At 71.1% G+C, this 57,166-nt stretch carries 56 protein-coding genes and 1 pseudogene (2 of these 57 only partly in view); 26 read left to right on the top strand and 31 right to left on the bottom strand.

Annotated features, from left to right (window positions below; genetic code table 11):
• On the bottom strand, positions 1-236 hold the start of the coding sequence (locus SOM35_RS06690; RefSeq protein ID WP_320514808.1) for an acyltransferase family protein. Its footprint begins 883 nt before the window's first position; the window shows 236 of its 1,119 coding nt (coding positions 1-236); its start codon is at positions 234-236; the stop codon falls past the left edge of the window.
• A gap of 156 nt (positions 237-392) precedes the next feature.
• Between SOM35_RS06690 and SOM35_RS06695 the strand changes: the two genes are divergently transcribed.
• Both SOM35_RS06695 and SOM35_RS06700 read left to right on the top strand, forming a co-directional pair.
• Positions 393-1,082, top strand: coding sequence for a response regulator transcription factor (locus SOM35_RS06695; RefSeq protein ID WP_320514809.1), 690 nt, complete (start codon positions 393-395; stop codon positions 1,080-1,082).
• On the top strand, positions 1,079-2,200 hold the full coding sequence (locus SOM35_RS06700) for a sensor histidine kinase (protein WP_320514810.1): 1,122 nt from the start codon (positions 1,079-1,081) through the stop codon (positions 2,198-2,200). Before SOM35_RS06695 ends, SOM35_RS06700 begins: the two co-directional genes overlap by 4 nt.
• On the opposite strand, the gene SOM35_RS06705 is transcribed toward SOM35_RS06700, so the two are convergent.
• The 18 genes from SOM35_RS06705 to SOM35_RS06790 form a co-directional block, all read right to left on the bottom strand.
• Positions 2,197-2,829: a hypothetical protein gene (locus SOM35_RS06705; RefSeq protein WP_320514811.1), complete on the bottom strand. Its 633-nt coding sequence runs from the start codon at positions 2,827-2,829 to the stop codon at positions 2,197-2,199. The two genes, SOM35_RS06700 and SOM35_RS06705, sit on opposite strands and share 4 nt — an antisense overlap.
• A gap of 235 nt (positions 2,830-3,064) precedes the next feature.
• Positions 3,065-4,240, bottom strand: a complete 1,176-nt coding sequence (locus SOM35_RS06710; protein WP_320514812.1) for a flagellar hook protein FlgE — start codon at positions 4,238-4,240, stop codon at positions 3,065-3,067.
• Between the two features lie 44 nt (positions 4,241-4,284).
• Positions 4,285-4,725 carry a flagellar hook assembly protein FlgD gene (locus SOM35_RS06715; protein WP_110902389.1) on the bottom strand — a complete coding sequence of 147 codons (441 nt, stop codon included), beginning with the start codon at positions 4,723-4,725 and terminating at the stop codon, positions 4,285-4,287.
• Positions 4,726-4,753: 28 nt separating this feature from the next.
• Positions 4,754-6,289, bottom strand: coding sequence for a flagellar hook-length control protein FliK (locus SOM35_RS06720; RefSeq protein ID WP_320514813.1), 1,536 nt, complete (start codon positions 6,287-6,289; stop codon positions 4,754-4,756).
• Positions 6,286-7,062 (bottom strand): C40 family peptidase, encoded by a 777-nt coding sequence (locus tag SOM35_RS06725; RefSeq protein WP_320514814.1) that lies wholly within the window; start codon positions 7,060-7,062, stop codon positions 6,286-6,288. The genes SOM35_RS06720 and SOM35_RS06725 overlap by 4 nt, the downstream gene beginning before the upstream one ends.
• Positions 7,059-7,484: a flagellar FliJ family protein gene (locus tag SOM35_RS06730; protein WP_320514815.1), complete on the bottom strand. Its 426-nt coding sequence runs from the start codon at positions 7,482-7,484 to the stop codon at positions 7,059-7,061. The genes SOM35_RS06725 and SOM35_RS06730 overlap by 4 nt, the downstream gene beginning before the upstream one ends.
• Positions 7,484-8,827 carry a FliI/YscN family ATPase gene (locus tag SOM35_RS06735; protein ID WP_320514816.1) on the bottom strand — a complete coding sequence of 448 codons (1,344 nt, stop codon included), beginning with the start codon at positions 8,825-8,827 and terminating at the stop codon, positions 7,484-7,486. The genes SOM35_RS06730 and SOM35_RS06735 overlap by 1 nt, the downstream gene beginning before the upstream one ends.
• Positions 8,824-9,444, bottom strand: coding sequence for a FliH/SctL family protein (locus SOM35_RS06740; protein WP_320514817.1), 621 nt, complete (start codon positions 9,442-9,444; stop codon positions 8,824-8,826). The genes SOM35_RS06735 and SOM35_RS06740 overlap by 4 nt, the downstream gene beginning before the upstream one ends.
• Complete coding sequence (fliG, locus tag SOM35_RS06745; RefSeq protein WP_111073325.1) at positions 9,437-10,474, bottom strand: flagellar motor switch protein FliG; 1,038 nt, start codon at positions 10,472-10,474, stop codon at positions 9,437-9,439. Before fliG ends, SOM35_RS06740 begins: the two co-directional genes overlap by 8 nt.
• Entirely contained in the window at positions 10,471-12,147 is a 1,677-nt protein-coding gene (gene fliF, locus SOM35_RS06750) for a flagellar basal-body MS-ring/collar protein FliF (protein WP_320514818.1), read from the bottom strand. Before fliF ends, fliG begins: the two co-directional genes overlap by 4 nt.
• Positions 12,147-12,488 carry a flagellar hook-basal body complex protein FliE gene (gene fliE, locus SOM35_RS06755; protein ID WP_320514819.1) on the bottom strand — a complete coding sequence of 114 codons (342 nt, stop codon included), beginning with the start codon at positions 12,486-12,488 and terminating at the stop codon, positions 12,147-12,149. The genes fliF and fliE overlap by 1 nt, the downstream gene beginning before the upstream one ends.
• Positions 12,488-12,883, bottom strand: coding sequence for a flagellar basal body rod protein FlgC (locus SOM35_RS06760; RefSeq protein ID WP_111044204.1), 396 nt, complete (start codon positions 12,881-12,883; stop codon positions 12,488-12,490). The genes fliE and SOM35_RS06760 overlap by 1 nt, the downstream gene beginning before the upstream one ends.
• Positions 12,880-13,224 carry a flagellar basal body protein gene (locus SOM35_RS06765; RefSeq protein WP_253462933.1) on the bottom strand — a complete coding sequence of 115 codons (345 nt, stop codon included), beginning with the start codon at positions 13,222-13,224 and terminating at the stop codon, positions 12,880-12,882. The genes SOM35_RS06760 and SOM35_RS06765 overlap by 4 nt, the downstream gene beginning before the upstream one ends.
• A 159-nt stretch (positions 13,225-13,383) precedes the next feature.
• The gene (locus SOM35_RS06770; RefSeq protein WP_320514820.1) at positions 13,384-13,749 is read right to left on the bottom strand and encodes a hypothetical protein; all 366 of its coding nucleotides are present in this window, start codon (positions 13,747-13,749) and stop codon (positions 13,384-13,386) included.
• Positions 13,739-14,221, bottom strand: coding sequence for a flagellar export chaperone FliS (locus tag SOM35_RS06775; protein WP_320514821.1), 483 nt, complete (start codon positions 14,219-14,221; stop codon positions 13,739-13,741). Before SOM35_RS06775 ends, SOM35_RS06770 begins: the two co-directional genes overlap by 11 nt.
• 17 nt (positions 14,222-14,238) lie before the next feature.
• Positions 14,239-15,639 (bottom strand): flagellar filament capping protein FliD, encoded by a 1,401-nt coding sequence (gene fliD / locus SOM35_RS06780; protein WP_320514822.1) that lies wholly within the window; start codon positions 15,637-15,639, stop codon positions 14,239-14,241.
• 122 nt (positions 15,640-15,761) lie between these two features.
• Entirely contained in the window at positions 15,762-16,925 is a 1,164-nt protein-coding gene (locus SOM35_RS06785; RefSeq protein ID WP_320514823.1) for a flagellin N-terminal helical domain-containing protein, read from the bottom strand.
• Between the two features lie 131 nt (positions 16,926-17,056).
• Complete coding sequence (locus tag SOM35_RS06790; protein WP_111073685.1) at positions 17,057-17,875, bottom strand: sigma-70 family RNA polymerase sigma factor; 819 nt, start codon at positions 17,873-17,875, stop codon at positions 17,057-17,059.
• Between the two features lie 378 nt (positions 17,876-18,253).
• On the opposite strand from SOM35_RS06790, the gene SOM35_RS06795 reads away from it, so the two are divergent.
• Genes SOM35_RS06795 through SOM35_RS06815 form a run of 5 tightly spaced genes read left to right on the top strand, consistent with a single transcriptional unit; the run spans position 18,254 to position 22,366 of the window.
• Positions 18,254-18,739, top strand: coding sequence for a flagellar protein FlgN (locus SOM35_RS06795; RefSeq protein WP_320514824.1), 486 nt, complete (start codon positions 18,254-18,256; stop codon positions 18,737-18,739).
• A gap of 2 nt (positions 18,740-18,741) precedes the next feature.
• The gene (gene flgK, locus SOM35_RS06800) at positions 18,742-20,190 is read left to right on the top strand and encodes a flagellar hook-associated protein FlgK (protein ID WP_320514825.1); all 1,449 of its coding nucleotides are present in this window, start codon (positions 18,742-18,744) and stop codon (positions 20,188-20,190) included.
• Positions 20,191-20,192: 2 nt separating this feature from the next.
• Entirely contained in the window at positions 20,193-21,077 is an 885-nt protein-coding gene (locus SOM35_RS06805; RefSeq protein ID WP_320514826.1) for a flagellin N-terminal helical domain-containing protein, read from the top strand.
• Positions 21,074-21,466 (top strand): flagellar assembly protein FliW, encoded by a 393-nt coding sequence (fliW, locus tag SOM35_RS06810; protein WP_320514827.1) that lies wholly within the window; start codon positions 21,074-21,076, stop codon positions 21,464-21,466. Before SOM35_RS06805 ends, fliW begins: the two co-directional genes overlap by 4 nt.
• A gap of 51 nt (positions 21,467-21,517) precedes the next feature.
• Entirely contained in the window at positions 21,518-22,366 is an 849-nt protein-coding gene (locus SOM35_RS06815; RefSeq protein WP_320514828.1) for a hypothetical protein, read from the top strand.
• Positions 22,367-22,466: 100 nt separating this feature from the next.
• On the opposite strand, the gene SOM35_RS06820 is transcribed toward SOM35_RS06815, so the two are convergent.
• Both SOM35_RS06820 and SOM35_RS06825 read right to left on the bottom strand, forming a co-directional pair.
• A complete protein-coding gene (locus SOM35_RS06820) occupies positions 22,467-23,435 on the bottom strand; it encodes a beta-ketoacyl-ACP synthase III (protein WP_320514829.1) in 969 nt (322 codons plus the stop codon).
• A 61-nt stretch (positions 23,436-23,496) separates the two neighbouring features.
• Positions 23,497-23,889, bottom strand: a complete 393-nt coding sequence (locus SOM35_RS06825) for a ChaB family protein (RefSeq protein ID WP_320514830.1) — start codon at positions 23,887-23,889, stop codon at positions 23,497-23,499.
• Between the two features lie 112 nt (positions 23,890-24,001).
• Here SOM35_RS06825 and SOM35_RS06830 point away from each other — a divergent pair, with 112 nt between their 5' ends.
• Positions 24,002-24,973, top strand: coding sequence for an aldo/keto reductase (locus tag SOM35_RS06830; protein WP_320514831.1), 972 nt, complete (start codon positions 24,002-24,004; stop codon positions 24,971-24,973).
• 72 nt (positions 24,974-25,045) lie between these two features.
• On the opposite strand, the gene SOM35_RS06835 is transcribed toward SOM35_RS06830, so the two are convergent.
• Positions 25,046-26,320, bottom strand: a complete 1,275-nt coding sequence (locus SOM35_RS06835; protein ID WP_253462914.1) for an ammonium transporter — start codon at positions 26,318-26,320, stop codon at positions 25,046-25,048.
• Positions 26,321-26,507: 187 nt separating this feature from the next.
• On the bottom strand, positions 26,508-27,578 hold the full coding sequence (gene zapE / locus SOM35_RS06840; protein ID WP_320514832.1) for a cell division protein ZapE: 1,071 nt from the start codon (positions 27,576-27,578) through the stop codon (positions 26,508-26,510).
• A gap of 148 nt (positions 27,579-27,726) precedes the next feature.
• Here zapE and SOM35_RS06845 point away from each other — a divergent pair, with 148 nt between their 5' ends.
• The 12 genes from SOM35_RS06845 (at position 27,727) to SOM35_RS06900 (ending at position 40,128) form a co-directional block, all read left to right on the top strand.
• On the top strand, positions 27,727-28,638 hold the full coding sequence (locus tag SOM35_RS06845) for a sulfurtransferase (protein WP_320514833.1): 912 nt from the start codon (positions 27,727-27,729) through the stop codon (positions 28,636-28,638).
• Positions 28,635-29,084: a SufE family protein gene (locus tag SOM35_RS06850; RefSeq protein ID WP_320514834.1), complete on the top strand. Its 450-nt coding sequence runs from the start codon at positions 28,635-28,637 to the stop codon at positions 29,082-29,084. The genes SOM35_RS06845 and SOM35_RS06850 overlap by 4 nt, the downstream gene beginning before the upstream one ends.
• A gap of 143 nt (positions 29,085-29,227) precedes the next feature.
• Positions 29,228-34,639 carry a DUF6531 domain-containing protein gene (locus tag SOM35_RS06855; RefSeq protein ID WP_320514835.1) on the top strand — a complete coding sequence of 1,804 codons (5,412 nt, stop codon included), beginning with the start codon at positions 29,228-29,230 and terminating at the stop codon, positions 34,637-34,639.
• Entirely contained in the window at positions 34,639-35,352 is a 714-nt protein-coding gene (locus tag SOM35_RS06860) for a hypothetical protein (RefSeq protein ID WP_320514836.1), read from the top strand. The genes SOM35_RS06855 and SOM35_RS06860 overlap by 1 nt, the downstream gene beginning before the upstream one ends.
• 32 nt (positions 35,353-35,384) lie before the next feature.
• Positions 35,385-35,906 (top strand): hypothetical protein, encoded by a 522-nt coding sequence (locus SOM35_RS06865; protein ID WP_320514837.1) that lies wholly within the window; start codon positions 35,385-35,387, stop codon positions 35,904-35,906.
• A gap of 204 nt (positions 35,907-36,110) precedes the next feature.
• Entirely contained in the window at positions 36,111-36,419 is a 309-nt protein-coding gene (locus SOM35_RS06870; protein WP_320514838.1) for a hypothetical protein, read from the top strand.
• A 13-nt stretch (positions 36,420-36,432) separates the two neighbouring features.
• Positions 36,433-36,879, top strand: a complete 447-nt coding sequence (locus SOM35_RS06875) for a hypothetical protein (protein WP_320514839.1) — start codon at positions 36,433-36,435, stop codon at positions 36,877-36,879.
• 180 nt (positions 36,880-37,059) lie between these two features.
• Positions 37,060-37,431, top strand: coding sequence for a hypothetical protein (locus SOM35_RS06880; RefSeq protein ID WP_320514840.1), 372 nt, complete (start codon positions 37,060-37,062; stop codon positions 37,429-37,431).
• A 213-nt stretch (positions 37,432-37,644) separates the two neighbouring features.
• On the top strand, positions 37,645-38,445 hold the full coding sequence (locus SOM35_RS06885) for a hypothetical protein (RefSeq protein WP_320514841.1): 801 nt from the start codon (positions 37,645-37,647) through the stop codon (positions 38,443-38,445).
• Positions 38,442-38,852, top strand: a complete 411-nt coding sequence (locus SOM35_RS06890; RefSeq protein WP_320514842.1) for a DUF6188 family protein — start codon at positions 38,442-38,444, stop codon at positions 38,850-38,852. Before SOM35_RS06885 ends, SOM35_RS06890 begins: the two co-directional genes overlap by 4 nt.
• 38 nt (positions 38,853-38,890) lie before the next feature.
• Positions 38,891-39,286: a DUF6188 family protein gene (locus SOM35_RS06895; RefSeq protein ID WP_320514843.1), complete on the top strand. Its 396-nt coding sequence runs from the start codon at positions 38,891-38,893 to the stop codon at positions 39,284-39,286.
• A 47-nt stretch (positions 39,287-39,333) separates the two neighbouring features.
• The gene (locus SOM35_RS06900; protein WP_320514844.1) at positions 39,334-40,128 is read left to right on the top strand and encodes a hypothetical protein; all 795 of its coding nucleotides are present in this window, start codon (positions 39,334-39,336) and stop codon (positions 40,126-40,128) included.
• 156 nt (positions 40,129-40,284) lie between these two features.
• Here SOM35_RS06900 and SOM35_RS06905 read toward each other — a convergent pair whose 3' ends face one another.
• Positions 40,285-41,484 (bottom strand): alpha/beta hydrolase family protein, encoded by a 1,200-nt coding sequence (locus tag SOM35_RS06905; RefSeq protein ID WP_320514845.1) that lies wholly within the window; start codon positions 41,482-41,484, stop codon positions 40,285-40,287.
• Positions 41,485-41,599: 115 nt separating this feature from the next.
• Between SOM35_RS06905 and SOM35_RS06910 the strand changes: the two genes are divergently transcribed.
• The 4 genes from SOM35_RS06910 to SOM35_RS06925 all read left to right on the top strand — a co-directional run bounded on the left by SOM35_RS06910 (position 41,600) and on the right by SOM35_RS06925 (position 47,050).
• On the top strand, positions 41,600-42,196 hold the full coding sequence (locus SOM35_RS06910; RefSeq protein ID WP_221851915.1) for a DUF3000 domain-containing protein: 597 nt from the start codon (positions 41,600-41,602) through the stop codon (positions 42,194-42,196).
• A complete protein-coding gene (locus SOM35_RS06915; RefSeq protein WP_111073294.1) occupies positions 42,189-43,571 on the top strand; it encodes an HRDC domain-containing protein in 1,383 nt (460 codons plus the stop codon). The genes SOM35_RS06910 and SOM35_RS06915 overlap by 8 nt, the downstream gene beginning before the upstream one ends.
• Before the next feature lie 126 nt (positions 43,572-43,697).
• Complete coding sequence (locus SOM35_RS06920) at positions 43,698-44,909, top strand: thiolase family protein (protein WP_320514846.1); 1,212 nt, start codon at positions 43,698-43,700, stop codon at positions 44,907-44,909.
• A gap of 2 nt (positions 44,910-44,911) precedes the next feature.
• On the top strand, positions 44,912-47,050 hold the full coding sequence (locus SOM35_RS06925) for a 3-hydroxyacyl-CoA dehydrogenase NAD-binding domain-containing protein (protein ID WP_320514847.1): 2,139 nt from the start codon (positions 44,912-44,914) through the stop codon (positions 47,048-47,050).
• Positions 47,051-47,153: 103 nt separating this feature from the next.
• On the opposite strand, the gene dxs is transcribed toward SOM35_RS06925, so the two are convergent.
• The 5 genes and pseudogenes from dxs to dut form a co-directional block, all read right to left on the bottom strand.
• On the bottom strand, positions 47,154-49,082 hold the full coding sequence (dxs, locus tag SOM35_RS06930; protein ID WP_320514848.1) for a 1-deoxy-D-xylulose-5-phosphate synthase: 1,929 nt from the start codon (positions 49,080-49,082) through the stop codon (positions 47,154-47,156).
• Between the two features lie 174 nt (positions 49,083-49,256).
• Positions 49,257-52,094, bottom strand: a complete 2,838-nt coding sequence (locus tag SOM35_RS06935; RefSeq protein WP_320514849.1) for an aconitate hydratase — start codon at positions 52,092-52,094, stop codon at positions 49,257-49,259.
• Positions 52,095-52,222: 128 nt separating this feature from the next.
• Positions 52,223-52,987 carry a DUF3159 domain-containing protein gene (locus SOM35_RS06940; RefSeq protein WP_111073289.1) on the bottom strand — a complete coding sequence of 255 codons (765 nt, stop codon included), beginning with the start codon at positions 52,985-52,987 and terminating at the stop codon, positions 52,223-52,225.
• A 40-nt stretch (positions 52,988-53,027) separates the two neighbouring features.
• Complete coding sequence (locus SOM35_RS06945) at positions 53,028-53,747, bottom strand: DUF3710 domain-containing protein (protein WP_221851903.1); 720 nt, start codon at positions 53,745-53,747, stop codon at positions 53,028-53,030.
• A 122-nt stretch (positions 53,748-53,869) separates the two neighbouring features.
• A pseudogene (gene dut / locus SOM35_RS06950) lies at positions 53,870-54,298 on the bottom strand (dUTP diphosphatase); the annotation flags it as partial.
• A gap of 76 nt (positions 54,299-54,374) precedes the next feature.
• Between dut and SOM35_RS06955 the strand changes: the two are divergent.
• Positions 54,375-54,839, top strand: a complete 465-nt coding sequence (locus SOM35_RS06955) for a DUF3093 domain-containing protein (RefSeq protein WP_320514850.1) — start codon at positions 54,375-54,377, stop codon at positions 54,837-54,839.
• Between the two features lie 88 nt (positions 54,840-54,927).
• On the opposite strand, the gene SOM35_RS06960 is transcribed toward SOM35_RS06955, so the two are convergent.
• A complete protein-coding gene (locus SOM35_RS06960; protein WP_110825450.1) occupies positions 54,928-55,227 on the bottom strand; it encodes a DUF4193 domain-containing protein in 300 nt (99 codons plus the stop codon).
• A gap of 254 nt (positions 55,228-55,481) precedes the next feature.
• Between SOM35_RS06960 and sepH the strand changes: the two genes are divergently transcribed.
• Positions 55,482-56,507: a septation protein SepH gene (sepH, locus tag SOM35_RS06965; protein ID WP_111073286.1), complete on the top strand. Its 1,026-nt coding sequence runs from the start codon at positions 55,482-55,484 to the stop codon at positions 56,505-56,507.
• Between the two features lie 96 nt (positions 56,508-56,603).
• Here sepH and SOM35_RS06970 read toward each other — a convergent pair whose 3' ends face one another.
• On the bottom strand, positions 56,604-57,166 hold the final stretch of the coding sequence (locus SOM35_RS06970) for an alkaline phosphatase family protein (protein ID WP_320514851.1). The gene runs 589 nt beyond the window's last position; 563 of the gene's 1,152 nt are visible here — the last part of the coding sequence; its start codon lies beyond the right edge, outside the window; it ends in the stop codon at positions 56,604-56,606.

Raw genomic sequence — 57,166 nt, forward strand, 5'->3', positions numbered from 1 at the left:
CGGTGCGCCCAGGCGAGGACGAACCCGGACAGGACGAAGAACAGGGACACGCCGGTGGCGCCGGCTCCCATCGTGTCGGCCAGGAGGCCCTGGGCACGTCCGGAGAAGTAGCCCAGGTTCCGCACGTGGTACGCGAAGACGACGAAGGCGGCCACCCATCGCAGGCCGGTGAGCGACGGCAGCAGCGGTGTCACCAGGGCCGGGTCGGCGGCGGTGGGACGGGCCGTGGCTGGCACGCCGGCGGTGGGTTCAGTTCGGGAGCGGTGCATGCGCCCAGCACACGAGATCGGCCGTTGCGGCAGCGTCGGCGTTCCTCCTTACGGCGTCCTTACACCGGGTGTGTTCTGATGACCCTGCCGTCGTGCTCCCTGCGCTGCGGGGTGAGGAGCAGCGTGCGGGTACTCGTGGTCGAGGACGAACCGTTCCTCGCGGACGCCATCCAGGCGGGCCTCCGACTCGAGGCGGTCTCCGCCGACGTCGTCGGGAACGGTCTCGACGCCCTGGAACGGCTGGCGGTCAACCGGTACGACGTCGTCGTCCTGGACCTGCCCGGCATGCACGGTGACGAGGTCTGCGCCCGGATCGTCGCGTCCGAGGACGGCCCGAACGTCCTCATGCTCACCGCGGCGACGACGTTGGGCGACCGGGTCGACGGCCTCCGGCTCGGTGCGGACGACTACCTCGGCAAACCGTTCGACCTCGAGGAACTCGTCGCGCGCCTCCGTGCCCTGAACCGACGCAGCCGCCGACGCCTGCCACCGGTCCTCGAACGCGCCGGGATCCGCCTGGACCCGTTCCGGCGCGAGGCGTACCGCGACGACCGGTACCTGCGCCTGTCGCGGAAGGAGTTCGCGGTGCTCGAGGTCCTGCTGCGCGCCGAGGGTGGGGTCGTCAGCGCCGAGGAACTGCTCGAGCAGGCGTGGGACGAGAACGCCAACCCGTTCACGAACGCCATCCGGGTCACCATCTCGGGCCTCCGGCGACGGCTCGGCGACCCGGACCCGATCCGCACCACGCCCGGGGTCGGCTACGCGATCGCACCCGACGCCCGAGCTCCGTCCGTGTCCGAGGAGCGACCGTGACCGAGCAGCCTCGACGGCTGACGATCCGGCTCCGTCTGACGCTCACCTACACGGCACTCATCCTGCTCACCGGCGGGGCGATGCTCGCCACGGTGTTCGCGGTGCTGGCGATCGTGCCCGGGTACGCGTTCACCGCCGGCCCGTTCCCCTACGGCACGACCCACGACCTCTACACGATCAACGGACGCGACGACGTGTTGCGGCTGTTCCTCATCGTGTCCCTGCCGGCGCTGCTCGTCATCGGCGGCATCGGGGGTGTCGTGAGCTGGTTCGTCGCCGGCCGACTGCTGCAGCCGCTCCGGCAGATCGCGGCCACCGCCGAACGACTCGACGACCGGAACCTCGACGCGCGCATCGCGGTCGACGGACCCCACGACGAGATCCGCGACGTGGCCGACACGGTGAACGCGATGCTCGACCGCCTGGAGGCGTCCTTCACCAGCCGGTCACGGTTCACCGCGAACGCGTCCCATGAACTCCGCACCCCGCTGGCGAGCATGAAGACGATGCTGCAGGTGGCACTCCGGTCGGACCACCCGCCCGAGACCGCCCGGACCCTCGATCGGCTACACACCACGGTCGACCAGATGACCTCGATCACCGCTGCGCTCCTCGAGCTCGCGCGCGGCGACTCCGACCTGACGGCGCGACCGATTGCACTGCGGAACGAGGTGGCGTCCGCCCTCCGTGCCGTGGAGGCCGAGCTCGTCGCCCGCCGTCTCCGTGTGTCGGTGCACCTCGACGACGCGGTCGTCCCCGGGGAACCGGTCCTCGTCCGGCAACTCGTCGTGAACCTGGTCCGGAACGCCGTCGTCCACAACGTCCCGGGCGGCACGATCGACATCACCGTCACCGCGCAGCCCGACGTGCGGTTGACCGTGGCGAACGACGGCCGACGGATCACCGCTGCCGAGGCGGCCACGCTGACCGAACCGTTCCGTCGACTCGACCGCACCCGCAGCGACGGCAGCGGCTTCGGACTCGGACTCGCGCTGGTCCAGAAGGTCGCGACCGCACACGGCGCGACCCTGGACCTCACGCCACGGAGCGACGGCGGACTGCTGGCCGTCGTGGCCTTCCCGGTCGTGGACGACGACCGGCAGCGCGACCGCGACTAGACGATGACGACCTGCGCGTGGACGAGGATGTCGTGCAGGTCCGGACGCAGCGACTCCTGCGACGACGTCTTGACCTTCACGATGAGCGCGGCACCGGGCTTCGCGAACGCCCGCGCGACGGTCGCCGACCACGAGCCGTCCGAGTTGTGGCCCGCGATCGACAGGAACTGTGCCGTGCCGTCGGTCATCGTCGGCAGGAGCTGCTCCTCGAGCTGCTCGGCGGGCAACCCGGCGGCCGTGAACAGCTGCTCGGTGGCCGCACGGTCACCGATCGACGGGTCGAGGTCGGTGATCCGCTGCTGCACGATCGTCGCGACGGAGCCGTCGGAGTTCGTGTACTCTCGCGTCCCTGTGGCGGGGTCCTCACCGGTCTGCTTCCAGTCAGCGAGGGCGGAGACCTCGAGGCTGAACGCCGGCAGCTTGGTCGTGGAGAGCTCGGCGCCGTCCTCGAAGGTCAGGTTCTCCGGCATCGCGGCGTCGGCCGTCGGCGTCGGCGTCGCTGACGATGCCTTCGACGTCGGGCGCTCACTCGCTGGCGCGGTGCTGCCGGGTCCGGCACAGCCGGTCATGGCGACGGCGGCGATGAGCGCGGTCGCGCCCGCGATGGTGATCCTGGACGTGATCGACATGTGTTCCCCCTGGTTCCGCCGTGCGCCCCGTGCACCGGCGAGTACCCGTCCGAGCCTAGAGGTCGAGAACGGTGACCGCGCGCCGGTCGTCTGACACGTGTGGGACGGTCACGGTCCCACCGGAGCCGACGGAACCGACAGCTGCCGACGGACCCACCCGGCAGCGTGCGACGGACGACGAGGACCCCCGCTCCCCTGCCGAACGGCAGTCGGGATCGGGGGTCCTCGTCGTTCATCAGCGCTTCAGGTTCGTCAGCTCCTGCAGCACCTCGTCCGAGGTGGTGATGATGCGGGCGTTCGCCTGGAAGCCGCGCTGCGCGACGATCAGGTTGGTGAACTCCTGCGACAGGTCGACGTTCGACATCTCGAGCGTGCCGGCGGCCAGCGAGCCGACGCCCGCGGATCCCGGGACGCCGACGGTGGCGGCACCGGAGTTCGCGGTCGCGCGGTAGCCCGACGCGCCGGTCTTCTCGAGGCCCGCCGGGTTGGCGAAGGTGGCGAGGGCGATCCGGCCGACGGCCAGCGAGGCGCCGTTAGAGAACGTGCCCATCACGGTGCCGTCCTTCGAGATCGAGTAGCTCTTCAGCGACCCGGCCTCGTGCCCGTTCTGGGACGAGATCGACGCGGTGTTCAGCGCGGCGAACCCGGTCAGCTGGGTCATGTCGACCGCGACGCCGCCGACCTGCAGGGTCGCACCGCGGGTGATCTTGCCGTCGGCGCCGAACGCGACGGTGCCGGTGGCCGAGGCGCCCTGCCCGTTCGAGGCGGCGACGGTCCACCCGGTGGCGGTCTTCGTGTAGGCGAGCGACAGGGTGTGCTTGGTGCCGTACTGGTCGTAGACGGTGGCGTCGCGGTTGAGCACCTCGCCGGTCTTCGTGTCGGAGGGCAGGTTGCCGGTGACGCCCGCGGTGCTGGTCGCGGTGGCGGGGGCGGCGGCCTGCAGCGGCAGGGTGATGTCGCTCATCTGGCCGCCGTCGTTGACGACGCCGTCCGTGGCCGAGTAGCCCTGGACGATCTTGCCGTCGGAGCTGACCAGGCGGCCGTCGGCGTCGAAGTCGAACGCACCGGCACGGCTGTAGACGGTGTCGTTGCCCAGGCGGGTGACGAAGAAGCCGTCGCCGGAGATCATCAGGTCGGTCGCCTTGCCGGTGGCCTGCGCGGAACCCTGGGCGAAGTTGGTCGAGACGCCGGCGACCTGCACGCCGAGGCCGATCTGCGCCGGGTTCGTGCCGCCGATGCCGGTCTGGGGACCACCGGCACCCTGGGTCATCTGCGACAGGGTGTCCTGGAAGACGGTGGTCGACGACTTGAAGCCGACGGTGTTGACGTTGGCGATGTTGTTGCCGGTGACGTCGAGCATCTCCTGGTGGGAGCGGAGGCCGGAGATGCCGGAGTAGAGCGAGCGGAGCATGGTGCGTCCCTTCGTGGACGAGCAGTGTGTGGGAAGAGGGTGGGTCAGGAACCGGAGGCGGTGGTGATACCGGAGATCACGTCGAGATCGACCTCCTTCCCGTTCACGGTCACGGTCGGCACGCTCTTGGCGTAGGACACCGCGGTGGCGGTCCCCGTCACGGCCGCGCCGGAGGCGGCGTCGGTGTAGCTGACCTGCTTCCCGACGAGGTTCGCGGCGGCCATCCGCATCTGCAGCGAGAAGTCCTCGTTGGCCGTCGTGGTCTGGTTGGTGACCTGTTCCATCATCGCGAGCTGCGTCTGCTGGCTGATCATCTGGTTCGTGTCCATCGGTGATGACGGGTCCTGGTTGCGGAGCTGCGTCACGAGGAGCTTCATGAAGACCTCGGAGTCCATCGTCTGCGACCGCGACGAGGTCGGGTTGGCGGCGACTGCGGCGGCGGCCGTGGCGGTGTCCACGGAGCCGGTGATCCCGTCGAGTGGCATGGTTCTCGTTCCTTGTCGTGGTGGCCGGTCAGGCGAGGACGTCGAGTCCCGCGGTGCGGACGGTGGTCGGGGCGGACGGGAGGGACGTGGCGGGGCCGGGACGGGCCTCCCGGCTGGCGGGGTGGTCGGTCTCCCGACCGGTCCCGTCGCGCCCGGCGGTGTCGGCTGCTGCCCGGTCCCGACCGTCGGCGCCGGCGTCGGCCGGGTGGTTCTGCGCCGACAGGTCGAGCGTGGTGCTGCCGCCGGAGTCGCGGCGGAGGTCGGGCAGGATCTGCCGCACCGCGTCGCGGCCGACGTCGGAGGCGGCGAACAGCTCGACGTGCATGCCGTGCCCGGTGACGTGGGCGCGGACGGTGACGGGGCCGAGGGCCTCCGGCGTCAGCTGCACGGTCAGGACGTGCTCGCCGGGGCCGGCGTGCGCGAGGGTGAACAGGGGGCGTGCGAGCTGCTGGGCGACCGGCTGCGGTGCGGTGGCGGGCATCGCGGGGGCCGACGGGGCTGCGGTGGGCGTGCTGCTGACGGTCGCCGTGGTCGCCGGGACGGGCAGGACGACGGGCGCGTCGACGGGCGCGTCGACGGTGCCGGGACCGGCCGGGAGGCTCGCCCCACCCTGGTCCGCGCCGGCTGCGGTCGCGACGTGGCCGGCCGGGGTGGCGGCCGTCCCGGCTGCGGCTGAGGCGGCCTGCGCGCCCGGGAGCGCGGCGGCTGTGTGCCGGACCGCGGGGTGCTGGCCGGCCGCGGCCGCGGTCACGGTCAGGGCCGCTGCTGCTGCGGCTGCGGCGGTCGGTTGTCCGGCGGGAGCGGTGGGCTGGGCTGCGGCGGTGGCAGCGGACGCGAGGGCAGCCCCGGTCGGTGCCGTGGCCGGAGTCCCGACGACGCCGGCCGCCGGAGCGGTGGACGAGGCGGCGGAAGCCGTCGCGGACGACGACGCGACCGGGGCCACCGGGGCCGTGCCCATCGCGGCGACGAGTGACTCCGGGTTGGACAGTGCCGCGTTCGACAGTGCCGCGTTCGACGTGCCGGTCGCTGCGTCAGCGGTGGGGTCCGGCGTCTCCGCGGGCGCATCGTCACCGGTCGTGGCGGTGGTCGTGGGCGCGGCGACCGTCCCCGCTGCCAGGTCCTGCCCGACGACGGGCTGCGCGGTGCCCGTACCCGTGCCGGCCAGTGCAGCGGGGACGCCCGGCATGAGCGCACTCGGGACGGAACGGGCGGCGACGGGCTCCGTCGTGACGACGACGTCGCTCGTCGCGGCGCCGTCGTCCGTGGCTGCACCGGTCGCGGCACCGCCCGGGTTCCCGGTCGTCGGCGTGACGAGTCCGGCCGCGCTGCCAGTCGGGCTCATGACCGTCGCAGATGGGGTGCTGTCGTCCCTGGTCGGCTCCGGTCGCCCCCGGTCGCGCTGGCCCGCGCCGGGGACCGCGGACGAAGCGGACACCGCGGACAGCGCGGCTCCGAACTCGGCGCCGGACCGGGCCTCGGCAGCGCCGGAGCGCTCCCCCGCCCCGCGCGGCCGCATCACGGCCGGCACCGGTGCCAGCGGCGCACCCGTCAGGAGCGCGTTCATGCGGCGCTCCCGGCGAACAGCGACTGCAGCGCGGCCATCTGCATGTCCGTGGTGTTCGTGGCGCTCGGCGCACCGACCGAGCGGGCGACCTGCGCGGCGGAGGTGGCCGCAGCCTCCTGGCCGGACGGCACGATGCGACGGATCGTGGCGATGTCGGAGTCCTTGTACCAGTTGTCGACGATCCGGACGTCCTTGCCGGGGTGCGGGGCGTGCAGGACCTTGCCGTCGCCGACGTAGATGACGATGTGCCCCTCGCCCTTGGGGATGATGAGGTCGCCGGGCTGCGCCTGTGCCAGGGACGGCACCGCGACGCCCATGTCGGCCTGGTCCGGCACGACCCGGGGCATCGTGACGCCCAGGTCCTTGAACACGGTCTGCACCAGGCCCGAGCAGTCCATGCCGGCGCGGGTCTCACCGCCGAACACGTACGGCACGCCCAGGTACTTCTTCGCCGCGGCGACGACGGCGTCCCCGGTGGCTCCGCTGCCGGTGGCGAGGGTGCCGCGGCCGGCGTCGACGGAGGTGGCGGGTGCGGCGGTGGACGCCGCTCCGGCTCCCGTGGTCCCAGCGGCCGTGGCGGCGGAACCGGCGGCCGTCCCGAGCCCGGAACCCGCTCCGGCTCCGCTCTGGGTCGCGAGGGCGTCCGCGAAGGTGGAGGCGGCCGCGGACGACGCGGCGGCAGACCCCGCGGCGGTCCCCGCGGTGCCGCTCTGCAGCGTCTCGATCTGGCTGCGGATCTCACTGATCCGCGACAGCACGGCGTCGATGCTCATCGGTGTCCCCCCTCGGTGCGGCGACGGGCCGCGATCTCGTCGAGTGCGTTCTGTTCGGTGCGCAGGTCCTCGGCGGTGACCCGGGTGGTGTGCTGGCCCTCGAGCTTCTCCAGCCCGAGTGCCGAACGGCGTGCGGCGTTGTAGGTCTCCTGCGCCTGGTCGGCGTCGGCGCGGCGGGAGCGGACGACGGCGTCGAGCTCCTCGAGCATCCCTCGGGTCGCCGCACGGGCCGAGGCGACGGCGCTGAGCGTCGCCGCGTCGCTGATCGTCGACGGTTCGTCGTCCAGGGTGCGGCGTGCGGCCATCCGGGCGTCGGCGGCGTCACGGACCCGGCCGTTGGCGTCGGCGAGGGTCGCGGCGGCACGGTCCTGTTCGGCGTGCCGCAGGCGCAGGAGTCCGGCGAGCGGGAAACGGCGGGCCATCAGAGGATCCCTCCGCCGACGCCGAGGGTGCGGACGAGCCCGGCCAGGCGCTCCCACGACCCGGCGGCGGTGACCTGCTCGGCCATGCCCTGCCGGAGGAACGCGTCGATCGCGTCCTGGTGGTCCACGGCAGCGTCGACGAGCGGGTTCGTGCCGCGCTGGTAGGCGCCGACGTCGAGCAGGTCCTGCGCTGCGCGGCGTGCGGCCATGACCTTCCGGAGCACGGTCGCGGTCGCACGCTGCTCCGACGTCGTCACCTTCGAGGCGACGCGGGAGATCGAGCCGAGGGCGTCGACGGACGGGAAGTGCCCGGTGACGGCGAGCTTCCGGTCGAGCACCACGTGCCCGTCGAGGATGCTGCGCGCGGCGTCGGCGATCGGCTCGTTGTGGTCGTCGCCGTCCACCAGGACCGTGTAGATCCCGGTGACGCTGCCGACCCGGTCGGTGCCGGCACGCTCGAGCAGCCCGGCGAGCACCGAGAACGTCGAGGGCGGGTAGCCCCGCGTGGCCGGCGGTTCACCGACGGACAGACCGATCTCACGCTGGGCCATCGCGACGCGCGTGAGCGAGTCCATCATGAGCACGACGTCCTGCCCGGCGTCCCGGAAGGACTCCGCGATCCGGGTCGCGACGAACGCGGCACGGAGGCGCATCAGGGCGGGCTCGTCGGACGTCGAGACGACGACGATCGAGCGGGCGAGACCCGCAGGCCCCAGGTCGTCCTCCAGGAACTCCCGGACCTCGCGGCCGCGTTCGCCGACCAGGGCGATCACGTTGACGGCGGCGTCGCTCCCCCGCGCGATCATCGACAGCAGCGAGGACTTGCCGACGCCGGACCCCGCGAACAGACCCATGCGCTGGCCGCGGCCGACGGTGGTCAGGGTGTCGAGCACCCGGACGCCGAGCTGCATCGGGGTGTCGATCCGGGTGCGGGCCATCGCGTTCGGGGTGTCGTGGTCGAGCGGCACCCAGGCATCCGCGTCGAGCGGGCCGCGGTCGTCGATCGGCCGCCCGAGCCCGTCGAGCACCCGCCCGAACAGACCGGTGCCGGTCGGCACGAGCACGGGCCGGCCGGTCGAGCGGGCCGGGGTGCCGGCGGTGATGCCGGTGAGTCGGCCGAGGGGCATGCAGCGGACGCCGGTGGCGTCGGTGGCGACGACCTCGACGGCGGTCTGCGGGGCACCCTCGGCGCCGACGGTGATGACCTCGCCCACGTGCGCGTCGAGTCCGGCGACGGTGAGCCCGAGGCCGACGGCGCTCGTCACGGTGCCGACGCGCTGCGGCCGGGCGGCGTGGAGTGCGTCGTCGAGGCCGCGCGGACGCAGCAGGGTCGCGGCGGTCACCGGGTCCCTCCCAACGCGACACGGGCCCGGGCGAGGGCGGCCTCGATCCGTGCGTCGAGCAGTCCGTCGGGCAGGTCGACGACGGCGTCGCCGTCACGCAGCGTCGGGTCGGCGACGACCGGCACCGGGACGGCCAGGTCAGCGACAGCGGCGGCGTCGGCCGGGCTCAGCCGGACCGCGGTCACGACGGGTGCGGCGGCGACGTCGAGCGCCCGCCGGAGCGTCGCCTCGGCCGCGGCCGACGGGCCGTCGACGACGGTGGGGTCGGTCCGGGAGGCCCGCACCGCGTACCCGACGACGGCCTCGGCCAGGTCGACGGCCGCGCTGGCGACGGACTCCTCGGCGGCGGCGAGCACCGGCGCGACCCGGTCCCGGAGCGCCGCGGCGGCCCGTTCGAGGACGGCGAGCCGGTCGACGACGAGCGACTCGAGGTCGGCGAGTCGAGCGGCGTGCTCGGCGTCCATCCGGGCGCGGATCGCCTCGGTCTCGACGTGCGCGGCCCGGAGCCCGGCGGCGTACCCGGCAGCGTGGCCGCGGACGTCGGCGCTGGCGGCGCGGCGGGCCAGGGCGGCGTCGGTGATCACCGGGAACGCCAACGGGGCGAAGGGCTCAGTCAACGAGCTCGTCCTCCTCGGTGCGGTGGACGGTGATGACGCCCTGGGCCTCGAGCTCGCGGACCGAGCGGACGACCTCCGCACGCGCTTCCTCGACCTGCGAGACCCGGACCGGGCCCATCGACTGCAGTTCGTCGTCGAGCAGCTCGCGGTTGCGCTCGGACACGTTCGCGCGGATCGTCTCGACGACGGGCGTCGGCGCCCCCTTCATGGCGGTGGCCAGGATCTTCGAGTCGATGCCGCGGAGCACCTGCTGGATGTCGCGCGACTCGAGCTTCACGATGTCCTCGAAGGTGAGCATCCGCGAACGGATGTCCTCGGCGAGTTCCGGGTCACGGGCCTCCAGACCGTCGAGGACGGCCTTCTCGGTGGCGACGTCCGAGCGGTTGATGATCTCGACCAGCGGTGCGATGCCGCCGACGACCTCGACGCTCTCGCGCGGCGAGACGACGGCGCCGGCGCGTGAACGCAGGACGCCGGCGACGATGCCGACGGACTCGGGTGTGGCGGTGCCCATGGTGGCGAACGCCTGTGCGACGTCGGTGCGGACGCGCTCGTCGACGCCGGCGAGCACGGCGCTCGCCTGCGCCGGCCCCAGGTGGGCGAGCACGAGGGCGATGGTCTGCGGCAGCTCGCCCTCGAGCAGGGCGATGACCTGCCCGGGTTCGGCGTCGTCGAGGAACTCGAACGACTGGCCGGCGAGGTTCGACGCCAGCCGGTCCATCACGCCGGCCGCGCGCTCGGCGCCGAAGGACGCCTCGAGCAGGCCGAGGGCGGTCTCCTTGCCGCCGCGACGGCTGGTGCGGCCGGTGCGGGTGAGGCGGTGGAACTCGCCGAGCGTGCGGTCCACGACCTCGTCGTCGACCCGGCGCATCCGGACGATCTCCTGCGAGATCTCCTCGGCCTCCAGCTCGGTGAACTGCTTCATGACCTCGGCGGCACGCTCGGTGTCCATCTGCATGAGGATCAGCGCGACCTTCTGCGCCCCGGTCAGCGGTCGGTCGGTGCCGGGCGCGGGGACGACGGCGCTCACACCGACGCCCGGTCGTCGAGCAGCCCGCGGAGGAGCTCGGCCGTGCGCTTCGGGTCGCGTTCGGCGAGGGCGGCGATGTCCTGGCGGCGGCGCTCCGCGGTGATCTCGTCCGTGGTCAGGACCTCGGTCGGGGCGTCGTCGTGGGGCAGCGCCTGGAGCGCCACGGTCGGGGCGTCGCCGGCGGCGAGTCCGGTGCGGACGTCGGCGGGTTCGACCGCCAGGGGCAGCGGGAACGCCTCGCCGAACGCATCGAGTTCGCCGATGTCGACCTGTTCGCGCTGCTGGCGGCGACCGCGGCGGGCCAGGAACACCATCAGGGCGATGAGGGCCAGGACGATCCCGACGACGATGCCGGCGGTGCGGATCGCCGACCAGAGCGCCTCCTGCTGGTCGGCCTGCTGCTGCGCTTCGAGCGCCTTCGCGGCGTCGTCGGCGGCGCTGGTGTCGAAGTCCATCATCGCGACCTTGACCTGGTCTCCCCGGGTCGCGTCGACGCCGGCCGCGTTCGCCACCAGGTCGTTGATGCTCTGCAGGTTGACGCCCTGCACGGACTTCGCCTTGGAGTTCAGAGCGACGGAGATCGTCTGGCGGTCCATCGCCCCGGCCGGGATCTGCGTGGTCTCGGTGGTCTTGTCGACGGCGTTGTTCTTCGTCGCGGACTGGTTCTCGTACCCGCCGTCGCCGGTACCGGTCCCGGTCTTGGCGGTGCCGTTCGGGACGGCGATGTTGTCCGGGCCGAGGACTCCGGTCGCCCCCGCGCCGGCACCGCTCGCGCCGGCGCCGTACTGCTCCTTCGTGGACGACTCGTTGAGCGCCACCGGGCCGGTCGTCGGCGTGGTGAAGGACTCGGTCGTGCGGGTGCCGGAGTTGTCGCTCATGGTGGCGGCGACGACGACGCTGGCGTTGCCCGCGCCGAGCGTGGTGTCGAGCAGGTCCTGGACCTTCTTGCTCGTCGCGGCGTCGTAGTCGGCGGCCTGATCGGTGCCGGAACCGGTCGCACCGGTGCCCACAGCCGACAGCGTCTGGCCCTTCTGATCGACCACCGAGACGTCGGTCGGCTGCATGCCCTCCACCGCGGCACTGGTGAGGTGCACGATCGCCTGCACCTGGTCGGTGTCGAGCTGCGCGCCGTTCTTCGTCGCGATGAAGACGGACGCGGTGGGGTCCTTCTCCTCGGACACGAAGACCGACTTCTTCGGGATCGCCAGCTGCACGCTCGCGGTCTGCACGCCGTCCATCGCGGAGATCGTCTTGGCGAGCTCGCCCTCGATCGCGCGCTTGTAGGTGACGTCCTGCTGGAACTCGGAGCTCGTGACGCCCATCGTGTCGAGCAGCGAGTAGCCGCCCTCGTTCGACGACGGCAGTCCGTTCGACGCGGCCTTGAGCCGCTCCGTGTAGACCTTCGACTGCGGCACGAGGATCGTCGCGCCGCCGTCGGTGAGCTGGAACGGCACGCCGTCGGTGGTGAGCTGGTCGGTGACCGAGCTGGCGTCCGCCGCGGCCAGGCCGGTGAACAGCGGCGCGTACGACGGCTTGCCGAGCCAGGACGCGAGCGCGATCCCGCCGAGCACGAGCGCTGCGACGCCGATGACCGCGATGGTCCGCTGTGCGGCGGTGAACCCCTTGACGTACGCGCCGAGTCGGCCGAGCACGTTCTGCATGCCGGCGGGCATCAGGCCTGCATCCGCATGATCTCGTTGAACGCGTCGACGCCCTTGTTGCGGACGGCGGCGACGAGTTCGAGGGTGACCTGGGCGCGGGTGGACGCGATCGTGGCGTCGTGGATGTCGTCGAGGTTGCCCGTGACGGCCTTGAGCGCGAGCGTCTTGGAGTCGCTCTGCAGCTGCTGCAGGCCGTCGACCGCGTTGCCGAGGGACGCAGCGAAGCCGCTGCCGCCGGTTCCCTCGGTACCGGAGGTGGCCGAGGTGCCGATCTCGCTGCTCGTCCCGGAGACCGAGGTGAGCGCGTTCGTCATGGCGTTCGTGGTGACGCCGTTCACGCCGTCGATGGGCATCAGTTCTTCCCGATCTGCAGTGCCGCCTCGTAGGCGGTCTTGGCACGGTCGACCACGGCGGCGTTCGCCTGGTAGCCGCGCTGGGCCATGATGAGGTCCGCCATCTGCGTCCCGAGGTCGATGTCCGGCATCCGGACGTAGCCCTCGGCGTTCGCGAGCGGGTTGTCCGGGTCGTAGGTCACGCGTCCCGCGGCGCTGCCGAACGCGGCACCCTTGACGTAGGCGCCGGAGACGCCGTTGCCCTCCTGGACCTCGACGTAGCGGGCCTGGAACGCGGAGTCGTCCATCGAGCGGACGGTGTTGACGTTGGCGATGTTGTCGGAGATCGCGTCGAGCCACTTCCGGTGCACGGTCATGCCGGTGCTCGCGATGCCGATCGCGTCGAAGGTCGTCACGAGTTGGTCCGCATCGCCGCACGGACCTGGGTGAGCTCGGAGTTCATCGCCTGCGTCGCGAACTGGTAGCGCAGCACGGTGTCGACGTTCGAGAGCGTCTCCTCGTCGAGGTTGACGTTGTTGCCGTTCGTGTTCGTCGGCTCGAGGCTCCGCGCGACGGTCGGCGCGGTGTGGCCGTTGCCCTCGACGACGGACTTCGCGAGCGCGTCCTCGAACTGCACCTTCTCGGCGTGGTAGTTCGTGGTGTTGATGTTCGCGATGTTGTTCGCGATGACGCGCTGGCGCATCGACAGACCGTCGAGTGCGCTCTGCAGCGCGGCCGACGTCACGGAGTCGAACACGGATGGGTCCCCTCGTCGGGCGTCGTCCGAGGGGACGTCGCCGTGGCGGTGGTGGCCGATCCGTGGCCGGGTGGTCGAGCGATCCGTGCTCGACAGGGGCTATCGGCGGCGGTTGCGAGCGGTGTTAGCGCTCGCCCCGAACGGGGGCCGGTCCGCCGGCTACGCGCTGGCGTCGAGGTAGACGGCGGCCTGCGGGGTGCGCGTGGCGTGCACCGCGCGGAGCGCTCCGAGGTGCTCGAGCGTCACGCGTCGGGCGTCCTCGACGGCGGTGATCCGGTCGCGCTGCGCGGCGAGCAGCCGGGAGGCACGCCCCACCAGGTCGCGCGGGACCGGTCCCAGCCCGGTCGGCGCGGACCAGGGGGTCGCGGTGCCCGCGGTGGTGCCGTCGACGGTCGTGTCGGTGTCGGTCGTGTCGGTGCCGGTCATGTCGTCGAGGGTCGCTTCGAGGTCGGCGAGGGCCGCCTCCCAGCGGGCGTGCGCCGTCGTGTCCTCGGCGGGCAGAGGTGCCTCGGCGTCAGGCGACACCGAGCGCCCCGCCCGCGGCGTGCTGCGGCGCGACCGGGGTCGCCGGCAACGCGGCCGCGGCGTCGTGCCAGGCCTGGCGGAGCGGGTCCAGGATCCGGATGCAGTCACGGGTGGCCTGCACGTCGCGGTGCACGTTCGCGGTGATGAGCGACGTCGACGCGTAGTTGTACACGGCGAGCAGTCCCTCGCCGCCGTTCCACACGTCGATCTTCAGCGTCGAGGACAGCTCCCCCACGATGGCCTGCGCGTGCAGGAGCTGCTCGCGGGCGGCGTCCCAGTCGGCGGCGACCTGGGCGCCCTCGGCCCGGTGCAGGTCGAGCAGCAGCCGGTCGTAGAGCATCGTGACGAGCTGCGCGGGCGTCGCCGACAGCACCGCCTCGTTCGTGTACTGCGCGCGGCGCTGGTCGGTGACGGTGCGCGGCTTCGCGGCCTGCCGGAAGGCGGCGGACCCGCTGAGGTCGAAGGCGTTCATGACGGTTCTCCTACGGCTCACTGGGACAGCGACGAGAGCTGACCGGCGAGCCAGCTGGACTGCGACTGCAGTTTGCTGAGGCTGGTCTCGAGCGCGGCGTACTGCGTCTGCAGCGTCGCCCGGCGCATCGTCAGTCGGTCGGTCCACGAGTCGATCTGCGTGTTGAGGTCCTTGACCACGGACTGGTTCCCCGTGATCGCGGTCGTGATGGAGCCGGTGTACTTGTCGCTCGCGGCGGTGGCGGCGTCCGAGACGGCCTGCGCGACACCGGACATGATCGCCTGCGTGCCGACGGGGTCGGCGGCCAGGGCCTTCTGGAACGCGGCGGCGTCGAAGTCGAAGTCGCCGTCCTTCGAGATGACGATGCCGATCGACGACGGCGACTTCCCGTTGACCGGGGTCGACATCGCACTGGCCAGCCGCTGGACGGCCGACCGCGTGGTGGCGTCCCCGAGCAGGACACCGGCGGTGGTGCTCGTCGTCCCGTTCGTCGGACTGGTCGTGCTCGTCACACCGGTGTTCGACGCGTAGTACGACGTGACCGCGTTGAGCGCGTCGACGAGCCCGGAGGCCACGGCCTGCGCCTTGGTGCTGTCACGACCGACCGTCACCGTGGTGGGGTCCGTCGACACCTTCGACACCGTGACGCTGACGCCGGGCAGCAGGTCGGCGAACGTGTTCGTCCCACTCGTGATGGTCTGCGCCGCGGCCGTCCCGCCCCAGAGCGTCACCGACGCGTCGGAGGCTCGGGTGACGACGGCCGCACCGGGCTCGGCGAGCACGTCGGTCGCGGTGCCCGCGGTGACGTCCGCGGCGGTCCCGCGGTGCAGGGTGAACCCGTTCGCGGCGCCCGTCGCAGTGCTCGTCAGCTGGAGCCGGTAGAGCTTCGTGCCGCTGGCGTCGGTCCCGGCGGCGACCTTCGTGGCGGTGACCCCGGCCGCGGAGCCGTTGATCGCCGTCACGGTGTCGTCGAGCGAACCCGAGGCCGGCGTCACGGTGGTGCTCGTGCCGTCCGGCTTCGTGAACGTCAGCGCCGACGCGGTGTCCCCCCAGGACGACATCGCGGCGGTGACTCCGACCTGTGCGGCGGCCGTCTGACCGACCGTGAAGGACACGGAGCCGGCGGTGGCGGTCGCACTCGTCGAGACGGTGGCGTTCGCGGCGCTCGACGACGCCGTGAACAGGTCGAGCGAGCCGGGCTTCGCGGCCGCCGCGGCCTTGGTGGACAGGGACTGCACGAGCCCGTTGATGGTCTGCAACGACGAGATGAAGGAGTTGGTCGTGGTGACCTTCGCCTTGAGCAGCGTCTGCGGGACCTGTTCGACGCTCATCAGCGAGTTGATGAGGTCGGTGGTCTTGAGCCCGGAGACCAGACCGTCGATCGCGAGCGAGCTGCTCGTCGCGGACGTGGTGGACATCGCTGGCTCCCCGGTGGTCGGCGGCTCGGAGGACGGGTGGACCGACCAGGTTCAGTCGGCAGGGGTGGACGCCACCACCGTGGAGCACCCGAACGGCTCCGCGGTGGTGGCGACCGGTGCGATTAGCGGAGCAGCGACAGGACGCCCTGCGTGCTCTGGTTCGCCTGCGCGAGCATCGACGTGCCGGCCTGGCTGAGGATGTTGTCGCGCGTGTACTTGACCATCTCCTCCGCCATGTCGACGTCGGTGATGCGGGACTTCGCCGCGGTGAGGTTCTCCTTGGCCACGTTCGTCACGTTGATGGCGTGGTCGAAGCGGTTCTGGATCGCACCGAGGTTGGAGCGAGCCGACGAGACGAGGGCGATCTGCTTGTCGATGAGCGTGATCGATGCCTGTGCGTTGTCGGCGGTGTCGAACTTCACACCGCCGGTGGTCGGGGCGTTCGCGGCACCTGCCTCGACACCCGTGCCCGGCGCGTCGACGGCGACGGAGCCGCCGTTCTTCGCCGTGACCGTGATGCCGCTGCCAGCGCCGTTCGCGTCCTTGTCCACCGTGACGGTGAAGTTGGCCGCGAAGTTCGCGTCGCCGGTCAGGGCGTCCGCGTACTGCTGGACGCTCGTGAACGACTTGGCAGCGCCGAGGTCCTTCGTCTCCACGGTGGTCGACTCGCCCGAACCGTTGGAGACGACGAAGCTCGCCTTGCCCGCGAGGGCCTGGACGTCCTTGATGTCGAACTTCGTGCCCGTGGAGGTGCTACCACCGGCGAGGTTGTCGACGATCGTCTGGACGTTCGCACCCTTGAGGTCGACAGCGATCTGGCTGTCGGTACCGGCGTTCGCGCCGACCTGGAACTTCAGCGTCGCGTTGCTGTTGAGCAGCGAGGTGCCGTTGAAGTTCGTCGACGACGCGATGCGGCCGAGCTCCTTCTGGAGCTGGTCGGACTCGGTCTTGATCGCCGCACGCGACGTGTCGTTGTTCGAGTCGTTGCCAGCCTGGACGGCCAGGTCGCGCATGCGCTGGAGGATCGAGTGGGTCTCGGTGAGGCCACCTTCAGCGGTCTGCACGACGGAGATGCCGTCCTGCGCGTTGCGGGCGGCGACCGTGAGGCCACCGACCTGGGACTTCAGTCCCTCGGAGATCGACAGACCGGCAGCGTCGTCGGCAGCACGGTTGATGCGGAGGCCGCTCGAGAGCTTCTCGAGGGACTTCGACAGGTCGTTCTGCGTCGCGTTGAGGTTCCGGTACGTGTTGAGTGCCGAGAGGTTGGTGTTGATGGACATACCCATGATGTGTTCCTCCGTGAAACTGGGCCGATCGTCAGTCCGTCCGTGGGCTGACATGTGTCCCTCTCGGCCGTGTGGCCGGAGGCGTTAGACGATCCGTCGGACGATTTCGCCGCCGTCGGACCGTCGGACGGTCAACTGGCCGCGACCCGCCCGACCGCGGTCGCGTCCTGCACCGCGCGGGTGATGCCGGCGGCGGCGTTCGTCGCGACGCGGGCGAGGTAGGCGCTCCGTCGGGCCGCGGTGGTGCGGGACGCCGGCTCGGGTGCGAGCCCGCCGTCGCCGTAGTGCTCGGCGAGACCGTCACGGAGCAGGCGCATCGCCTCCGACCGCTGCTGCGAGACGGCGGAGTGGGTGATGCCGAGCTCGGCCGCGACGTCGGTGACGGTGCGGTCGCCGAAGTACACGGCCTCGACGATCAGGCGCATCCGGTCGGGCAGCGCCTGCACGGCGGCGACCAGGTAGCGACGCTTCTCGGCCTCGAGCAGGTCCTCGCCTGGCAGCGGCAGGTCGGCGGCCACCGTGTCGTGGACGGTCTCGTCGATCGGGCTGACGGTGCGGGCGGCGTCGGTGAGCGCGTCCACGGCGGTCTGGCGGTCGACACCCATCGCGTCGGCGATCTCCTGCGGGGTGACGCGACGTCCGAGACCGGCGGAGAGCGCCTCCTGGGTGGCGAGGGTCTCGCGGATGCGCTTCCGGGTGCCGCGGCTGGCCCAGTCGCCGGCGCGCAGGTCGTCGGCGATGGCGCCGGTGATGCGGGTGCGGGCGTAGGCGCCGAACGGCACACCGAGGGTCGGGTCGAAGGCGTCGGCGGCCTGCACCAGGGCGACGGAGCCGACCTGTCCGAGGTCGTCGCGGCTGAGGTGTGTGGCGCGGGCGCAGGTCTCGGCGACGATGTAGCCGACGAGCGGCAGGTGCTCGACGATCATCGCGTTGCGTGCGGTGCGGTCCATGGTGTTCCCCTGGTCGTCCTGTGTGGCTGACCCGTCCGTGGGCATGACGAACGCCGGCGTCGGGACCGCCGGGTACGTCGGAGAACCGCGGGGGTCCGTCCCCGCGGTGCGCTCGTGCCTGGACGCGAGCCCTGGACACGAGTCGGGGTTGTCCCCCGGTGCTGATCTCGAACCTATCGGCTGCCTGAGTGCTCAGGGAGTCCCTGTCCGTACCCAGTGCGGGGGTGGGTACACCCCAGGCCTGTCCTCACTTCGGCGGACATCGGACAGTTTGTCCCCCGATCGGAGGACGTGGCCGCCGGCGCTTACGCCTGGGCCGTCCCCGTCGATAACTCCTGGTGACCGCAGCCGGCGGTCGCCTGATCCCGGAGGGAGCTGATGAGCGTGAACGACCTGTCCGCCGTCCTGTGGCGCGAACGCGAATTGCTCGAACTGCTCACGTTCAAGCTCGAGGAGGAGCAGCTCCTGCTCGCCGCCGGGCGCTCCCGGTGGATCTCGCACGCCAGCCGTGAGGTCGAGCAGGTCCTCGACCGGCTCCGCAGCACCGGCCTCGAGCGCAGTGCCCAGAGCGCCGCCGTCGCCGAGGAGTGGGGCATGCCCTCCGACGCTCCGCTCCGCGAGGTCGTCGCCGCTGCCCCGTCCGGCCCGTGGGGCGAGATCCTCGCGTCCCACCTCGCCGCGATGCTCGAGCTCACCACCCGCATCGGTTCGCTGCGGGACGAGAACGACCGCTTCCTCCGCGTCGCGGCCCAGGCCACGCAGGAGACCCTCGCCGGCACCGTGACGGACGCCGACACCTACGACGCCAGCGGCTCGTCCGGCGCGACCACCGACGGCGCACGGCTCTTCGACGGGAACCTGTAGCGATGGTGAGCACCTTCGGCTCCCTGCAGACCGCGTACTCCGGCCTCAGCGCAGCCCGCGCCGGCCTCGACGTCACCGGCCAGAACATGGCGAACGTCGGCACCACCGGCTACACCCGGCAACGGATCGTCCAGACCGAGGTCGGCGCCCCCGCCCAGACCGGGTTCGTCCGCGGCACCGCGGCACTCGCGGGCCAGGGCGTCTCCGTCGACGCGATCGCCCGCCTGGCGTCCTCGACGCTCGACACCCGCGTCCGCTTCTCGGCCGGTGCTGCCGCGTACGCCGACACCCGCGCCACCGCGCTCGACCAGCTCGAGACCGGTCTGCACGAGCCCGGTGCCGACGGACTGTCCGCGAAGCTCGACGGCCTCTGGTCCGCCTGGAGCGACCTCGCGACGCACCTCGACGACCCGGGCTCGGCCAGCGCCCTGATCGGCGCGGCGAAGACCGTCGCGGCCGCCCTGTCCGCCGGCTCGTCCGCGATCGATGCGCAGTGGTCCGCCACCCGCTCGGCCCTCGCCACGCAGGTCGGCCAGCTCAACGACGCCGCGAAGCAGGTCGCCGACCTCAACGGGGCGATCCGCACCGCGGTGGCGTCCGGCGGCACCGTGAACGAGCTCCTCGACCAGCGCGACCAGCTCACCGAGAAGATCGCGACCCTCACCGGTGCGTCCGTCCGCGACAACGGCGACGGCACGGTCGACGTCGTCATCGGTGGGAACCCCCTCGTGCAGGGCACCACCGCCCGCGGCGTGACGCTCGACGGCCCGCCCACCCTCGGCGCGATGAACACGACGGGCACCGGGCAGCCGTCGGCCCCGTCCCTCCGCTGGGTCGGCGGCTCGGTCGGACCGGTCGCCCTCGGTGGCGGTTCGATCGCCGGCGGCCTGTCACTGCTCGCTCCGGCGAACGACGCCCACACCGGTGGCGCCCTCGCCGAGGCCTCCGCCGCGTACGACCGCGTCGCGACCGACCTCGCCACGACGGTCAACGCCCGGCACGCCACCGGCACGACCCCCTCGGGTGCGACCGGGACCGCGTTCTTCGCCCTCGCCGCCGGGGTCCCCGCCGCACAGGGGCTGTCCGTCGTCCCCACCGACGGCTCCGGCCTCGCGACGCGGAGCGCCACCGGCCATCTCGACGCCTCGGTGCTCACCGCCATCGCGGGCATCGGCTCGGGTGCCGGAGGCCCGGACGCGACCTGGGCGACGTTCGTGACGGGGGTGGGCAGTGCCTCCCGGACGGCGTCGTCGGAATCGACGCTGACCGGACTCGCCCTGACCAACGCGCGCACCCAGCAGCAGTCGAGCGCCGGCGTCGACATGGACGAGGAGAACGTCTCGCTGCTCGCCTACCAGCACGCTTACCAGGGTGCGGCGCGGGTCCTGACCGCCGTCGACGAGATGCTCGACACCATCATCAACCGCCTCGGCCTCGTCGGGAGGAGCTGACCGTGATCACCCGTGTGACCACCCAGATGACCATGGCCGCCGCGCAGGCGCGGCTGCAGGCCGGAGCCGCGAAGGTCGCCGACCTGACCGACCAGGCGACCACGCTCAAGGCGATCCGGAAGCCGTCCGACGACCCGGCCGGCACCGCGACCGCGATGCAGGTGCGCAAGGAGCAGGCGCAGGCCGCGCAGCACGCCCGCAACGCGGACGACGCCGTCGGCTGGCTCGCAACGACCGACACGGCCCTCGCCGACGTCGGGAACGTGCTCGGCAAGGTCCGCGACCTCACCGTGCAGGCCGCGAGCGACGGCACCATGAACCCCACCGCCCGCGACGCCTTCGTCAAGGAGCTGCAGGGGCTGAAGGCCGACCTGCTCAGCACCGCGAACACGAAGTACGGCACCCGGTCGGTGTTCGCCGGGTCCTCCCCCGCCGGCGCCGCGTACGCCGCCGACAGCACGTGGGCCGGCAGCGCGAGCACGAGTGTCACCCGCGCGATCGGCACCGGTGAGCAGGTCCGCGTCGACACCGACGGCAGCGCCGTCTTCGGGACCGGTGGCTCGTCGGTCTTCGCACTCCTCGACGGCATCGTCGCCGACCTGCAGGCAGGCACGAACGTGAACCCACGACTCACCCAGATCGACGCCGCCCAGCTCGCCGTCCGCGGCGCCCAGGCCGACGTCGGCGTCCGACACTCGGCCGCGCTGTCCGCGCAGGACTCGCTGAAGACGCTGTCCACCACCCTGGAGGGCCGCCGCTCCGGTGTCGAGGACAAGGCCCTCGCGCAGGCCGTCCTCGACCTGCAGGTCCAGAGCACCAACTACCAGGCAGCCCTCGCCGTCACCGCGAAGGTCCTGCAGCCGACCCTGATGGACTACCTCCGATGAGCATCGACCTGACCTTCCCCGTCGCACCGTTCGGCCTCGAGCCGCTGCGCTCCTTCACGCTCGACGTCGTCGACGGCGCCGAGGGCCTGTTCACCCTCGTCGGCTCGGGCACCACCGACGCCGGGGTGGATGCCCCGCGGCTGTACCTGCTCGACGCCGCGGTGCACCTGCCGGACTACGCACCGCTGCTGACCGACGAGCAGGCTGCCGGCATCGGCCTGACCCGTGCCGAGGACGCGATGCTGCTCGTCGTCGCGAACCCCGACGCCGCGGGCACCACCGTCAACCTGCTCGCGCCGGTCGTGGTGAACGCCCGCACCGGTGTCGGCGTGCAGTGCATCCTGGAGGACCAGAACCTGCCGCTCCGCGCGGAGCTCGCCCGCAGCTGAGGGACGTCGGCGCCCAGCGTCCCCGGGCACCCCACGGGTAGCGTCAATCGCATGTCCAGCTCCCCGAAGGACCACGACGCGCTCGTGCCCATGCCGCCCGCGCCCGTGCAGTCCGCCACCACGCCCGACGGCCAGCGCGTCCAGACCGACGCGCCCGCCTGGAACGGCTGGCTCGACCGGGCGATCTCGGTCCAGCGTCCGGCCGTCGTCGCCCACGTCGCCCGGGTCCGTCGCCGTCACCCGGACGCCTCGCCCGCCCAGGTCATCGAGATCCTGGAACGCCAGTACCTGACCGCCGTGACGTCCGGCGGTGCCGCGGTGGGTGCCAGTGCGGTCATCCCCGGCGTCGGCATGATCGCGAGCCTCGGGCTGAGCGGCGCCGAGACCGTCGGCTTCCTCGAGGCCAGCGCGCTCTTCGCCCAGTCCGTCACCGAGGTGCACGGCATCACCGTCGAGGACCCCGAGCGCGCCCGTGCCCTGGTCATGGCGATGATGCTCGGCGCACCGGGCACGCAACTCGTCAAGCAGCTCGCCGGCCAGGCCGGGGGCGGTCAGGGCCGCACCGCCTTCTGGGGCGAACTCGTCACCTCGTCGCTGCCGAAGTCCGCGATCAGCGGCATCGGCGGCAAGCTCCGGGCCTCGTTCGTGAAGCGCTTCCTGACCCGTCAGGGCACCTCGGTCCTCGGCCGTGCCATCCCGTTCGGCATCGGGGCGGTCGTCGGCGGTCTCGGCAACCACGCGCTCGGCCGCAAGGTCGTGCAGTCCTCACGCAGTGCGTTCGGCCCGCCGCCCGCGCACTTCACGGTCGTGCTCGAGCCCTCCGGCGGGAAGGCCGCGAAGGAGCCGAAGCCGCTGAGCAAGCGGCAGCAGCGTGCCCTGGACCGCGGTCGCGGCCACTGACGCTGCGCACAGCACGTGACGGACGGGAGGCTCCCCACCAGCTGGTGGGGAGCCTCCCGTCCGTCGTCGCGCCGGTCAGCGGCCGTCTCCCGCGCCCCTGTCAGTGCTGACGCGTCGGCGTCATGACGACCTGACCGGCGTGGGCGAAGCCGCCGCCGAAGCCGAACAGCAGCGCGGGCACGCCCTCGGGGAGCTCCCCGCGGTGCCAGGCCTTCGACAGCCCGAGCGGGACGCTGGCGGCCGAGGTGTTGCCGGACTCGACGACGTCGCGGACGACGTACTTGCCCTCGCCGCCGAGTGCGGTGACGAGGGGCTCGATGATCCGGAGGTTCGCCTGGTGGAACGCGAACACACCGATGTCGTCGAGGGTAAGGCCGGCGCGTTCGACGACGGCGCGGGCGTGTCCCTCGGCCTCGGTGATCGCCCACCGGTAGATGGAACGCCCCTCCTGCTGGAAGATCTCGGGGTCGTGCGTGACGCGCACGGCGTCCTGCAGGTGCGGCACACTCCCCCACGAGACGGAGCTGATCTGCGGCTCGTCGGACACGCCGAGGACCGCGGCGCCGGCACCGTCGCCGACCAGGACGCAGGTCGAGCGGTCGGTCCAGTCGGCGATCCGGGAGAGCGTCTCGGACCCGATCACCAGGGCGGTGTCGGCGGAGCCGGTGCGGATCGCCTGGTCGGCCATCGCCATCGCGTACTCGAAGCCGCTGCAGGCGGTGTTGATGTCGATCGGCGCGGGGCCGTTCGACATCCCGAGTGCTGCCGCGACCCGTCCGGCCGTGTAGGGCGAGCGGTCGCGGTGGGTGGTCGAGGCGACCACGACCAGGTCCACGTCGGTCGGTGTGAGCCCGGCGTCCGCCAGGGCGTTGCGCGCGGCCTCGGTCGCCATCGACGTCACGCTGTCGTCCGGACCGGCGATGTGCCGGGTCTTGATGCCGGTGCGGGTGGTGATCCACTCGTCGTTCGTGTCGACCATGGTCGACAGTTCGTCGTTGGTGAGGATCCGGTCGGGCTGGTGGTGGCCGAACCCGATGATCCGGCTGCCTCGGAGTGCTGGGATGTTCACACCCGGCACGCTACGCCTGTCGTCCAGCGGAGCATGCCGGACGCGGCATGCGGCGGCCCGGTCAGTCGCGGGCCGCCGCGGTGGCGCGGCGGTTCGCCTTCTTGATCGCGTCGACCAGTTCGTCCTTCGTCATGGTCGACCGTCCGCTGACGTCCAGGCGCTTCGCGACGTCGAGCAGGTGCGACTTCGAGGCGTTGGCGTCGACGCCCTCCTCGGTGGTGCCGGAGCCCCGCGAGCCGGCGGCACCGGAGTCCGACGGGCCGGCGGCCTCCTTCTCCTCCCAGTGGTCGCCGACCTTCTCGTACTCGTGCTTCACGGCGGCCCAGGCGGTCCGGCCGGCGCGCTGCCCGTCGCCGTACTCGGCCTCGGCGGACTTCCGGGCGGCGCGGTAGACGTCCTGCGCGTGCTCCGGGGACCGCTGGAGGGTGCTGGGGAGGTCGTCGTCAGCGGGCATGTCGGGCTCCTTCACTGCTCGGGTGGTCTGCACCGGTCGGTACCGGTGGGGTGCCTCCACCGGTACTCCCAGGGCCTGGCAGCCGGTCGAGGGACAGGCGTAGACCTGGGTGATGGACTACACACACCTCGGACGGACAGGGCTGTCGGTGTCACGGGCAGTGCTCGGCACGATGAACTTCGGACCGGAGACCAGCGAGGACGACTCGCACGCGATCATGGACCGGGCGCACGAGCTCGGCGTGAACTTCTTCGACACCGCCAACGCGTACGGCGGCTCGGTGGGCAAGGGCGCCACCGAGGAGATCATCGGGCGCTGGTTCGCCAAGGGTGGCGGCCGACGCGACAAGACGATCCTGGCCACGAAGGTCTACGGCGACATGACCGGCTGGCCCAACGGCGGCAAGCTCAGCGCGTACAACATCCGCCAGTCGATCGACGCCTCGCTCCGTCGCCTGCAGACCGACCACATCGACCTCTACCAGATGCACCACGTCGACCGAGACACCCCCTGGGACGAGATCTGGCAGGCGATGGAGATCGCCGTCGGCCAGGGCAAGGTCCTCTACGTCGGTTCGTCGAACTTCGCCGGGTGGCACATCGCCCAGGCGCAGGAGGCCGCTGCGCACCGGAACTTCCTCGGGCTCGTCAGCGAGCAGTCGATCTACAACCTGGTCGTCCGCGACGTCGAGCGCGAGGTCCTGCCGGCCGCGCAGCACTACGGCATCGGTGTGATCCCGTGGTCGCCGCTGCAGGGCGGTCTGCTCGGTGGCGTCATCGAGAAGACCGAGAACGGGTCCCGCCGTCTGTCCGGGCGGAGCGCCGAGTACGTCGACGCCCACCGCGACCAGCTGACCGCGTACGAGTCGTTCGCGAAGGAGCTCGGCCACACGCCGGGCGAGCTCGCGCTGGCATGGCTGCTGCACCAGCCGGGCGTCACCGCACCGATCACCGGCCCGCGCACGATGGAGCAGTGGGAGTCCGCGGTCCGTGCCGTCGACGTCCGCCTCGACAGCGCGGCGCTCGCGCGCCTCGACGAGCTCTTCCCCGGCCACGACACGTCCCCCGAGGACTACGCCTGGTGACCTGACCCCTCGCGCACACGAGGACGGCCCCCGCTCGGGTGAGCGGGGGCCGTCCTCGTGCGGGAGAGCGTGTCAGCGGACGCCGACCGGGCTCTTGTCCTCCTCGTCGTAGAGGACGTAGCCCTCTTCGCCGTGGACCGCGGTGTCGATGCCGGCGACCTCGTCCTCCGTCTTGACGCGGAAGCCGATCGTCTTCTCGATGATGAACCCGATCACGAAGGCCAGGACGAACGAGTACGCACCGACGGCACCGGCGGCCGCGGCCTGCTTGCCGAGCTGGGCGAACGAGCCGGAGTAGATCAGGCCGGTGTCGTTGGCGAAGAAGCCGAGGAACAGCGTGCCGAAGATGCCGCCGACCAGGTGCACGCCGACCACGTCGAGCGAGTCGTCGAAGCCCAGGCGGTACTTCCAGTCGATGGCGAAGCAGCACACGATACCGGCGAGGAAGCCGAGCACGAGGCCCCAACCGGGCGTCAGGTTGGCGCACGCCGGGGTGATCGCGACGAGACCGGTGACGGCACCCGAAGCGGCGCCGACCGAGGTGGCCTTGCCGTCCTTGAGCTTCTCGACCAGCAGCCAACCGAGGATCGCGGCGGCCGGAGCGGCGAGCGTGTTCACCCAGGCGATGGCGGCGATGCCGTCAGCCGCACCCTCGGAGCCGGCGTTGAAGCCGAACCAGCCGAACCAGAGGATGGCGGCACCGAGCAGGACGAAGGGCGGGTTGTGCGGCTTGTGCGCACCCTTGGCGAAACCGACGCGCTTGCCGAGCACCAGGGCCAGGGCCAGACCCGCGGCACCGGCGTTGATGTGCACCGCGGTGCCACCGGCGAAGTCGATGACGCCCCACGTGGCGGCCCAGCCCGAGGTCAGGTTGAAGACCCACGAGGCGACCGGGAAGTAGACGACCGTGACCCAGACACCGGCGAAGACCATCCACGCGCCGAACTTGGCGCGGTCGGCGATGGCGCCGGAGATGAGTGCGACGGTGATGATCGCGAACGTGGCCTGGAAGCCGACGAAGGCCATCGACGGGTAGGCCGCGTCGATCTTGGAGGCCTTGGCCTCTTCGAACGCCTGGCCGAGGCCGAGCTGGTTCCAGTCGATGCTGAAGAAGCCGACGACCCCGGAGATCGCCGTGTGGTCGCCGGGGTTGGCGAAGGCGATCGCGTAGCCGTAGAGCACCCAGAGGACGCTCACCAGGGCGATCGCTCCGAACGACATCATCATCATGCTGATGACGGACTTGGCCTTCACCAATCCGCCGTAGAAGAAGGCCAGGCCGGGTGTCATGAACAACACCAGCGCGGCCATCACCAACACGAACGTCGTGTTGCCCTGATCAAGCATGTGTGCACCTCTCGTGAGCTGTGCGGCTCTCGTCCGCCTCGGGTGCGACCGAGTCTGGCGACGGCGTGTTTCACCGGAGCGCTCGGTCTGTTTCGCGGAGGTAACGTCACGGCGCGTTCTGTGAACGCTGTGTTTCGTGGACCGGTCAGTGCGGTGTGCAGGTGCCCGGAGCGACGTGCGAGGACGGTCAGGAGGCCCGGGGCTGGGTCTCCGCGCGCGTCAGGGCCACGACGCGGCTGGCTGCACGCAGGTACTTCTTGCGGTACCCGCCCTCGAGCATCACCTCGGGGTACACGGTGTCGAGCGGGATGCCGGACGCGACGATCCGCACCTGCGCGTCGTACAGCCGGTCGACGAGCGCCACCCAGCGGAGCGCATCGGTCTGGTCGGTGAACGCCTGCACGTCGGTCAGGCCCACGGCGTCGAGGCCGTCGACCAGCGCGACGTACTTCGACGGGTGCACCGACGCCAGGTGGGCCACGACGGACCGGAAGTCGTCCTGCGTGACGCGGGCCGGGCCTCCCGTCGCGGAACCAGACGCCGACGCGGTCACCGTCGCCAGCGCCGAGGGGACGTCGTCGACGACCGAGGCGGACTCGTCGACGGCACGGCGACGGAAGTCGAGGCCGTCGATGCGCATCGTGTCGAACCGGTCCGACATCGCCTGGATCTCGCGGAGGAAGTCCTGCGCCGCGAACCGGCCCTCGCCGAGTGCGCCCGGCGGGGTGTTCGAGGTGGCAGCGAAGCGGGTGCCGGACTCGGACAGCTCCTTGATGAGCCGCGTCATGACCATGGTGTCGCCCGGGTCGTCGAGCTCGAACTCGTCGATGCAGACCAGCGCGGTGCCGCGGAGCAGGTCGACGGTGCCCTGGAAGCCGAGTGCGCCGACCAGGGCCGTGTACTCGATGAAGGTGCCGAACGTCTTCCGGCCGGACGCCGCGTGGTAGGCGGCGGCCAGCAGGTGGGTCTTGCCGACGCCGAACCCGCCGTCCAGGTACACACCCGAACGCGTCGGCGTCTCGGGCTCCTTGCGCTTCCGGCCGAACAGGCCGCGCTTGGCGGGCTCGGGCGGCGTCGCGACGAAGGCCTCGACCGCGTCCCGGACCTCGGCCTGCGACGCGTACTCCGGGTCGGGGCGGTACGAGGCGAACGACGCGGTGGTGAACTGCGGCGGCGGCACCAGCGACTCGGCCATCTGCTGCGGGGTCACCTGCGGGTCGCGGTCCACGAGGTGGGCGACGGGAGCGAGTTCGGGCAAGACGGCCTTCCGGTGCGGAGCGTGCGTGTCGTGTTCGTCGTGCGGTGTCACGGTGCGGCGGGGACTCGGCCCGCCCGCGTACCGTTGCCGTCGACGCGCAAGGACCGATCGTAGTCCGCACGCCACCGATCCCCAGGAGGTACCCCCGATGACCGCACCGGTCGACCCGTCCGAGAAGTTCCGCTCCTACGCGCACCCCGAGCGCCTGGTGTCCACCGAGTGGCTGCAGGAGCAACTCGACGCCGGAGCCGGATCGCCGGAGCTCGTCGTGGTGGAGTCCGACGAGGACGTGCTGCTCTACGAGACCGGGCACATCCCGGGCTCGGTGAAGATCGACTGGCACACCGACCTCAACGACCCGGTGCAGCGCGACTACATCGACGGCGAGGCGTTCGCCCGTCTGGTCGGCGGCAAGGGCATCGGCCGCGACACCACCGTCGTCATCCACGGCGACAAGAACAACTGGTGGGCCGCCTACGCCCTCTGGGTCTTCACGCTCTTCGGGCACGAGGACGTCCGCCTGCTCGACGGCGGCCGGGCGAAGTGGACCGCCGAGGGCCGCGCGATGACGACCGACCGGACGACCGTCGAGCCGGTGGAGTACCCGGTCGTGGAGCGCCACGACGAACCGGTCCGTGCCTTCAAGGACGACGTCCTCGCGCACCTCGGCAAGCCGCTCATCGACGTCCGCAGCGCCCCCGAGTACGACGGCTCCCGCACCACCGCGCCGGACTACCCGGAGGAAGGCGCCCTCCGCGGCGGCCACATCCCCACCGCCGTCAACATCCCCTGGGCGACCGCCGCCGCCGCGGACGGCACGTTCCGGTCGCGCGACGAGCTCGACGCCGTCTACCGCGACGGTGCCGGCATCGGCGACGCGGACGAGGTCATCGCCTACTGCCGCATCGGTGAGCGCTCGAGCCACACCTGGTTCGTCCTGCAGCACCTGCTCGGCTACGACAACGTCCGCAACTACGACGGCTCGTGGACCGAGTGGGGCAGCGCCGTCCGCGTCCCGATCGTGCAGGGCTCGGAGCCGGGTACGCTGCCCTCTCGATGACGGACGCAGCACTCCCCCAGCCCCTCGCCGAGATCCGCGACGACTTCCTCGCGCTCTCGTTGAACGACCGCCTGCAGCTCCTGCTCGAGTTCTCCGACGAGCTGCCGGCCCTGCCGCCGCGCCTGCAGGGCCACGAGGACGCACTCGAACGTGTCGAGGAGTGCCAGTCCCCGGTCTTCATCACCGTCACGGTCGGCGAGGACGGCGACGCACCCGACGTCGTCCGGATGCACGCCACCGCGCCGCGCGAGTCGCCCACCACCCGCGGGTTCGCCTCGATCCTGGCGCAGGGCCTCTCCGGTCTGACCGCCGAGCAGGTGCTCGCGGTGCCGGCCGACTACCCGCTCACGATCGGGCTGTCCGAGGCGGTCAGTCCGCTGCGGATCCGCGGCATGGTCGGCATGCTCGGCCGGGTGCAGCGGCAGGTCACGGCGGCGGTCGCGTAGCTGCCTCGTTCCGGACGGGCGCGGCCCGCTCAGCGGTGACGCGCCTCCCGTCCGTCGTTCCCGCCGTCTGCTGAGCGTTCCGGTGGAACGCACGGTGCACGTGACAGGATGGGCCCGTCAACCGACGAGGGGAACGGGACGACATGGGGAAGATCCACGGCAACGACCCGACGGGGTACTCATACGGAGACGCCGACGGACTGAAGTCCGCTGCGACGGGGCTCGCGAACGCGATCAGCGGCCAATCGGGGTCACGGGCGTCGTACGTCACGACCGCGAGCCGGGAGTTCCGGGGGTACTTCTCCCAGGTCTTCGCGGACAACGCGGACGTCGCCTCCCGAGGGGCGTCCGAGCTCGTCGGCGCTCTGCAGAGCCTGTCCGGCTTCGTCGAGCAGCTGCGTGAGGCCGCGAAGCAGGAGGACGACCGGCGGGCGAAGGCGAAGGCCTGGGCGGCGCGCAAGAAGGAGCGCGAGGACAACCTCTTCGTCGCCGCGACCCACGAGGTCGGGACCTGGTTCGGCGCCGATGACGACCCGAAGCCACCGGAGCCGGAGCCCGAGCCGCACCGCCAGGCCGACGCCGTGACCGTGAGCGGCCGGACCATCCCGGCCGGTGGGGGTGGCGGAGGCGGCGGCACGTCGTCGGCGGTGCCCGCAGACCTCCGGTCGTTCCAGTCCGGCATCCGGTCGTGCGACGAGTCACTCGCCGGCGCGGTCTCGACCTTCCGCAACGCCCTGACCGACTACGAGTCCGGCTGCAACCCGTGCTGGGGCACGCTGAACGCGCAGTCGCTCGTGACCGCCGTGAACGACTGGCTGACCGCGAACGGTCAGGACGCGGCCTGGGCGGGCACCGTCGCGGCGCAGTTCGAGGCCGCAGGCGGTGGCACCGGACCCGCCACGCTGTCGGACGCCTCGATCTCGGCGGCCCTGGCGGCGGCCGGCATCGACGCCACCCGCGACGACCTGACCATCGGCCCGTTCTCGGCGATGGGGACCCCGCCGACGAACGGCTTCGCCGACGACCCGGTGAACACCGCGACGGGCAACTTCCTCGAGCCGGAGACGGACCTGCGCTTCGGTGGGGCCGCGGCAGCGCTGCACGTCTCGCGGATGTACAACTCGCTCGACACCCGGGTCGGGTGGTTCGGCATCGGCTGGTCGTCGGTGCTCGACGTCCGGTTGGAGCTCGGTGACGAGGTCGCGTCGATCGTGCTCGAGGACGGACGCCAGGTCGACTTCCCCCGGGACGGCGACGGCTGGGGACGCGGGGTCGGCGAGGACCTCTGGCTCCGCCGTGAGGACGCCGTGCTCGTCGTCGCCGACAACGCCGGCGGTCGATGGACGTTCACGCCGGCCGGGCTCTGGCTCGGCACCGACCGGGGGCCGGGCACCGGCGTCTCGGTCGTCCGCGGCGCCGACGACCGGATCACCCGGCTCGAGCACGAACTCGGCCGCGCGGTCCACGTCGAGTACCAGGACGACCGCGTCGCCTCCGTCTCGGCGTCGGACGGCCGCCGTGTCGAGTACCGGTACGACGACGCCCGCCGCCTCGTCGCCGCGCAGGACGCGGTCGGCACGCGACGCTACCGGTGGGACGACGCAGGCCTGGTCGACCAGGTGACCGCGGCCTCCGGAGTCGTCGAGTGCGTCAACGTGTACGACGCGCAGGGCCGTGTGGTCGAGCAGCGCACCCCGTTCGGACGCACCGTCCGGTTCGCGTACCTGCAGGGCCGGGTGACCTCGGTGTCGGACACCGACGGAACCGCCACGAACACCTGGATCTCGGACCGGAAGGGCCGCGTCGTCGGCATCGTCGACGCCGACGGCCGCCGTCAGTCGATGTCGTACGACCCGCACGGCAACCTGGTGTCAGTCACCGAGCGCGACGGCCAGACGACCGTCCACGGGTACGACGACCGTGGCCGACGCGTCCGCACCGTGACGCCGGAGGGCGCCGACCTGACGTACGGCCACGACGAGCAGGACCGCGTCACGACGGTCGTCACGGCGGCCGGTGGCGTCGTCGAGTACGAGTACGCCGACGCAGCGGACCGCAACCCGTCGGTCGTCGTCGACCCCGTCGGCGGGCGGACCGAGCTCGAGTGGCGCGGCGGCACGCTCGTCCGGTGCACCGACCCGACCGGGGTGAGGGTCACCTTCCACCACGACCGGTTCGGCGACGTCGTCGGCATCGAGGCCGCCGACGGCGCGGTCGCACGACTCGAGCGCGACGACGCCGGTCGTGTCGTCGAGGCACGCACACCGCTCGGCCACCGCACGCGCTACCGGTACGACGCGAGCGGACTGTTGACCTCCCGCGAGGAGCCCGACGGCGGCGTGTGGCGGTACGAACACGGTCCGGGCGGCCGGGTCACCGCGACGGTCGATCCCACCGGTGCGCGGACCGAGCTGACGTACGGGCCGCACGGCCAGGTCGTCGCGACGACGGACCCGCTCGGTCGGGTCGTCACGAAGGACTTCGACGCGCTCGGCAACGTGACGACGGCGACCCTGCCGGACGGGGCCGAGTGGCGCTTCGTCCACGACGCGCTCTCCCGTCTCGGCACCGTGGTCGACCCGTCCGGCGGCAGCTGGACCCGCGAGTACGACGCGACCGGGCAGGTCAGCGCCACCGTCGACCCCACCGGCGTCCGGACCGACATCGAGCGCGCACGCGTCGACGGCATTGCGGTCGTGCGGAACGCGTTCGATGACGTCACCGTCCGCACCGACGAACTCGGTCGGCCGCTGTCGGTCGAACACGCCGACACCTCCGCGGAACTGACCACCTACGACGCCGCTGGGCGCCCGGTGGAACTCGTCGACGCCGACGGTGGCCTCACGGTCATCGAGCGCGATCTGGCCGGTCGTGTCGTGGCCGTGACGACGCCCGCCGGGTGGACCAGCCGCTACGAGTACGACCGCTGTGGTCGTCCCGTCGCCGCCGTCGACCCGGCCGGCGCCCGCACCACGCTGACGTACGACGCCGATTCGCGGATCACCGCGCGGACGATGCCCGACGGGACCGTCGCGCGGACCGAGTACGACGCCGTCGGCCGCGTCGTGCGCTCCCAGGCGCCGGGTGTCGGCACCGCGGAGTACCGGTACGACCGGGTCGGTCGGGTCGTCTCGGCACGGGACTCCCGGTTCGGGCAGCGGTCGTTCCGGTACGACGCCGCCGGCCAGTTGACCGCCGCGGTGAACGGACTCGGTGGGGTGACCCGCTACGAGTACGACGAGCGCGGTCGACTCGTGCGCACCACCGACCCACTCGGCGGTGTGACGGTGCGGACGTACACGCAGCTGGACAAGGTGTCGTCGTCCACTGATCCCCTGGGACGAACGACCACCGCGACCTACGACGCGGCCGGGCGCCAGCTGACCCAGACCGATCCCGATGGCGGGGTCCTGCGATGGGAGCACGACGCCGCCGGGCTCGAGGTCGCCCAGTACGCGGACGATGCACTGCTCGCCCGCATCGACCGCGACCCGCGCTCCCGCACGGTCACGATCACCGACCACACCCGTGGCGGGGATCCGGCGACCCACACACTGGAGTACAGCCGGCTCGGACAGCTCGTCCGTCGCAGCTCCGACTCCCGTGAGACCCGGTGGAGCCACGACGCCGACGGCCTCCGCACCGCTGTGTACTCCCCCGACGGCACGGTCACCCGGTACGACCGCGACGCCGTCGGTCGTGTCAGCCGTGTCGAGCACACCGCCTTCGGCGAGGTCCGGTACGACCACGACCCTGCCGGACGTCTGACGGGCCTCCGGGCCGGTGACGAGCTGCAGTCCTGGCGCTACGCGGACGGCCAGCTCGTCGAGCACACGACGACCGACGCCGACGGTTCCGACGTGACCCGCATCGAGCGTGATCCCGACGGGCGGATCCTGTCGGTGGACGGCCCCACCGGACGGACCGGGTACGGCCACGACGACGGGGCACAGCTGGTCTCCGCCGAACTCGTGTCAGCGGTGGGCCCTGACCACCGGTCCGACTGGGTCTACGACGCAGCCGGACGGCTCGTCGAGGAACGCACCGATGATCGAGTCCGTCGGTTCCACCACGACGCGGCAGGTCAGCTCCTCCGGGTCGAGGACGGTGACGAGTCCGTCACCTACGAGTACGACGGGCGCGGCCAGCGCACGCGCGAACTCCGGAGCGACGGCAGCACCACCGACTCGCTCTGGGACGCCCGCGGGTGGCTCGCCGCCACACGGAAGCAGCGCCCCGACGGCTCGGAGACGATCAACCTGACGGTCGATGCCCTCGGTGAACTCGCCGAGGTCGACGGTGTCCCGATCACCTGGGACACCGCGGCGGCCACGCCGACGCTCCTCGCGGTCGGCGACGCCCCGGTCCTCCGTGCTCCCGGAGGCATCACCGGAGTCGGTGACGCCTGGACGACCGCCGGCTGGCGCAGCGCCCGTGCGGCCTCGGAAGCGGACCCGTGGCAGGTCCTCGCCGACGTCGGAGGGGCGTCCCTGCCCGCAGCCGTCGGTCTGGGTGCCGACGGCACCCTGCAGGTCGCCGGACTCGAGTGGATGGGCGCCCGCGCCTACGACCCGACCACCCGCGGGTTCCTCTCCGTCGACCCGCTCGCTCCGCCCGCCGGAGCCGCCTGGGGTGGCAACCCGTACTCGTTTGCCGGCAACGACCCGCTGCACGCGCTCGACCCGCTCGGGCTCGCGCCGATCACCGACGCCGAACTCGAGGCCTACGCCGCCAGCGAGCAGGGTCCCCTGGCCCGCGCCGCAGCGGCCACGGGCGAATGGTTCAAGGACAACTGGGAGTACGTCGCCGGTGGCGCGATGGTCGTCGGCGGTGGACTCCTCATGGCCACCGGCGTCGGCGGCCCGGTCGGCATGATGCTCATCAGCGCCGGCGCGGACACCATCATCCAGAAGGCCACCACCGGCGAGGTCAACTGGGGGCAGGTCGCGGTCAGCGGAGCGTTCGGTGCCGTCGGCGGCGGCTTCGGTGCGGCGATCGGCAAGCACTTCGTCGGCAACGCGGTCGAGGGTGCTGTCGAGAACGTCGCGAACACCGTCGTCAGTGGGCAGCCGGTCACACCGGGCAGCCTGCTGCGGAACGCTGCCGAGGGCGCCGCGACGTCGGCTGCGACCGGCGGGGTGCTCAACAGGGTGCACGTGCCGAACGCCGTCAGCAAGCTGGAGGACGTTGCGCCGACGCCCACCCCGATCTACCGCGGGATCAACGAAACGCATCACGAGTACGCCGCTGCGACGGAAGGTGTCGCGTACCCCGGCCACCTGCAGGGCCACCGGGATGCAGCGGCCCACAACGCGGGAGACAGTCGCAACAGCATGATGACGAGCTGGAGCACGGACCGATCCGTCGCTGAGCGGTTTGCTTCTGATCCAACTGGGCAGGGCGTCCTGACACCCGGCGGTCGTGGGGTCGTCCTCAGCACCGATCTGGAGCCCTACGCGAGCCGCGTCGTGCCAAGTCCCGACAACTACAACGAATCCGAAGTCCTCATCCGCGGAGTGGTCCGCGATGCGAAAGTTGAAAGGTACGGCGACTGATGAGCGTGTTGACCGTTCGGGACCTCGACCGGATCCTCGCGCACTCCACCGTGCCGGTTCCCCCGAAGGTGGAGTCGGTGATGGCTCGTGCTCAGAAGGACGACGAGGTCTTCGCCGACCGCTTCAGCGCAGCGGAGTTCGTCGCCATGGTGCGCTCCAAGTACCTGGCCCGCGAACCGAACCTCCAGGAGCTGATCGAGCCGCTCGTCGGCCTGGGCAGCACTCCGGTCATCTTCTGCCAGGTGGAGTCCGGCGAGGAGGTGGTGTCGCTCGTGCTCGACGAGCACGAGAACGAGGTGCTCGCTGCGACCTACCTCGATCGATCTCGGATGGCGAGGACAATCTCGCTCGGGGACCTCCGCGGGCTCCTTCGGGCGTCGCCACTCCCGGCCGCAGGCCGCGCCCTGTCCGCGATCGAAGCGCTGCCCGACGACCGGGTCCTCCGCCTCGGCGAGACCGAGGCCTCAAGCATCGCGAGGACGCTCTGGACGAAGTACAACCTGGCACGTGAGAAGGGGGTCACGGTGGTCGGACTGGAACAGTTCACGAAGGACCTCTCCGATGCTGGATCCATGGACGTTCTGCTGGGCTCGATCTGGCTACAGGACTCATTGGTGACCGCAGCCTTGGATGCGACTGCTCGTCAGATCGTCGGCGTGCTCTACATCACCGATTTCCTGCCCCCGGCCAGACGTGAGACCCCCGCTCGGTGATTGCCGACCTGGCCCGCAGGAGGAGACCCGTCTTGAACAGCGAGAGGCAGTTGTACGATGTGCGGCCAGGAGACGTGTTCGGAATACCTTTCCACGGCGGGAATTACCAAGTCGGGCAAGTCATTGACGATTACAAAGGCGCGCTCTACGTCGTGGTGTTCGACTCCACGGTCGCCACCCCAAGTCCAGGGCTGGAAGCCGTCAGTGCTGCGCTTGGCACGCCGCCCCTCCTTGCGCGGATGACCTTCGACTCCCGCTTCCGACCAGGTATGTGGGAGATCTTCGGGAGCGCGACCCCAGACCGCCGGAGGTTCCTTCCCGCCTACTCTGTCAAGACGCCGGGGCAGCAAGGTGTGGAGGTCACCAGTTTCGATGGTTCCGCGAGAACCACCGTGACAGGCGATCTCGCCGACGCCATTCCACCCCTCGTGATCGACTCTCCGATGATCCTCGAGAAGTTCGTTCGCGCACTGCACGGGGAAGGACCGTGGCTACCGTTCATGGACGACCTGATCTACCGGGAGACACCGACTTCTGCAGAGCTGTTCGGCTGACGACCAGGAAGCCCTTGCGTAGGGCAGGATCATCCTCGATATCTCTGACGTCGCGACTGACCCAGATCTCGAGTGGGTGGCGCAGGGTGAGGCCGGGACGACCTCCATCGCGAACGGCATTCGGGACGGCGCCGTGATTCGAGTAGTCATCAGGAACGATGAGATCATTTCCGGATTCCCTACCAACACATCGAAAAACCCACAATGAACAACCTTGGCAATTACCGAAATCAGGCACTCCGCGTCATCAGCGGACTCGAAGAGCGGCTCGGAATTCAAGCGCTGGAAGATGCGCGCGATCTCGTTGAATGCAACGAAGCCCCTATCGGCCTGAGTATCGCAGCAGGGCTCATCGCGGAGCGCAACCTCACTGTTCCCATGTGGATCGTCGAGGAAATCAAACGTCTCTTGCAAGAGTGGCCAGAGGAACTCGCTGAGCTTCCCGAACACTTCGAGACGCACGGCTCTGATCTCCTCCGCGGCGATGTGTCACCCGAAGGGCCGAGCACCTGATCGAGGGTTCCGTATGCTGCGCCTTTTCACTCTTGACTTGATTCAAAATGAAGACGTGGATGTCGAACTCGACGACATCTTGAGATCTCTGTGTCTCCCCGAACTCTCTTGGACAGCCGAGGACATCTTCGTCAACGTCTCCCCTGGCTCCGGATTGGAGATTCGTGAACTCGAACGAGTGTCCGGCACGCCAGGTCTTCCGAATCCGGTGCTCGACCACGCCACGTTCACTCGTCTCGTCGCAGCCACGGTGCAGTTCATCGAGGGCGAGTTCATCGGCTTCGACGAAGCCGATGTCGGTCAGCTCGACAAAGCCGTGATCGTCCTCGATGTGGTGGACGGAGCGTGGTGGACGGTGATCCTCGACCTGGATCGAGTCGGCGTGCAAGACCGGTTCACTGCGATCTTCGGGGAAGGAACACCGGCGGCAGTCATGTCCCGCCGGCCACACGACCCCTGAAGGAAGGCCCGTGGTCGTCTTCGACTGGGTCGAGAACACCCCAGCGCGGCGGTGAGACGAAGGCACCGGTTCCCCTGGACGGCAACCGAGGCAGACTTGACGAGTACATCATCCCGAACGGCATCGAGAAGGGCGCGATCCAACTCGATCGCGTCAGCGGCATCAATCCGGAGTTTAGACATGCAAGAAGTCTTTTTTCTCTCCTCCACGGACAGCAAGCGATTCTCGTCCGTCTTCCGGTGCGAAGTGGAACGACCGATCGAGCTCCCGAACGGTCGCCATGCACTGATGGTCAGCTGCGATCCGCCGCTGAACGGTCAGGAGCTCGGCCACCCGCTGGGCATCGGGGAGCTGTTGCTCTGGAGTCGCTTCGAAGACGAAGACCTCTGGACCTTCCCCGCCTTCCCGCACTTCGTGCAGATCTGTCTCCCTGACGTCGATCTGCCTGTCCGTGCCATGCCTCCGAGCATCGCATGGGGCGAGATCTACAAGACCGAGGCGGACGCGCACGCCCACGAGATGAGTGCTTGCTCGCGCTCCTCGACGAAGTGATCGAGTTGGTCGGCAAGCTCCCGTAGACTCGCGAACCGCATTCCGAGGCAGCAGGAAGCGATCGGTGAGAGCGAGCGAATGAGGACCATGTCGTTCCGCAGGAGATCAGGCCACCCGGCAACCAGGAGACCCCAGCCCGACTTCGTGACGTACCACCGCTTGATCGGCTCACAACCGATGGGCGTCCTGACGTTCCGCAACGTCGTCAACGGGATGACCATCCCTCCCCTGCGCTGGCTCGTCACCGACCTGGACATGGTCGTGCTGCCGGACTCGGACCTCAATGTCCTCGAGTGGGAGCAGAAGCTGCGCGACAGCAGCGGCGACGGGCTGTGGATCACCGACGACGACATGCGGCGCTTCGTCCGGGACAACCACCAGATGATCGACGGCGAGTTCTTCGGCTCACCGATCGGCAGCACCACGACGGATGCCTTGCAGGCGGTGATCCGCATCGACTTCTTCGACAGCACGACGGTCACGGTGACCCTGGATCGTTCGGTGATCGGGACCTCCTGGGAGTTCGAACTGTTCCTCGGACCCGGCGTTGCCGTACCGGGCATCGGGAGCCGCGACGAGGAGACCGCCGCCCAGCAGCGCCGTGCACAGGACGAGCACCGCCGCGCACAGGAGGAACGTGACGGTCAGCAGATCCGCGCACTCGTCCGCGCGTGCCTCCAGAACGCTCGGATCGACGAGGCACCGGCGCTCCTCACCCAACTCGACGCAGTGGTCGACGTCACGCCGTCCGGGCCGCGCGCGTGGGCGCTCACGCTCGAACGCGACGACGCACCCCGCGTCGATCTCCCCGATGGACCACTGCCGGAAGCCGCCAGTTACCGGACCGACGCCGAGGCAGTCGGCGGCGAGTTGCTCATCTGGATGCAGGACGGCAGGATGCAGATGGTCGAGCTCCCGTGGTTCACCGACGAGATGCCGACTGAACTGCCGCGTGTCGATCAGCTCGTGTTCCCCGCAGAGCGAGACGCCGGAGACGGCGAGAGGACACCGTGACGAACACCACGTCGGCCCCCATCCAGCTGCACGTCGCTGGCGACATGGTGGACGCCGTCACGGTCGACACCGCCGTCACCGTCCGTTTCTCGAGCGGAGCAACCCTCCGGTTCGAGACAACCTTCTCCCTGACCGAGGCCGACGGCACGCACACCTTCATGGAACCCGGCGACCCGCCCTCGCTCCTGCCGCTCCTCGCCCTCCACACGAAGGTGGTGGAACGCGGCACCGTCACCGGCGCCCGCATCGCCGTCCGCTTCGCATCGGGTGAGCTGCTGGAGGGGTGGTCCCACCGCGACCGGCCGTCGTGGCACTGGTCCGAACCAGGACGAGGGCGCCTGGACATCGACGTCCTGACCGGCGGCGAGGTCGTCGCCCGCACGCTGCCCGGAGGGACGCCGTCATGAGTGCGGGAGTGGGTCGCGACGGCCCCGGAGGAGGCACCGTGACCGACGACCACAGGCTCGATCTCACCGACGCCCGGGTGGACGTCCTGACCATCACCTTCCAGACCACCATCGGGTTCTCGAACGGCACGACGGTGCAGTTCGAGACCGAGTTCGCGATCACCGGTCGGGACGGGCAACGCCGGATCGTGGATCCGGGGCAGAAAGCAACGCTCGCACCCGTCCTGGCCCTGCTCGGCGACACGGTCACGAACGCGACACTCGACGGCGCCGACCTCCGGGTCGACTTCGCATCTGGGACGGTCCTGCAGGCCTGGCCCGACGAGTCGTACGAGTCGTGGAACCACCACGGCGCCGGGCCGGAGCCCCGGATGATCATCGCCATGCCCGGCGGTGGCCTGGCAGTCGTCGACCCACCGGCGACGTCCGACTGACCGGTCGTGCCACGATGGGGTGTCATCGGACGAGGGGAACGGACGACGTGTTCGGCAAGCGCAAGAAGGACCAGCCATCGGGCTCAGAGTTCCACCAGGCTGACAGCGAACAGCAGCTCTTCGCGCAGCTCCTGGCCGAGACCAGGGCGGACCCCGAGAAGGTCTTCACCATCGACATGGTCGGCCGCGGCACACCCGGCCGTGACCTCGACGAACAGGTCGAACGACTTCGACGCTCCGGTGTGACGGCGTCGCATCCGCCAGCCACGGAAGCAGCAGCAGACCGCTCGTCCGCACGCGCCGATCCCTCCGCCGACGAGCTGGTCCCACTCAGCCGCCAGCCGTTCACCGCCGAGACCGGTGACGTCTTCTTCATCCCGGACGGCGGCGGCCGCGTGCTGCTCGGGCACGTCCTCGCGACGCTGCACGACGCCGTCTACGTCGCGGTCTTCGAGCGCCCCGAGGACCTGCCGCGCCCCGCCGACCCGCTCGTCGTGCTCGCCACGCAGCCGGTGGTGGCCGGGCTGACCCTGCCGGCACGGTTCCAGCCGGGCATGTGGGAGGTCGTCGGCAACGTCGCCCCGGACACCGCCCGCCTGCTGCCCGCGTACACCTGGGGCACGGACCTCGACGGCGTGCACGTCACCGACTTCTCCGGGTCGCATTCCCGACCCGCGACCGAGATCGAGGCGACGACGATCCCCCGCCGGATCGTCGTGTCGCCGTACTTCATCGACATCGCCGTCCGCGCCGTGGTCGGCCTCGTCGACTGGCACCCCGACTTCGAGCACCTCCGCTACCGCTCCACCCCGCGGTCCGTCGACCTCTTCCCCGACCGCTGAAGTTGGTAGCCGCTCGACCTGGCAGCCGCTGAAGCGGGCAGGCGCTGCTGACGGGCTGGTCGCGACGCGCACGGCGGGTGGTGACCACCCGTCGGACGGGAGGCGCGTCACCGCTGGCCCCGCGCCTCCCGTCCGACGTCGGTCACCGCACGCGCGTCACCGCGCGTCGGCCGCCGGCCGTGACGCCACCACTTCGGTCAGCCACGCCCGGATCCGCGCGTCGAACCAGTCCGCGTCGTGGTTCCAGAGCTTGGTGTGCCGCGCGACGTGGGCGACCTCGAGCTGCACCAGGTCCGGCCGGGCGGCGGCGAGGGCGTACGACGCCGATGACGGCACAAAGCCATCGTCGTCGCTGTGCAGCAGCAGGATCGGGACCCGCAGTTCGTCGGCGCGGGCGACCATGTCGAGTTCCCGCAGGTCGATCGGCTGGTCCAGTCCGGCGACCCGGTGGACGACGGGCGTGCGGAGGACCCACTGCGCCACCTTCCGCACCGGTCGGGGCAGCCGGAGCGCCCGGCTCTGCGACTTCAGGACCGCGTGCCAGTCGACGACCGCCGACTCCAGCACGACGCCGCTGACGAGTCCGGCGAGGCCCGAGCGCACCAGGGTCTGCAGGACGACGGCACCGCCCATCGACCAGCCCATCAGCACGACGCTCGTGGCGCCCTGCTGCGCGACCCAGTCCAGGGCGGCGTCGACGTCCTCCCACTCGGTCGAACCCAGGCCGTAGCGACCGTCCGGGCTCGGTGGTGCGACGCCGTCGTTCCGCCACGACGCCAGCAGCACCGAGTAGCCGGCGGCCCGGAACACGGGTACTGCGCGGATCGTCTCGGCCCGGGTCACACCTCGGCCGTGCACCAGGACGGCCCAGGGCGCGGCCGGGTCCGCGGCACGGACGACCCAGGCGGGTGCGGGGCCGTTCGGGGTCTGCACGTCGACGTCCTCGACCGGCACCCCGAGCTCCCCCGGGGTCAGGTAGAACCAGCCGCCCCACCGACCGCGTCGGGCCACGGTGGGGTCGCCGGCGTCGACGGCGATGACCCGGCGGGTGACGGTCGTGTCGGTGGTGTCGAGCACCTCGCCGACGCGCATGTGCCCCGTCGCGCCGCCGAACCACAGGCTGTACCGACCCGGGGACTCGGTGTCGGGACTGCGTCCCAGGGAGACGGTGCGTGCCTCCAGGTCGACGGCCGTGATCGGCACCCGCTCGGTGCGCTTGCGGTCCGGGGTGACCACGGCCCGGGCGACGGCGGCGACCGAGCCGGCGACCACGGCGACGCCGACGGCAGCGGCGGTGACGCCGGCACCCAGCGCGAGGAGGCCGACGGACCGGACGGCATCGAGACGGCGGGCCATGCGGGCCTTCCAGGACGAGGACGACTCAGGACGAGGGCGACTGCGGGCAGCACGACTGCGGGGCGGACGGCGTGCCGCCCGTACCGGTGCTGGGTCCGGAGCCTAGTCTGCATCCGTGCCCGAATCCCGAGACCCCGACGCCGAACCGGAGGCGTTCGCGCGTCTCCGCTCGTTCGTGTCGAGCGGCAGGACCCGCACCGAGACCACGGTCACCGAGATCCCGTCGCCGAGTCGCATCGCCCCGTTCTCGCTCGCCCTGGCGGCGGACGTGTCGGGCGCAGTGCACGGTGTGGACTCAGACCTCGGCACCGGACGCTTCATCGCCCTGCACGACCCCGCCGAGCCGGAGGGGTGGGGCGGCGCGTACCGCATCGTCACCTTCGCGCAGGCCCCACTCGAGCCGGAGATCGGGGTCGACGAGTTCGTCGCCGACGTCACCTGGAGCTGGCTCGTCGACGCCCTCGACGCGCACGGCGCCCGGTACGGCAACGCGTCCGGCACGGCGACGAAGATCATCTCGCGCGGGTACGGCGAACTCGCAGCACAGGGCGACGGTGCCCAACTGGAACTGCGGGCGTCGTGGACGCCCCTCGACGACGACCTGACGCCGCACGTGCAGGCGTGGGAGGAGATCGTGGCGATGCTCGCCGGACTCCCCCCGGCCTCGGACGGTGTCTCGCTCCTGGCCCCCCGGAGGCTCGCCCGTGACTGACGCCGATCCCGCCTACGAGGACGCGCACGCCGCCGTCCACGTCATCGAGGAGCGCGACGAGTACCTCGACGCGGTCGCCCGCCTGGCCGCCGGCACCGGTCCGGTCGCGGTCGACGCCGAGCGCGCCAGCGGGTACCGCTACTCGCAGCGGGCCTACTTGATCCAGGTGTTCCGCCGCGGGTCCGGCTCGTTCCTGTTCGACCCGATCGCGATCGGCGACTTCACCGACCTGCAGGCCGCGCTCGTCGACGAGGAGTGGGTGTTCCACGCCGCGTCGCAGGACCTGCCGTGCCTCCGCGAGGTCGGCCTGGTCCCGACCCGGATCTTCGACACCGAGCTCGGCGCGCGCATCGCCGGGTTCCCCCGAGTCGGCCTCGGTGCGGTCGTCGAGCAGCTGCTCGGCATCACGCTCGCGAAGGCGCACTCCGCCGCGGACTGGTCGACACGGCCGCTCCCCCAGGCCTGGCTCGTGTACGCCGCCCTCGACGTCGAACTGCTGCCGGACCTCCGCGACTCGCTCGCCGCGGTCCTCGAAGCAGCCGGCAAGGCACGCATCGCGGAGGAGGAGTTCGCCGCCGTCCTCGCCCGTGCGCCGAAGCCGCCGCGCGCCGAGCCCTGGCGCCGGCTGTCCGGCATGAACGTGCTCCGCGGTGCCCGGGCCCTCGCGATCGCCCGGTCGCTGTGGCTCGCCCGCGACGCGTACGCGCAGGAGACCGACATCGCCCCCGGCCGGACGATCCCGGACTCGGCGATCGTGGCCGCCGCCGCTGCCGCCCCGACCTCGCGTGCCGAACTCGGAGCGCTGAAGTCCTTCACGGGCCGCGCCAGTCGCTCCGAACTCGACCGGTGGTGGGCCGCCCTCGAGGAGGGTCGCACCACCGAGGACCTGCCGCGCCTGCGTGGCGGGAGCGAGCCGAGCCTCCCGCCGCCCCGTGCATGGGCCGAACGCAACCCGGCCGCCGACCGCCGGTACCGCGCCGCCCGGGCCGCCGTCACCGCGCGTGCCGCCGAGCTCGACCTGCCCGTCGAGAACCTGCTGACGCCGGAGACGCTCCGTCTGGTGTCCTGGACGCCGCCGAAGACCGTCGCGACCGAGACCGTCGGGGCGACGCTCGCGTCGCACGACGCCCGGCCGTGGCAGGTCGAGGAGACCGCGTCGGTCATCGCGCACGCGTTCGAGGTGGCTGCGGACCGTTCCGTCGAGGACCCGGCGGCCGAGGTCACGGCGACCACGGCCTCCCGTCCGGACGACACGACGGCGGACGCCGACGCACTCGGCGCGACCGACGACCCGGACGCCGACGCGCAGACGGGCGACGCCGCGCTTGTCGCAGACGGACAGGCCGACGACGCCACCGGGACCACCGGCTCGTAGGAACCGCCCAACCGACGTGCCCCTGCCCAGCCGGGGGTACTAGCGTCGGAGCGTCGCCGGGCGAGGCCCGGCCGGTCGGGGTGACACGTCGCTCCGGCCCGATCGTTGTGGATCTGGAGGCTCGCATTGCCGAAGACATCAGACGTCGTGTTCGTGGACGGTGTCCGTACCCCGTTCGGCCGCGCCGGTGAGAAGGGGGTGTTCTGGCGGACCCGCGCCGACGACCTCGCCGTGCACGCGATGCGTGGGCTGCTCGACCGGAACAGCTCGCTCGACGGAGCCGCCGTCGACGACGTCGCGGTCGCCGCGACCACCCAGCAGGGCGACCAGGGCCTGACCCTCGGACGCACCGTCGGGATGCTCGCCGGCCTGCCGAAGTCCGTCCCCGGCTACGCCATCGACCGCATGTGCGCGGGTGCGATGACGAGCGTCACCACCCTCGCCGGCGCGATCGCGTTCGGTGCCGCCGACGTCGCCATCGCGGGCGGGGTCGAGCACATGGGTCGCCACCCGATGGGCTTCAACGCCGACCCGAACCCCCGCTTCGTCGCGGAGCGCATGGTCGCCCCCGACGCGCTCGTGATGGGCAACACCGCCGAGCGCCTGCACGACCGTTTCCCCGCCATCACGAAGGACCGCACCGACGCGTTCGCCGTGCAGTCCCAGCAGCGCTACGCCACCGCCTGGGGCGCCGGCAAGCTGCAGCCGGACGTCATCCCGGTCGAGGTGAACACCGGTCAAGGCTGGGACATCGTGTCGGCCGACGAGCCGCCGCGTCCCGGCACCACCCTGGAGGCCCTGGCCGCGTTGAAGACGCCGTTCCGGTCCCACGGACGGGTCACCGCCGGCAACGCCGCCGGCCTGAACGACGGCGCGACGATGAGCCTGCTGGCCTCGGACGCCGGTGCGAAGGAGCACGGGCTCCCGACGAAGATGCGCATGGTCTCGTTCGCCTTCGCGGGTGTCGAGCCCGAGGTGATGGGCGTCGGCCCGGTGCCCGCGACCGACAAGGCGCTCTCGAAGGCCGGGCTGTCGATCGACGACATCGGCCTGTTCGAGATCAACGAGGCGTTCGCGGTGCAGGTGCTCGCGTTCCTCGACAACTACGGCATCGCGCAGGACTCCCCGAACGTCAACGCCTGGGGCGGTGCGATCGCCGTCGGGCACCCGCTCGCCTCGAGCGGTGTGCGTCTGATGACCCAGCTCGCGGCGCAGTTCGCCGAGCGTCCGGACGTCAAGTACGGCATCACGACGATGTGCATCGGGCTCGGCCAGGGCGGCACCGTCATCTGGGAGAACCCGAACTTCAGCAAGTCCGCGGCACGGAAGGCGGCCTGACCATGACCACCACCCCGATCGACCAGCTGACTGCCCTGAGCGAGGACGAGGTCGTCACCCACTCGTACGTCAAGCACGTCGCGCTGCCCTCCGGTGGCACGCTCGCGCTCATCACGCTCGACAACGGCAAGGACTACAAGCGCCCCTCGACGCTCGGCCCGCGCACCATGCGCGAGCTGTCCGGCGTGCTCGACGAGCTCCGTGCCGCCGCGGCCGCCGGCACCGTCCAGGCCGTCGCGATCACGGGCAAGGAGTACTGCTTCGCCGCGGGCGCCGACCTGTCCCAGGCGGCAGCGCTGCCCTCCCGCGAGGTCGCGCACGAGCTCGGTGTGCTCGGCCACGCCACGCTCCGGAAGTTCAGCGAGCTCGGTGTCCCGTCGTTCGCGTTCGTCAACGGCATCGCGCTCGGCGGCGGGCTCGAGGTGGCGCTGCACTGCACCTACCGCGTGTTCTCGTCCGCTGCCCAGGGCATCGGGCTGCCCGAGGTCTTCCTCGGCATCATCCCCGGCTGGGGTGGTGCGACGCTGCTCCCCCGCCTGATCGGCCCGGAGAAGGCCCTGCGGGTCATCGTCGAGAACCCGCTGAAGAACAACCGCCTGATGGACGGGAAGGCCGCGGTCGACCTCGGCATCGGCGACGCCCTCATCCCCTCGGTGACCTTCCTGCCGTCCGCGGTCGCCTGGGCTGACGGCGTCGTGTCCGGTCGCACCAAGGTGGTCCGCAAGAACGAACCCGGCATGATCGAGAAGGCCGCCTGGGGCACCGTCGTCAAGGTCGCACGGCAGCAGGTGACGTCGAAGATCGGCAGCGTCCCGAAGTCGCCGTTCCGCGCGCTCGACCTCGTCGCCGCCGCCAAGTCGGGGTCGCTCGAGGAGCGCTTCGCCGGCGAGGACGACGCCCTCGCCGACCTGCTCGCCGGGGACCAGTTCGCCGCGTCGATGTACGCGTTCGACCTGGTGCAGAAGCGGGCCAAGCGTCCGGTCGGCGCTCCCGAGGGCGTCGACGCGAAGAAGGTCACGAAGGTCGGCGTCCTCGGCGCCGGGCTGATGGCCTCGCAGTTCGCGCTGCTCTTCGCCCGCCGACTCGGGGTCCCCGTCGTCATCACCGACGTCTCGCAGGAGCGCGTCGACGCCGGTGTCGCCCGGATCCGCCAGTCCGTGGACGAGATGCTCGCCAAGGGCCGGGTCTCGCAGGACGACGCGAACCGCATCACCGCACTCGTCAGCGGTTCGGTGTCGTACGACGCCTTCGCGGACGCCGACTGGGTGATCGAGGCCGTCTTCGAGGAGATGGGCGTCAAGCAGGAGGTGTTCCGGAAGATCGAGCAGGTCATCGCACCGGACGCGATCCTCGCAACGAACACCTCGTCGCTGTCGGTGGACGAGATGGCGTCGGTGCTGCAGAACCCGGAGCGCCTGGTCGGCTTCCACTTCTTCAACCCGGTCGCGGTGATGCCGCTGCTCGAGGTCGTCCGCGCTTCCCGGACGTCCGACGAGGCCGTCGCCACCGCACTGGCCGTCGCGAAGACCCTGAAGAAGACCGCGATCGTCACGGCCGACCAGCCGGGCTTCGTCGTCAACCGGGTGCTCGCACGCGTCCTCGGCGAGGCCATGCGTGGCGTCGAGGAGGGCACCTCGTTCGAGACCGTCGCCGAGGGTGCCGCTCCCCTGGGCCTGCCGATGTCGCCGTTCGAGCTGCTCGAGCTCGTCGGGCTGCCGGTCGGCGCGCACGTGCTCGACTCGCACCACGCCGCCTGGCCGGAGCGCTTCTACCCGGGCGACGGGCTGAAGCGGATCGCCGAGCACGGGACGATCCTGACCCGCGACAAGAAGGGCAACGCGACCGGGTACGACTCCGCTGCCGTGAAGCTCGTCGCGCCGTCGAAGAAGGACGCCCACCCGGTCGACGCTGCCGAGATGCAGCGCCGGTTCGAGGACGCCCTGGCCGACGAGGTGCACCGCATGCTCGAGGACGGGGTCGTCCAGCACGTCGAGGAGATCGACCTCGGGCTGATCCTGGGCGCGGGCTACCCGTTCCAGGCCGGCGGCATCAGTCCGTACCTCGACCGCAGCGGGGCGTCCGAGCGGGTGTTCGGCGGCACGTTCCACGAGCCGCCGATCGTCGGGCCCGCCTCCCGCTGACCCACTCTGCGGAACACCGGTGTTCGTCTGACACATCGCGGCATGACGCGATGTAACGGACGAACACCGGTGTTCCGCGGGCCGGGCGGCCGCGCACCCCGTGTCAGCGCTCCGCGGACTCCCGAGACCGCGCCGGCTTCGCCTGGGGCACCTTCGTCCCGACGACCTGGTCGATGACGTCGCGGGCGATCGCCTGCGCCGTCAGCCCGGCATCGGAGAGGATCTGACCACGACTGGCGTGGGCGATGAACTCGTCCGGCAGCCCGAGCTCGTTGACACCCGTGTCGACCCCGGCAGCGCGGAGGTCCTGCCGCAACCGGGTCCCGACGCCACCGACGCGGACGCCGTCCTCGATCGTGATGACGAGCCGGTGGTCGCGCGACAGGTCGATGAGCGACGCCGGGATCGGCACGACCCACCGCGGGTCGACGACGGTGACACCGATGCCCTGCGCCTCGAGCAGCCCGGCGGCCTCGAGTGCGGTCGGCACCATCGACCCGACGGCCACGATCAACACGTCCTCCGACGCGTCGGAGGCGTGCAGGACGTCCACCCCGTCCGCCGTCCGGGACACCGCGGGGATGTCCGGTCCGACCTGGCCCTTGGACCACCGGAGGACCGTGGGCGCGTCGTCGACGGCCACGGCCTCCCGGAACTCCTCGCGCAGGGTGACGGCGTCGCGCGGCGCGGCGATCCGGATGCCCGGGACCACCTGCAGCAGCGCCAGGTCCCACATGCCGTGGTGGGAGGGGCCGTCCGGGCCGGTGATGCCCGCCCGGTCGAGGACGAACGTCACCCCGGCACGGTGCAGGGCGACGTCCATGAGCACCTGGTCGAACGCCCGGTTGAGGAACGTCGCGTACAGGGCGACGACGGGGTGCAGTCCCCCGTACGCCAGACCCGCGGCCGTGGTGACCGCGTGCTGCTCCGCGATGCCGACGTCGATCACCCGGTCGGGGTGAGCCTGCTGGAACAGGTGCAGCCCGGTGGGTCGGAGCATCGCGGCGGTGATCGCCATGATGCGCGGGTCCTCGTGACCGACCTCGGCCAGGGTGGCGGCGAAGACGGAGGTCCACGACGGCCCCGAGGCCTTGTCGAGCGACTCGCCCGTCTCCGGGTCGATGTGCCCGACGGCGTGGAACTGGTCCGCCTGGTCACGGAGCGCGGGCTCGAAGCCGTGCCCCTTCTCGGTGATCACGTGCACGATGACGGGCGAGCCGTAGCCCTTCGCCTGCCGGAGCGCCGCCTCCATCGCCTGCTGGTCGTGCCCGTCGACGGGGCCGATGTACTTGATGTCGAGGTTCGAGTACAGCGCCTCGTTGTTCGTGAAGCGCGACAAGAACCCGTGCAGTCCGCCACGGAGGCCGCGGTACACCGCGCGCCCGGGCGCGCCGAAGTGGTCGGCTGCGGCGCGGCTCTTCTCGTACAGCGTGCGGTACTCGCGGCGGGTGCGGACCGAGCTGAGGAACCGGGCCATCCCACCGATCGTCGGCGCGTACGAGCGGCCGTTGTCGTTGACCACGATCACCAGGCGGCGGTCGTTCTTGTCCGAGATGTTGTTGAGCGCCTCCCATGTCATGCCACCGGTGAGGGCGCCGTCGCCGACGACCGCGACGACCGTGCGGTCGGACTGCCCGGTCTGCTGGAAGGCGCGGGAGATGCCGTCCGCCCACGACAGCGACGAGGACGCGTGCGAGGACTCGACGATGTCGTGCTCCGACTCGCTGCGCTGCGGGTAGCCGGCGATGCCGCCGCGCTCACGCAGGTGCGAGAAGTCCTGGCGCCCGGTGACGAGCTTGTGCACGTACGACTGGTGGCCGGTGTCGAAGACGAAGGGGTCGTGCGGCGACTCGAAGACCCGGTGCATGGCGAGGGTCAGCTCGACGACGCCGAGGTTCGGCCCGAGGTGGCCGCCGGTCTTGGCGACCTCGGCGACCAGGAAGGTGCGGATCTCGGCGGCGAGTTCGGTCATCTGTGCGTCGGAGAGACGCTTCAGGTCGCGCGGGGACGTGATGCTGGCGAGCAGGCTCACGGGCGCTCCTTTCGTACGGCTGACGGCCCACTCTATGCGCGCGACCGGCACACGGACTGGAGGCGCGGTGACCGCCCGCCACGCGCCTCCCGTCCTCCGCGGAACGAAACCAGGGCGGCTGATCGCAACGGAGTACCGCCGCGGGCAGCCGCCCAGGTTGCGTGTTGCGAGGAGTCAGACGAGGGAGCGGAGGACGTACTGCAGGATGCCGCCGTTCCGGTAGTAGTCGGCCTCACCCGGGGTGTCGATGCGGACGACCGCGTCGAACTCGATCGGCTGCTTGCCGGCCGGCGAGTGCTCGGTCGGCTCGGCCGTGACGTGCACGGTCTTCGGCGTGGCACCGTCGTTCAGCGCGGTCAGACCCGAGATCGAGATCGACTCGGTGCCGTCGAGCCCGAGGGACTCGATCGACTCGCCCGCCGGGAACTGCAGCGGGACGACACCCATGCCGATGAGGTTCGACCGGTGGATCCGCTCGAAGCTCTCGGTGATGACGGCCTTGACGCCCAGCAGGCTCGTGCCCTTCGCCGCCCAGTCACGGGAGGAACCGGAACCGTACTCCTTGCCCCCCAGGACGACGAGCGGGGTGCCCTCCGCCTGGTAGTGCTCGGACGCGTCGTAGATGAACGACTGGGCACCGTCGGGCGTGGTGAAGTCGCGGGTGTAGCCGCCCTCGACCCCGTCGAGCAGCTGGTTGCGCAGACGGATGTTCGCGAACGTGCCGCGGATCATGACCTCGTGGTTGCCGCGACGCGAGCCGTAGGAGTTGAAGTCCTTGCGGTCGACACCGTGGTCGGCGAGGTACTTGCCCGCCGGGCTGTCCGCCTTGATCGAACCGGCCGGCGAGATGTGGTCGGTGGTGACCGAGTCGCCGAGCTTCGCGAGCACGCGGGCACCCGAGATGTCCGAGACCGCGTCCGGCTGCATGGTCATGCCATCGAAGTACGGGGGCTTCCGCACGTAGGTGGACTCGCTGTCCCACTCGAACGTGTCACCGGTCGGGGTCGGCAGGTTCTTCCACCGGTCGTCGCCCTCGAACACGGAGCCGTACTCGTGGGTGAACATCTCGGTGTCGATCGACGAGTCGATGACCTGCTGGACCTCGGCCGTGTCGGGCCAGATGTCCTTGAGGTACACCGCGTTGCCGTCGGTGTCGGTGCCGAGCGAGTCGGTGTCGAAGTCGAAGTGCATCGAGCCGGCGAGGGCGTACGCGATGACCAGCGGCGGCGAGGCCAGGTAGTTCATCTTGACGTCGGGGTTGATGCGGCCCTCGAAGTTGCGGTTGCCCGAGAGCACCGCGGTGACGGCGAGGTCGTTGTCCTGCACGGCCTGCGAGATCTCGTCCGGCAGCGGGCCGGAGTTGCCGATGCAGGTGGTGCAGCCGTAGCCGACCGTGTAGAAGCCGAGGTCTTCGAGGTAGGTCGTGAGACCGGCCTTCTCGTAGTAGTCCGTGACGACCTTCGACCCGGGGGCGAGCGTGGTCTTCACCCACGGCTTGGCCTTGAGGCCCTTCTTCGCCGCGTTGCGGGCGAGGATGCCGGCCGCCATCATCACGGACGGGTTCGACGTGTTGGTGCAGGACGTGATCGCCGCGATCGCGACGGCGCCGTGGTCGATGGTGAACGGGGCACCGTCGGCGATGGCGACCGAGGTCGGCTTGGACACGGTGCCGGGCGCACTGGAGGCGTGGGCCGGGACCTCGGACGCCGGTGCGTCCTGCAGGTCGTCGACCGCGTGCTCGTCGCCGGGGGCCGCGGCCACCGGATCGGAGGCCGGGAACGTGTCCGCGACGGCCTTGTCCTCTTCGGTGTGGTCGATGCTCGCGTAGTTGGCGAGGTCGACCTCGAACTGGTCCTTCGCGTGCGACAGGACGATGCGGTCCTGCGGGCGCTTCGGGCCGGAGATCGAGGGGACGACCGTGGAGAGGTCGAGCTCGAGGTACTCCGAGTAGGCCGGCTCGACCGACGGGTCGTGCCAGAGGCCCTGGGTCTTCGAGTAGGCCTCGACCAGGGCGATCTGTGCCTCGTCGCGACCGGTCAGGCGCAGGTAGTCGAGCGTGACGTCGTCGACCGGGAAGATCGCGGCCGTCGAGCCGAACTCGGGGCTCATGTTGCCGATGGTCGCGCGGTTCGCGAGCGGCACCGCGCCGACGCCCTCGCCGTAGAACTCGACGAACTTGCCGACCACGCCGTGCTTGCGGAGCTGCTCGGTGATGGTGAGCACCACGTCGGTCGCGGTCACGCCGGCGGGGATCTCACCCGAGAGCTTGAAGCCGACGACCTTCGGGATGAGCATCGACACCGGCTGGCCGAGCATCGCCGCTTCGGCCTCGATGCCGCCGACGCCCCAGCCCAGCACACCGAGGCCGTTGACCATCGTGGTGTGCGAGTCGGTGCCGACCAGGGTGTCCGGGTAGGCGTAGGTCTCGCCGTCGAAGTCACGCGTGTAGGTGACCTTCGCCAGGTACTCGATGTTGACCTGGTGGACGATGCCGGTGCCCGGCGGGACGACCTTGAAGTCCTCGAACGCCGTCTGGCCCCAGCGGAGGAACTGGTAGCGCTCCCCGTTCCGCTCGTACTCCAGGTCGGTGTTGCGCTGGAGGGCGTCCGAGCTGCCGAAGAGGTCCGCGATGACCGAGTGGTCGATGACCATCTCGGCCGGGGACAGCGGGTTGATCTTGTTCGGGTCGCCGCCGATCTCCGCCATCGCTTCACGCATGGTGGCGAGGTCGACGATGCACGGAACGCCCGTGAAGTCCTGCATGACCACGCGGGCCGGGGAGAACTGGATCTCGGTGTCCGGGTCGGCCTCGGGCTTCCACGAGCCGAGCGCGCGGATCTGGCCCTCGGTGACGTTCTTGCCGTCCTCGGTGCGCAGGAGGTTCTCGAGCAGCACCTTGAGGCTGTACGGGAGCTTCTCGTGCCCGGGCACGGCGTCGATCCGGTGGATGGCGTAGTCGACACCCCCGACCGAGAGTGTGTCCTTCGAGCCGAAGCTGTTGACTGCAGCCACTGTGCCGCCTCCCTGTTGATCGGTGTGCCCTCATCCTCGCGGGCCGCGGGACGTCCCACCAGCAAGGTGAACCTAAACCCGGGGACTCCGTCGTGCCCGGATGAAAGTGTCTTGACGTCGAGACAACTCTACACCGCGGCCGGTTCGTCCTTGACGAAGACGGTCCGGACGAGCAGCCACGTCACCCAGAGCAGGGCTGCGTAGAGCGGGACGCCGGTGATCAGCTTGATGCCGGCGAGCAGTTCGACCTGCGCTGCCAACCAGAGCGGGATCTCGAAGGCCAGGCGGAAGGCGAAGAGCCCGGCCCACATCCACGTCGCGACGGTGAGCACCCGTCGCTTGGCCGGGTCGTCCCGCCAGTCGTGCCCGTCGTCGTCCCCCGGCACGAGCAGCCCGACGATCAGGCCGATCAGCGGCCGACGCATCGCCAGCGTGACGAGGATGACCGCCAGGAACACCGCGTTGATGACGATGCCGGGGATGAAGTTGCTCTCGGCGCGACCGGTCAGCAGGGCGAGGCCCGCCGAGATCGCGACGCCGAAGATGCCGGCGAAGGACATCATGATCGACTGGCGCTGGAGCAGGCGGAGCACCACGAAGACGAGCCCGATCACGACCGGGACGACGACGCTCGGCACGACCTCCTTCGTGATCGCGTAGACGATCAGGAAGGCGAAGCCCGGCAGCACCGACTCGGCGAGCCCGCGGACACCACCGACGGCCGTCAGCAGGGCCTTGCCGGACGGGGCCTCTCCCGGGGCGACCTGGCCGATGCCCGCGTTCCGGACCGCGTCGCGCAGCTGGGCCTGCAGCGACAGCGGTTCGGCGCGCTCCTCGGCGAAGGGGTCCGGGGTGACCGCATCGGGACGCGAGCGGTCGTCGTGGTCCGTCACCGGGCCTCCAGGCTGGTTCGTGGGGTCGGCCGCAGCCGCGTCAGATGGTCGACTGCGCCGACTTCGGCATGTGCAGCGGGATGAGGTCGCGCGGCGGCATCGGCGTCGTGCCGCGCACGACGACGACGCTGCGGAAGAGCTCTTCGATGTCGGCGGAGTCGTCGGGCTGGTCGGCGGCCTTGCCGGCGATCACGCCACGGAGGAACCAGCGCGGGCCGTCGACGCCGACGAACCGGGCCGCACGGACGCCGTCGGTGACACCCTCGCCACCGACGACGGGCACCTGGGCGCGGAGTTCGGGGCCGAACGGGCCGTCGATCTCGGTCACGACACCGCCCTGCTGCTGGATCTGCTCCGCGATCTGCGCGCGGATCTCGTGCCAGAGCCCGGTCGACCGCGGTGCGGCGAAGGGCTGCACCTGCAGGGTCGAGTCGTCGAAGTCGAGCCCGACGGCGACCACGCGCTGCGAGTCCTCTTCCACCTCGAGGCGGAGGTGCAGGCCCTCGCGCGGCAGGATCTTCACGCCACCCAGGTCGACGTACGGGCGGACCAGGTTCGCCTCGGTCTCGTCGAGGGGGCCGTTGTCGCTGCGGTCCAGCGGCGCCGACTTGTCGGTCGACTCAGTGGCCAGCACCTCGTCGAAGCCCGCGTCGGCGTCGTCGGCGAGTTCGATCTCGGGCGAGGGCCCGGCGACCTCGACGTCGTCCACCACGGCCTCGGCGACCTCGACCTCGTCGCGCTTGCGTCGTCCGATCCTCATGACCGCGTCCCTTCCAGACCCTGCTCGTGCATGTCGACGGGCGTTCCCGCTCCGCCGTTCCGTTCGGTGTCCTGCTCGGCGTCGACGACGTCGGCGGACCCCTGGTGACCGGTGCGGTCACCGTAGCCCGACGACCCGAACCCGCCCTGTCCGCGGACGCTCTCCGGCAGCTCGGTGACCTGCGTGAACGTCACGCGGGGCACCGGCAGGACGATGAGCTGCGCGATCCGGTCCCCGACCTGGACCGCGTACGGCTCGGTGGCGTCCGTGTTGAGCAGCGCGACCTTGACCTCGCCGCGGTAGCCCGAGTCGATCGTGCCGGGCGCGTTCACGATGGTGATGCCGTGCTTGGCCGCGAGCCCGCTGCGGGGCACGACGAACCCGACGTGCTGGTCCGGCAGGGCGATCGCGAGCCCGGTGCCGACCAGGCGGCGCTCCCCGGGCGCGAGCACGAAGGACTCGGCGGACACCAGGTCGGCCCCGGCGTCGCCGGGCTTGGCGAACACGGGGGCGGCGTTGCCGGTCCAGAGGACGTCGACTGCTTCGGTCACGAGACGAGGGTAGTGCAGACCGTGACCGATCCGTGACCTGCTCGGAGCACGCAGCGGCTCGTGGTCGAATGGTGGGGTGATCGTGTACCGCGAACGACTGTGGGCCCCGCCCGCCCTGTACCTGGCGACGGCGCTCGTCATCCCCGCGAGCCTCCTCGTCTTCCTGCCCATCAGTGCGACCGCCGGGGTCGCCGTGGCCATCGGCATGGAGCTCGGCGTGCTCCTGCTCCTGTGGGCACTCGCACCCGTCATCGAGGTGACGGACACCGAGTTCCGTGCCGGACGGGCCCACCTGCCCCGCTCGGTCGTCGGCGAGGTCGCCGGTTTCGACGGCGCGGCGGCGACGAGCCAGCGCGGACCGGAGCTGGACGCGCGTGCCTGGACCCTGTTCCGCGGCTACGTGCACGGCGTCGTCAAGGTCGAGGTCCGGGACGCCGCCGACCCGACGCCGTACTGGCTGGTGAGCGTCCGCGACCCGGAGGCCGTCACCCGCGCCCTGACGAGCGGCGCCACGCAGACGAACGGCACCGGACCGGCCTGACGAGCAGGACGCCGGGGCGACGTCCCCGCACATGCAGAACGGCCCGCATCCAGCAGGATGCGGGCCGTTCCGGCGTTCGGTCGGTGTCTCAGAGTGCCGCGCACTCCATGCAGACCGGGCCGAGCTTCGTCTCGTGGTCGAGCTGCGAGCGGTGCTTCACCAGGAAGCACTCCACGCAGGTGAACTCGTCGACCTGCGGGGGCAGGACGACGACGTCGAGGTCGACGTCGCTGAGGTCCTGGCCCGCGAGCTCGAAGCTGCCCGGGTTGTCAGAATCGTCGTCGACGACTCCCGACATCTTGTCGGGGACGCGCTCCTTGAGGGCCTCGATCGACTCCGAGTCAGAGTTGTCGTCGGTCTTCCGAGGGGCGTCGTAATCGGTGGCCATGCCCATCCATTTCTCGTATCGAGAGGTCGTCGCCGGATTCGGCGGCGACAGTTTGCACCACGGCCCGTCCGAGTGCAAACCGAGTACTCGAGCGGTGCGTTCTGGCCGTGCAACCCGGCGCGCATCCCGACCATTCCCGATGCCGGGGACGAGACGCGCGGCACGCCGGGTGCCTGCGCCGAAAGTGCTGCAGCGGCCTGCATACTCCTCGGGTACGAGGCACGACCGTACGCAGGCAGCGGAGGGCGGAACCCATGCAAGACGTGAGAGTCATCGGAGTCGAATCCGGGTCGCTCCTCCTGGCGACCGACGGCGGGACCGAGTTCCGGCTGCCCGTCACCGCGTCGCTCCCGGGCCAGGTCCGGCAGGCGAACCCCGACTCCGGGCCGCAGAAGCGCGTCTCGCCGAAGGACGTGCAGGCACGCATCCGCAGCGGTTCCGACGCCGCCGACGTCGCCGCCGTCCTCGGGGTCGAGGTCGACTACGTCCGTCGCTTCGAGGGCCCGGTGCTCGCCGAGCGTGCGTTCGTCCTCGACGCCGCCCGACGGGTCAGTGTGACCCCGGTCGACGACGCCTCACCCGACACCTTCGGCGCGGCCATCACTGCCCGCCTCGAGTCCGGCGACGCCACCGACATCGCGTGGTCGAGCTGGAAGCACGTCGAGAACGGCTGGCAGGTGCAGGTCCGCTACACCGCGGCCGAGGTCGAGCACGACGCCCAGTGGCGCTTCGACCCGAAGACCGCCACGCTCGTGCCGGACAACGGTGACGCGCACCGCCTGTCGCACACCGAGGACGAGGGCATCGCCCCACGTCTCCGTGCCGTCGAGTACGAGCGTCAGGACGAGGACGGCACCCGGTTCGACTCCGGCGCCTTCCACGTCGAGGAACCCGCCGCCGAGGAACCCGCTGCCCCCGAGGCGGTCGAGCGCACTTCGCTGCGTCCGCCGCTCCCCCGCATCGGTACCTCGTACGTCGAGGAGCGCGCGCCCGGCAACGAGACCGCGGACCTGCTCGAGGCGCTCCGTCGCCGCCGCGGTGAGCGCGAGGCCGCGTCCTTCCCTGACCAGCAGGACGCCCCGCGCGGCACCTCGGTCGGGCTCGTCGACCTGCCCGTGTCCCCCGTCGACGACTCGGACACCGCCCCGCAGCCGGAGGCCCGCCCCACCGCCGTCCCGGACGGCGACAGCCGCTCGGACCGCCGCAAGCGCAACCGCCGGGCGATGCCCAGCTGGGACGAGATCGTCTTCGGCACCCGTCCGGACGACGACACCGTCTGACCCGACCGACTCTGACAGGAGGCTCGTCCCACGTCCGTGGGGCGGGCCTCCTGTCCGTCTCGGGGCCGGGTCTGATGCGGTCGGGACCGGCGGGTCCTACTGGGCGAACGCGCCCGCGAGGCGCAAGGGGACGAGCAGTTCGTCGTCGCTCATCGCCCCGTGTTGACCGATCATCCGGCCGGGCTCGACGCCGTCGCGGACCTCGCGGTCGTCGTTGAACGCCCACGACCCCTTCGCGACGAGCAGCACGTCGCCGATGCGCGGCAGGACGGCGTCGTCGACCGGGCCGAACCACCCGGCGGCCACGGCCTCGTCCCGGCTGGCGACCACCGCACGCTTGCCCAGGGACGCCCGGAACGCGTCCACCAGGGCCGGCACGTCCGTACCCGGTGCGACGGTCAGCTGCCGGCAGCGCGGGTCCCCGGCCACACCGACGACGTCCACCAGCAGGGCGGGGTCCATCGCGACGTTGCTGTGCGGCGGCACGTCGAGCACGCCGTGGTCCGCCGTGACGAGCACCCCGACGTCCGGGTCCACCCGGGCGTCCAGACGGGAGAGCTCGGCGTCGACGAGCTCGAGTGCCGCGGTCCACCGGTCGGACTGCCAGCCGTGCTTGTGCCCGATCGAGTCGAGTTCGGGGATGTAGAGGTAGACGAGCT

This window comes from Curtobacterium sp. CFBP9011 (genome assembly GCF_034045095.1).
Lineage (GTDB): Bacteria > Actinomycetota > Actinomycetes > Actinomycetales > Microbacteriaceae > Curtobacterium.

Excerpts from the sequence above, each read along its gene's own strand:
- SOM35_RS06815 (WP_320514828.1), top strand. The coding sequence starts at position 21,518 with ATGTCCAGCTCCCCGAAGGACCACGACGCGCTCGTGCCCATGCCGCCC.
- SOM35_RS06795 (WP_320514824.1), top strand. The coding sequence starts at position 18,254 with ATGAGCGTGAACGACCTGTCCGCCGTCCTGTGGCGCGAACGCGAATTG.
- SOM35_RS06845 (WP_320514833.1), top strand. The coding sequence starts at position 27,727 with ATGACCGCACCGGTCGACCCGTCCGAGAAGTTCCGCTCCTACGCGCAC.
- SOM35_RS06960 (WP_110825450.1), bottom strand. The coding sequence starts at position 55,227 with ATGGCCACCGATTACGACGCCCCTCGGAAGACCGACGACAACTCTGAC.
- SOM35_RS06830 (WP_320514831.1), top strand. The coding sequence starts at position 24,002 with ATGGACTACACACACCTCGGACGGACAGGGCTGTCGGTGTCACGGGCA.
- sepH (WP_111073286.1), top strand. The coding sequence starts at position 55,482 with ATGCAAGACGTGAGAGTCATCGGAGTCGAATCCGGGTCGCTCCTCCTG.
- SOM35_RS06720 (WP_320514813.1), bottom strand. The coding sequence starts at position 6,289 with ATGAACGCGCTCCTGACGGGTGCGCCGCTGGCACCGGTGCCGGCCGTG.
- SOM35_RS06835 (WP_253462914.1), bottom strand. The coding sequence starts at position 26,320 with ATGCTTGATCAGGGCAACACGACGTTCGTGTTGGTGATGGCCGCGCTG.
- SOM35_RS06850 (WP_320514834.1), top strand. The coding sequence starts at position 28,635 with ATGACGGACGCAGCACTCCCCCAGCCCCTCGCCGAGATCCGCGACGAC.
- SOM35_RS06860 (WP_320514836.1), top strand. The coding sequence starts at position 34,639 with ATGAGCGTGTTGACCGTTCGGGACCTCGACCGGATCCTCGCGCACTCC.
- fliW (WP_320514827.1), top strand. The coding sequence starts at position 21,074 with ATGAGCATCGACCTGACCTTCCCCGTCGCACCGTTCGGCCTCGAGCCG.
- SOM35_RS06925 (WP_320514847.1), top strand. The coding sequence starts at position 44,912 with ATGACCACCACCCCGATCGACCAGCTGACTGCCCTGAGCGAGGACGAG.
- SOM35_RS06705 (WP_320514811.1), bottom strand. The coding sequence starts at position 2,829 with ATGTCGATCACGTCCAGGATCACCATCGCGGGCGCGACCGCGCTCATC.
- SOM35_RS06790 (WP_111073685.1), bottom strand. The coding sequence starts at position 17,875 with ATGGACCGCACCGCACGCAACGCGATGATCGTCGAGCACCTGCCGCTC.
- SOM35_RS06730 (WP_320514815.1), bottom strand. The coding sequence starts at position 7,484 with ATGGCCCGCCGTTTCCCGCTCGCCGGACTCCTGCGCCTGCGGCACGCC.
- SOM35_RS06825 (WP_320514830.1), bottom strand. The coding sequence starts at position 23,889 with ATGCCCGCTGACGACGACCTCCCCAGCACCCTCCAGCGGTCCCCGGAG.
- SOM35_RS06715 (WP_110902389.1), bottom strand. The coding sequence starts at position 4,725 with ATGCCACTCGACGGGATCACCGGCTCCGTGGACACCGCCACGGCCGCC.
- SOM35_RS06855 (WP_320514835.1), top strand. The coding sequence starts at position 29,228 with ATGGGGAAGATCCACGGCAACGACCCGACGGGGTACTCATACGGAGAC.
- SOM35_RS06785 (WP_320514823.1), bottom strand. The coding sequence starts at position 16,925 with ATGGGTATGTCCATCAACACCAACCTCTCGGCACTCAACACGTACCGG.
- fliD (WP_320514822.1), bottom strand. The coding sequence starts at position 15,639 with ATGTCCACCACGTCCGCGACGAGCAGCTCGCTCGCGATCGACGGTCTG.
- flgK (WP_320514825.1), top strand. The coding sequence starts at position 18,742 with ATGGTGAGCACCTTCGGCTCCCTGCAGACCGCGTACTCCGGCCTCAGC.
- SOM35_RS06945 (WP_221851903.1), bottom strand. The coding sequence starts at position 53,747 with ATGAGGATCGGACGACGCAAGCGCGACGAGGTCGAGGTCGCCGAGGCC.
- SOM35_RS06885 (WP_320514841.1), top strand. The coding sequence starts at position 37,645 with ATGACCATCCCTCCCCTGCGCTGGCTCGTCACCGACCTGGACATGGTC.
- SOM35_RS06870 (WP_320514838.1), top strand. The coding sequence starts at position 36,111 with ATGAACAACCTTGGCAATTACCGAAATCAGGCACTCCGCGTCATCAGC.
- fliE (WP_320514819.1), bottom strand. The coding sequence starts at position 12,488 with ATGCCCATCGACGGCGTGAACGGCGTCACCACGAACGCCATGACGAAC.
- SOM35_RS06875 (WP_320514839.1), top strand. The coding sequence starts at position 36,433 with ATGCTGCGCCTTTTCACTCTTGACTTGATTCAAAATGAAGACGTGGAT.
- SOM35_RS06725 (WP_320514814.1), bottom strand. The coding sequence starts at position 7,062 with ATGAGCATCGACGCCGTGCTGTCGCGGATCAGTGAGATCCGCAGCCAG.
- SOM35_RS06905 (WP_320514845.1), bottom strand. The coding sequence starts at position 41,484 with ATGGCCCGCCGTCTCGATGCCGTCCGGTCCGTCGGCCTCCTCGCGCTG.
- SOM35_RS06775 (WP_320514821.1), bottom strand. The coding sequence starts at position 14,221 with ATGAACGCCTTCGACCTCAGCGGGTCCGCCGCCTTCCGGCAGGCCGCG.
- SOM35_RS06880 (WP_320514840.1), top strand. The coding sequence starts at position 37,060 with ATGCAAGAAGTCTTTTTTCTCTCCTCCACGGACAGCAAGCGATTCTCG.
- fliF (WP_320514818.1), bottom strand. The coding sequence starts at position 12,147 with ATGCCCGCCGGCATGCAGAACGTGCTCGGCCGACTCGGCGCGTACGTC.
- SOM35_RS06710 (WP_320514812.1), bottom strand. The coding sequence starts at position 4,240 with ATGCTCCGCTCGCTCTACTCCGGCATCTCCGGCCTCCGCTCCCACCAG.